Below are 57,671 nucleotides of genomic sequence, written 5' to 3' on the forward strand. Positions count from 1 at the left end.
CCGGCGAACAGCGCCACCAACGGCGGTACGAAGACCTTCGCACCGATGAGGAGGGCGACGAAGAGCGCGAAGCAGCCGACGATGCCGAAGAACACGGACTGGCTGGTCGTGCCGAGCAGGCACAGTCCGATTCCGCCGATGCCGAGGATCAGCGACAGCGTCAGCCGCACCCACCGGATACGCGGAGCCGCGGCGGGCACATCGACCGGGCGGAGCGCTTCGATCGGAGAGACTCGTGAGGCGCGGATGGCGGGGATGAGTCCCGCGGCGAGGGTGACGAGGATGCCGACGATCGGTCCGACGACGATGGCCGAGGCGGATGGGGACATCTGGGCGAATTCGGGCATCCACAGCGCACGGGCTACGGCCGACAGTCCCCAGCCGATGAGGAGTCCGAGTCCGACGCCGATCACGGAACCGACGATTCCGAGGCTGAGACTCTCCATCACTGCGGCCCCGCGCACCTGGGTGCGTGAGGCGCCGATGGCGCGGAAGAGCGCGAGCACTCGGGTGCGGGAGGCGACGAGGACGTTGAACGTGTTCGAGATGACCAGTGCTGCGACTCCCGCGGCCAGCAGCCCGAAGGCGATGCCGACGGTCGAGAGCATGTCGGAGGTCTTCGACAGCGATTCGATCCGTTCGTCGACGACCTGGTCGACGGTTTGGACCTCAACGTCGGCTTCGTCGTCGGCGAGCGCGGTTTCGACCGCCTCGGCGAGGGCCGTGCGATCGGTTCCGTCATCGGCGACGATGCGGATGGAGTCGGGCATGAGCTCACCCGGGACGTTCTTCAACCCGCCGTCGGTGAGGTAGAGGTTCATTCCCGCGGCCGAGGAGCCGGGCATGATGCCCGAGACGGTGAAGCTCGGGCCATCGTCGGCGGCCCCTTGCGCCCCGTCGAATTTGCTCAGCGTAATGGTGTCGCCGACGTCTGCTCCCAGGGTCTTCGCGTCGGCTTCGCGGAGCATGAGTTCGTCATCGGAGTCCGGGACGGAGCCGGAGACAGTGTCCACCTGTCCCTGCGGGAGGTTCGTGGCCGATCCCGTCACCGAGGCGGCTCCGGACGAGACCCCGACGAAGGCGGATTCGGTGAGCTGGGCGCTCTCGGCCCCGTCGACGTCGGCCACCGTCTTTGCCATGGAAGCAGAAAGCGGGGAGTCCTCATCGGCCGCGGCGGCCGCGGCGGCCGGGTCATCTGGTTGGGTCGCGGTGACGGCGACATCGGCTCCGGCCCATTCGGCGCGGACCTGATTGCGCAGGGTGTCGCCGAAGGCTTGGGAGAACAGGAGGGCCGCGACGATGAAGGCCACGGACACGGCGATCGCGATCATCGCCGCGCTCAGACGCCCTGAGGCGCTGCGGAGGTTGGACCAGGCGATGCGGATCATCGAGCACCTCCGTCTGTCGGCGCGTGCGCGGCTGCTGGCGCGGAGGCGGCCGCCGGCCTTGCCGTGGACGCGGTGACATTCATCAGTGCGGTCGATACGGATTCCGGATCCGGGTGGGCGAGCTCACCGGCGAGGCGACCGTCGGCGAGCAGCACCACGCGGTCGGCTCGGGAAGCAGCCCGGGGATCGTGGGTGACCATGACGACGGTCTGGCCGAGCTCATCGACCGAGGCGCGCAGGATGTTCAGGACCTCTTCACCGGAGTTCGAGTCGAGGTTGCCGGTGGGTTCGTCGGCGACGAGCACATCGGGTTGGGCGACGAGTGCCCGAGCGACGGCGACTCTCTGCTGCTGTCCGCCGGAGAGCTCGTGCGGTCGGTGACCCAGACGTTCGCGCAGGCCGAGCAGATCGACCATGCGGTCGAAGATGCGACCATCGGTCTTCTGTCCCGACAGCTGCAAGGGCAGCAGGATGTTCTCCTCGGCGCTCATTGCGGGCACGAGGTTGAAGGATTGGAAGACGAAGCCGATGCGGTCGCGGCGCAGCGCCGTGAGCTTGCGGTCGCCCAGCCGGGAGATCGCCGTGCGCCCGATGAAGACCTCGCCCGAGTCCGGGGTATCGAGTCCGGCGAGCATGTTGAGCAGCGTCGACTTTCCCGAACCGGACGGCCCCATGATGGCAGTGAAGCGTTCGGCTTCGATGTCGAGGCTGAGGTCATCGAGCGGTCTGACCTGCGCGTCCCCTTTGCCGTAGGTCTTGTACAGCCCGATGGCTTGGATGGCCAGCCTCGGTGCGGGATTCGGAGACGGATGGGCATCGGTGTGTGTCGCTGATGTGTTCATGCCTCCAGCTTCGTCGCCGGACCCACCCGCCCACATCGGACCTGAGGATGGTCTTGCGCCGAGGCGGTCGTGCCCCACCTGTCATACCTGAGGATGATCTCGCGATCTGGGAGAGACTTCCGGCTCAGTGACCGGGTCCGACGAGTCCGGCCTCAAAGGCGAGGACGACGGCCTGCACTCTGTCGCGGGCCTCGAGCTTCATGAGGATCCGCCCGACGTGGGTCTTCACAGTCGGTTGAGCGAGGTAGAGCCGTTCGCCGATTTCGGTGTTGCTCAGCCCGGTGGCGATGAGGACGAGGACCTCGGTCTCTCGCTGGGTCAGGGACTCCAACCGGCGTGCAGCGGCCGCATCAATGTGGGCCGGTGCCGCCGGGGTGGACTCGGCTTGCGGCGGATCCTCCTCGCCGAGGTGGGGCAGGAGTCGGGTCTCGAGCAGCCTTTTGGTCGTGGTGGGAGCGATGACGGCGCCGCCGTCGACGACGGTGCGGATCGACTCGAGGAGCGCCTCGGGCAGGGTGTCCTTGAGTAGGAATCCTGACGCACCGGCTCGCAGCGCGCGCAGGGCGTAGTCGTCATCGTCGAAGGTGGTCAGCACGATGATCCTCGGGGGACAAATCGTCCCGGCGTCGGCGAGAGCCAGTATCTGCTGGGTCGCTTCGATGCCGTCGACACGGGGCATCCGAACGTCCATGAGCACAACATCGGGTTCGTCCTGTCTGACGATGTCGAGACCTGTCGCACCGTCGCCGGCCTGTCCGACGACGGTGAGATCCGGTTGGGAGTCGATGACCATGGCGAAGCCCGCCCTCACGAGGGCCTGGTCGTCGACGAGCACGACACGAAGCGGCCCGCTTCCCCGCGCGTCCGCCTGACCGTGCGCGGTCGCCCCGTCGTCGGCGCTCATCGGCTGCTCTCCTCGACCTCGGTGGACCTGCTCTTTCCCGTCTCGGATGATTGTCCGACCTCGTCGGTCTCTCGGCCTTCGACGGACCGTGTCTCTCCATGATCGGCGCGGACGAGCGAGCCGCGAGAATTCGTGGGCTCGAGTTCGGGCCGGGGACCGGTTGTGGGCTCTGGGTCGGACAGCGGCAGTCGGGCCTCGACGAGGAAGCCCGTCGTCGAACCGAAGGCGCTTCCGGTGACCGCACCGGAAGAGAACCCGGGCTTCGCATCGGTGCGCCCCTCCGGCCGGTCGCTCATTCCCGTCGAACGGATCCGTCGGGCGGTGAGCGTGCCGCCGTAGAGCGCGACGCGTTCCTGCATGCCGACGATGCCGTGGCCGCGCCCGCTCGGTTCCCCGTTGTCGCGCCCGTTCGCGTCTCCGGTACCGTTGTCGCTGATGCGGGCGAAGAGGTCTGCGTCCTCGGCCAGCAGCTCGACATGTGCCCGAGCACCGTCCCCGGCATGTTTGAGCACATTCGTCAGTGCTTCCTGGACGATGCGGTACACGGCCAGCGATGCTCCTTCGGGCAGACGGCCCCGATCGACTTCATCCAGCCCGGTCACCGAGACCGGGAGCCCCGCCGATCGCACATCAGCGACGAGGGAGCCGATGTCAGCGATGCCTGGCAGCGGCGACGATGAGCGCTCGTCATCCTCGTCGGCGCGGAGGAAGCCGAGCAGCGACCGCGTCTGCGCCAGGGCTTCCCGTCCGGTGTGTGCGATGGTCTCGAGGGCTCCGGCCGCAACGGTCGGATCGGTCTTCGCCGCATAGCGGCCTCCGTCGGCCTGGGCGATGACGACGGACAGGGAATGGGCGATGACGTCATGCATCTCGCGGGCGATGCGCATGCGCTCGGCATCGGCGGCCAGCCGGGTCTCGGACTCTCGTTCGCGTTCCAGCAGCCGGTTGCGCTCTCGGATGCCCTGGATCTCACGGCGGCGTCTGAATCCGACTCCGCCCACCAGCCAGGCGATGAGCACGATCGAGGCACACAGCGCCACGATGACGACCACCAGCACGTATTCGCCGAAGGCCAAGGGGCGCGGGTTCACCCCGATCGTCGCCCGCAGAGACACGAGGTAGAGCCACCCACCGAGCAAGAGCGCGCCGAGGAGGCCCAGGACGAGCACGATGCGACCGTGGTTCTTCGTCCCCCACGCCGTCGTCGAATACACGGTGAGCGGCACGGCGACGATTCCGAACGTCGGTCCCATCATCGTGAGCACGGTCAGCAGGCAGCCGACGGCGATGAGCGAGGAGCTCAGCAGCGGGGCGGTGCGTCGCAGGCCCAGCGGCAGCGTCTGGACTAAGACGATTACGACCTGCACGGCGATGGGCACCAGGGCGATCTCGCTCCGCTCGGCCTGGCTGAGCGTGAAGATGATGGTCAGATAGGTGATCGGCAGAGCCCAGAGCAGAGTGTCGACGATCCAGGGACGGGCGGCGACAAAGCGACGGACGCGGTCGAATCGGTCGGGGGTGCGCTGCTGTGGCTCCGGCCGGTCGCCCGCGGTCCGGATCGATCGATTGCTCATGCCCGCCATGTTAGTTCCGCACCGCTGGGCTCACATCATACTCAGGGCTGATCCCGACTCGCCCGCACGCTCCTGTGATCCGCATCCTTGTCCGGCGGGTCACCCGGACCTATGCTGAAGTGACCCACGTAACCCGTCGTTCGGGCAGGAGCCTTCTGAACGTCGCCGGAGCAGTCGACTTCAGGGCATCACCGCTCAGAGGAGGTCGCTCATGTCCACCACGTCAATGCATCCGGCCACGAGTGCTTCGCAGAACCAGTCGCAGACCACTGCGCTGCCCTACGCTCGCCGCCGTGACCAACTCGTCGGATCCGTCATCGACGCCTCCACCACAGTGCTGGCCCAATACGACCACGACATCGTCAAGTTCGGCATGGGGGCACCGGCCCCGGACATGCTCCCGGCCGCGGACTTCGCCCGCATCGCCGCGCAAGTCTTCTCCCCGGAGAACTTCACGTACGGGGAGACGAAGGGCGAGCCTGTCCTCATCGACAACCTCCACGACTACCTCACCGCGACCGAACAGATCCCGCCCGAACAGCAGGGAAACCGTGACCGCCTCCTCATCACCTCCGGCGGCATGCAGGGGCTGGACCTCGGGTTCAAGCTCTTCGTCACCCCAGGTGACCTCGTCGCGTGTGAGTCGCCGACCTATACCAACGGTTCGGCGACGGCCATGAGCTATGAGTCGGAGATCCTCGAGATCCCCGTCGACGAAGAAGGCATGCAGATCGACGTTCTCGAGGAGCACACGAAGCGCACCGGTCGCGCACCGAAGGTCGTATACACCGTCCCAACGTTCCAGAACCCGGCCGGAGTGACGATGTCTCTGCCGCGTCGCGAACGCCTCCTCGAGTTCGCCCACCGCCACCGGTCGGTCATCATCGAGGACAACCCGTACGGGATGCTGCGCTTCGAAGGTCAGTCCCTGCCGGCGCTGAGCGACCTCAGCCCGAACGATCCCCTCATCTTCGGGGTGCGCACGTTCTCGAAGTTCGTCGCCCCGGGCCTGCGGGTGGGCTGGATCGACGTCGATCCCGAGGTCCGCGAGCTCGCCGTCAACGCCAAACAGACGATGGACTCCTGCGCACCCGTGCCCAACCAGCACCTCATCGCCCGCTGGTTGGCAGAAGGCGGTGCCGACGTTCATGTGACGACCCTGCGCGAGGCCTATCGCGAACGCAAGATCGCCATGTCGGAAGGACTCGAGAGGCTCTTCCCTTCAGAGATCCGTGCCACCGATCCCGATGGCGGGTTCTTCCTATGGGTGACCTTCGAGGACGAATCCATCAACACCGAGGAACTGATGACCACCGCGCTCGAGGAGGGCGTCGCCTACATCCCCGGTCCCGCGTTCTCGCCGGCCGGGCACTTTGCGAACGCCCTGCGCCTGTGCTTCGCCTCGGCCGCCCCCGACCGCATCGACGACGGACTCGAGCGCCTCCGCCGCGCCGTCGACCGGTACCGCTCCGAACGCTGACGTCGTCGACCCGCTCGCCGAGGCGGCCCGTCGCAACCGTGCCACCTCGGTGATCGTCGGCGGCTTCCCCGCCACCACCGGCGAAAGCCGTGTCCGTCGTCTGTGGCAGAATGGCCGTGACGGTCGACCGTCACGGTGGTGGGGCTCACCGGACCCAAACTCGGCTGCGGACCACGCCGGTCCGCGTTCGACAACAGTCCCTACCTCGACCGGCGTCAGCATGCCCGAAAGGTAGGAGAATCCATGGCCGAAGCCCGTCCCCTTCATCTGCGTCTGCCCTATTTGGGGCTTGCCCTCATCGGCGGCAGCCTCGGCACTGCGGCACGTGAGGCGATCAGCCTCGCCGTGCCTGATGCAGGCGGCATCCCCGTCGCCATCTTCGCGATCAATGTCCTCGGTGCGTTCTGCCTGGGTCTCCTCTTGTCCGGACTGTCGCGGCTGGGACCCGATGTGGGGATGCGGCAGAAGATGCGGATCCTGGTCGGAACCGGTTTCATGGGCGGTTTCACCACCTACAGTGCACTGGCCACGGATGCGGCGAGCCTCCTCGGCGATGGTCGGGTGGGTGCTGGTCTTCTCTACGGACTGGCCACTGTCGTCATCGGCGGACTGGCCACCTGGGCCGGAATCGCTGCAGCGTCGGTGATCCGGCGATCGGGGCCTGACGGGGGTGCAGAATGAGTCCGCTGCTGTTCATCGCCATCGCCGCGGCCGGGGGTTTCGGAGCCGTGGCGCGCATGCTCTTCGATGGGGCATTCAAGGTGTGGAGTCCGCGGTCGACACCGTGGTCCACGCTGCTCATCAATGTCTCGGGGTCGCTTGTGCTCGGGCTGCTGACGGGGTTGGCCGGTGCGAACCTGCTGCCCGCCGGCTGGCATCTCGTGCTCGGTGCCGGATTCCTCGGCGGCTATACGACGTTCTCGACGGCGAGTTTCGAGACCGTGCAGCTCATCGAGGAACGGAAATGGGGGTCGAGCCTGCTCAGCGGAATCGGCACGCTGGTCTTCGCCACCGCCGCGGCCGGACTCGGACTGTGGCTGGGCGGTCATACGTGACTATTGAAACAGCGCCTCAAGGAGTCTTAATCAGAGCAGACACCAATTCACTATAGGACATATGGCTTCGCAGACCACGCGGCAAAGCGTCAGATTGCTCTAAAGGCTCAACCTCGTTCAAGAACACAGTCCCTGGCGAGATAACTATACCTAAAATATCGTCAAACCTACTGAAATCATAGTTGGAACCAATAGGTGAAGTGCGCAGATAGTCGACAACTTTCTCCCACTCTTTAAGCGCAGAGACAATTGTCGACTCGTTGTTCCTAATACGCTGATGCACGCCTCTGTCGAAGTCCTGGGAGCTCTCAACCTTCTTGCAACTCACTATGATCAGAATTGAATCGATTTCCATCACCGCGTCAATATCAGTGATTGGCCCATCCGGTCCAAGCAAGGTCAATCCCCGCACATTCGACACCCCAGAAGACGGCCGAGCATGCGAAGCATCAATCACCCTCTGTACTGCAAGCTCAAAATCGAACGCGCCGGCGTTTACCCAATCACCCCCATACTGAGAATCCACTCTGAGAACTTCGAAAATTTCACACGATAAACTAAAGAGATCGACCATATGCCCCACCAGGCACGACCTTATAATCGACCCATTCTTACTTGCATGCCCAGCCAGTGGATGGCGCTTGAGGGTTTTTATAACGTCTTTCGGTCCGATACTTGACCAGATCTCCTTCAGAGGAGCCCAAGGAGTATCCTCGAGAGCAACTCGCAAATATTCAATTAGATCATCATGGTGAATTATCACATAACCAGCAGCAGGGACCACCGCGCCGACATGCGGCATAGTAAATACGTAACGAGCAACCGCATTTGACAACGCTACAAGACACGCGGCCACTCGCGGTTCTCTCATCCCTGCTGCGGAGCCTGCAAGGTCTATAGAGGTCTTAGTTTCACTAAGAGCTGAGAGGCGTAAATCAAATTGCCCATAAACTTCAACGAGATCAATGTTGTCGGAAATCCGAACCCAACCAGTTCTTTCACCCCACCCGTGAACGTCCCTAGTCGCAATTGCTAAGATTCTATTAAGTCTGGGCGGTTCCGAGATTCCGTAGTATTCAATGCTGGGATGCCATACAATCGCATTACCTTCGGCGGTCCGAGCATCAAAAACGCTTAGCGCATTTTCTAGTCCCTCATCTTCGACGACGACGGGCTGACCTTCCGTCTTAAAATCAAACGTCTGCCCCTTCGCCGCCCGCCTTATATGATTCTCCAACAAATTCACATTCTCAGCGATGGCAATGAGCCGAGATACCCTACGAGCATTACTCGCGTCCATTCTGAAACTGAATGGCGTCTCCGTGCGAATCTGATCATTTAAAAATGACCGCTTTGCATACATCGAGATGTTCTCCGCAACCCGCATAACGTTAATGGGCGTGGTAGTTAAGACCCCATATACAACGGAAGGGTCAATCCGTCTCAAATACCAGAGCCATGTAGACGGACTAAGCTGTTGAATATAAGGCTGTACAGATTCAATGAGCTTCAGCCTTAGGGCACTGAGATACTGGTGGGCCTCTGGAGCCTTCAGCTTCGACTTCGAAACTGGATACTTTCGCCTTAAATCTCCGATTATAATTTCTATTTCTTCTTCTGCAAACGGTAAATAGTGTTCTATATCCGCCCAGAACTCGTGAAATACATGCTTTTCGTCTTTACCTATCCCTAAGATAGATTCGAGCTGATCATTGTCATCCAACCACGGTCGACTCTGTCCTCTGTTTTCAGCGTCGTTCGACAAGCCTGTCCTGCCAACTCGAGTTTCCTCCGACCGGTCCATAGTCTCATCTTACTGGTGCGATTACTGGACCTCACCCGTTCAGCATGACTGCGGTCCTCTAGCTCAAATAGCCTTTCCCGTACCCAACTCTCGAGGGAGGCTACTCGCTCGACCATTGCAGAATCATCGGCGCCCGACAGGCGGATTGGGTTGACTACTCAGGTTCTGTTTCCAACTTGGTCCACCGTAAAGAGCAGGTGAATTTTGATCCTGTATAGGAGCGCACGACTGTTAACAGCGGGCTTGAGTAGGTCGCCGCCTGAGAATCGTGCTTCATTGTCTGTTCCGGGAACTCACGTGGATGGGCGGTCTGAGAGGAAATGTCTGTGACCGTCGGCCTTTCGCGCCCGCGCTGCGCCAGAAAGCTCGGCTAGCGATCAACCGGCGCCGTGCCTGTTCAGAGCACCGGGCTCTCTGGCGGCGGCTCACTTGTAGGCGCGGTAGTACTGAGCCGGCCGGTAGTCGATGTCGAAGCGCAGGGCATCGGCAGCCCGGAGAGCGAAGTTCGGATCGCGCAGGTATTCGCGGCCCACAAGAATCGCATCGGCCTGACCTGGGGCCAGGATGTGCTCACCCTGGAACGGTTCGCTGATGAGGCCAACCGCGGCGGTCGGCAGGCCCGATCCCTCGCTCACGCCTGCGGCCAGGGTCGTCTGGTAGCCGGGGCCGACCGGAATCGTCGCCATCACATTGCCGCCCGAGGAGACGTCGATGAGGTCGACGCCATGTCCCTTTAGCCACGTGGCGACCTCGACCGTGTCCTCGAGCGTGAGACCGCCCTCGGTCCAGTCCGTCGCGGACAGGCGCACGAACACGGGAACCTCTTCGCCCACCTCGGCGCGGGCGGCATCGACGATCTTGAGCAGCAGACGGGCCCGGTTCTCCAAGGTTCCGCCGTAGGAATCGGTGCGAGTGTTGCTCAGCGGTGACAGGAACTCGTGGAGGAGGTATCCGTGTGCGGCGTGGATCTCGACGAAGTCGAACCCGGCTTCGATCGCCCGGCGCGCCGAAGATCGGAAGGCCGCGACCACCTCGGTGATGTCTGCCTCGGTGAGGGCACGCGGTTCGGCAAGGCCCTCGAAGGCCAGCGCGGACGGAGCCACGGTCTGCCAGCCACCCTCGTCGACGGGCAGGCTGCCGTCGTGGTCGGTCCCCCACTCCGGATAGGTCGAGGCCTTGCGGCCGGCGTGGGCGAGCTGGATGCCCGCGGCAGCGCCCTGCGAATGGAGGAAGTCGACGATGGGCACGAAGGCATCCCGCTGCTCGTCATTCCACAGGCCCAGGTCCTTGGCCGAGATCCGCGCCTCCGGGGTGACTCCGGTGGCTTCGACGATGACGGCGCCCGCCCCTCCCCTGGCCATGGCACCGTAGTGGACGGTGTGCCAGGGTGCCGGGACTCCGTCAAGAGTCTCGACGGAGTATTGGCACATGGGCGGTACCCAGATCCGGTTGCGGAAGGTCAGTCCGCGCAGCGTGAGCGGTTCGAACAGCAGATGAGACATAGCCCCTCGTGTTTTCGTCAAGAATGGTCGTTCGGAAGTATGAGATTCTTCGTACTTCGCGTTCGCACTGTACTACGAGGAATTTCGTACTACCAAATATTTCGTACAATTGAGGGACACAACATCACCAGCGACCGGCGGCTGCTTCGGCAGCGGACACCGTCGCTGACCGACACGAGGGCGAGACGGGAGACTCCTGATGCGCACATTGGAACACCCCAGCCGGGGCGAGATGAGACTCGACACCGTGCTGGCCGCACTTGCCGACCCGGTTCGCCGCACCGTCGCCTGCAAGCTCAACGACGCGTTCGGCGATCATGCGTGCGCGACCTTCGAGCTGCCGGTGTCGAAGTCCACGGCGACCTACCACTTCCGCACCCTGCGCGAAGCGGGAGTGATCCGCCAGGAATATGAGGGCACGAAGATCATGAATACCCTGCGCAAGGATGACCTGGACGCCCGCTTCCCCGGCCTCCTCGATGCCGTGTTCGCCGCGCAGAAGATCGAGGGCGCCGGGGCGTGAGGTGCTCGCCTGGTCGGGCCGACAGACGTGAGCCTCAGCTCCTGACCGGCTGAGCTTCCCGTCGGTCCTTGGCTCGACCGCGCGCAAGATCGACCAGACCGATGATGCCGGCGAAGACGATGACGAGTGCGATGAATCCGAAGCCTGCGATGATGGCCGCACCGTATCCGGCGATCGGCTGGACGACGAAGAACACGGCGGTGACGATCGCGATGCCGATGGCCGTGCCCACTCGCTGACCGGTCTGCATCACGCCGCCGGAGCTTCCCGCGTATTCGACGGGAACCTCGGCCAGGGTCAGGGTCTGATTCGGGCTGATCGCCATGCCCTGCCCGAGGCCGGTGATCCCGAGCGTGAGGAGCAGCCACCAGATGCTGATCCCCCAGGACTCATGCGCCAGCACGAGGAGCGCCGAGGCGACGACCCCCGTGAGACCGATTGCCACCCCGAGGACGACCATCTTCCGCCCGAAGGTGAGCACGACGCGGCCGGCCGCCTGTGCGGCGATGGCCGAGAGCAGCGCCGAGGGCAGACCGACGAGTCCTGCGTGGAGGGCGGGGAAGCCGAGGCCGTTCTGCAGGTAGAGCGCCACGATCACCCAGATTCCGGGCATGCCGACGAAATACATCGACGTCAGCGATGCCCCGTAGGCGAAGCTGCGTGTCCTGAACAGCTGCATGTCGACCATCGGCGACCCGCCTCGGCGGGAGTATCGGTTCTCCCACCGCACCCACAGCCAGACGATGGCGACACCGATCGGGACGAGGGCGTAGATCCAGGCTCCTGCGCTGCGTTCGAGGAAGGGCAGCATGACCAGGAGCGTGCCCACGGCGAGCAGAACGAGTCCGACCGGGTCGAAGTCGGCGCGAGTCCGGCCGTCCGACGAGTTGACGGACTCGGAGCCGGCACCGACCCAGGCGCTCTTCGGCAGCCAGAACCGGCCCAGGATGATTGCGGCCAGGGCGATCGGCACGTTGATGAGGAAGGCCGAACGCCATCCCCACTCGTCGCCGAGCACCGCGATGAGTCCACCGCCGAGGACGGGACCGATGCCCACGGAGACGCCGACGATCGTGCCGAACATCCCGAAGGCGCGACCGCGCACCTCGCCGTGGAAGTACTGCTGGAGCATTCCGACGCCCTGCGGGCTGAGCAGGCCGGAGCCCAGCCCCATGACGACGCGGGCGATGTTGAGTACGAGGGGGTCTGGGGACAGGCCTGAGATGAGCGACCCGAGGGCGAAGACGGCCACGCCGATGACGAAGAGCCGGCCGCGGCCGAAGAGGTCGCCGGCTCGCCCCGCGGCGACGAGGAGCACGCCGAAGGCGAGCGTATAGCCCGAGAGCACCCACTGGATCGCGGAGTTCGAGGCGCCGATCGACCGCTGCATATCGGGGAGGATGACGTTGACGATCGACACGCTCAGAAGCGACATGAACATCGGGACGAGCATCACTGCAAGGATCTTGCGCTGTTCGGCTGTCATGACCGTCTCGGAAGTATTACCCATTCATATAGTTCTACGCCGCCTCGCCGACAAGCACAATCGGCCCCCGTGGTGCGTTTGCTCACGCACCCCGGGGCCGATGTGTCCGACGGGAGTAAGGCGGCCTACTCCCCGCGGCCGATGGCCTCCACTGCCGTCGGGTCAGAGGCGTGCAGGAACTCTTCGATGCGTGCGGCCTCTTCGCCTTCGCCGATCGCTCCGGCGGCGCGGCCGAGCGCGTAGAGGGCGCGGAGGAATCCGCGGTTGACTTCGTGCGAGTACGGGATCGGGCCGGCTCCGCGCCATCCGGCGGCGCGCAGGGCGTCGAGTCCTCGGTGGTAGCCGACGCGGGCGTAGGCATAGGCGTCGACGAGGCGGCCCTCCTGGTGCGCTTCATCGGCCAGTTCCGCCCACGCCAAGGACGAGGCCGGCAGTGCGGCGGCGACGTCGATGGGTTCTTCACCTGCATCGATGCGCTTGCGAGCGTCGACGTCAGGGTGGTCATCGGGCAGGTAGGTCGGCTGCGGGCCGAGCTGGCTGGCATCCAGATTGCCGATATGCGATGGGTTGCCGATGGGCTGGGTCATAGCGTCTCCTTCGTTGTCAGGGTCGTCAAATTTCGCCGAGGCAGTTGTCCCGCCCCGGCATCACGGTCAGTCGGTCTTCACTTCGGACGGCAGGACCTTGTACGGGTTCTCACTCAGCGCACCGATGACACCGGCATCGGCCAGCTGATCGAGCTGCTTCTCGTCCTTGACCCCGGTTGCCCACACATCGAGGTCGACTCCGGTCCATTTCTCGGCCGCACCCGCCTCGACGGCCACGGCCGTGTACCCGTCACTGGACAGCGACTCGTTCCCGGTCGCCGTCACATCACCGGTGAACATGGCGCCGACGCCGGCATCGGCGGCGGCCCGGGCCACCTCGGCGTCGTCGGTGCGCACGATGGTCGAGTCCTCAAGCCCCGCCTCGGTGATGGTCTTCAGCGCAGGGGCGGCCACCTCGGTGGAATCGATGGCGGGCATGAACACGGTGTCTCCGCCGAACTCGTCGACGATCTGGTCCCAGGTGAGGGGTTCGCCGGGGCTCGTGTCCTTGCCGGCGGGGGCGATGGTCTGGTCGAGGAATTCCTCGGCGTCGAGCTCGTCGAGGTCCTTCTTCAGCCCCATGTCCTCGGCTGCCGTCTCCGGGTTCGCGGCGACGATCGTGCCGTCGCCCAGTGCGGTCAGCGTGGGGGCGGGCAGATAGCCGAACTTCACGTTCTCGGTGAAGGCGAGCTTCGAGTTCGCCGGGTACACCGAGGATCCGCCGTCGAGGGCACCCACGGCCGGCGGGTTGAGCGACTCGACGGTGAGTCGGTCCTTGGACCCGAACATGTTGAACGCGAACACGACCACGACGAGGACCAGGACGATGGCTCCGGCCCACAGGGGTGCGTTGAATTTCTTCGGTGTGGGACGCTCGGGCACGGGGACCCGTTCGTTCGATTCGGGGTCGACCGAGGGCAGCGGATCGGTGAAGCTGCGACCGTAGCGATCCTTATCCAACCGGCGTTTCTTCTTGCTCATCGGCTGCTGTCCTTCGTCGTTCCGGCCCCGGTGACGAGCCCGCGGAGGAACCCGGCACCCCAGCACAGGTGCATGGTCGGCAGGACGATACCGAACCAGAATCTCTCCCGGCGTCCGCAGTCCTTCGCCGCCGAGGCGGTGGCCAGGATCCCCGCGATATAGCCGAAGCTGGGCACGTGGATGAGGGAGGTGAAGCGGCGGAGGAACTTCGGCCATCTCTTCGTCGTCCCGGACAGCTGGAGCAGCGTCTCGATCACGGCTGCGCTCATGCCGATCACGAGCAGCGGTGGGGCGAAGTAGCGGAGGGAGTTCTTCGAGCCGTAGCGGCGGATGAGTTCGGCCCGCCAGATTCCGGTGGCCCAGAACTGCTGGGCGATCTTCGACCAGGTGCCGCGCGGCCAGTAGGTGACTTCCATATCCGGGTTGAACCAGATGCGACCGCCGGAGGTGCGGATGCGCAGGTTGAGTTCCCAGTCCTGACCGCGTTTGATGCCTTCGTCGAACCCGCCGAGGGCGTCGAAGACCTCGCGCCGATAGACGCCGAGGTAGGCGGACTCCGCCTCCTGGGCTTCGTCACCGGAGTGGTAGGCGGGGCCGCCGAGGCCGACGGGGGACATATAGGCACGGGCAACGGCCTTCTGGAACGAGGTCTTGCCGCGGGCGAGCATGAGACCGCCGCAGTTCGCGGCCTTGGTCTCGCGCAGGGTGTCGATGGCCTGCTGTGTGTATTCGGGGTTGAGGCCGGAGTGCGCGTCGACGCGGATGATCACCGGATGTCGGGTTGCGGCGATCGCGAGGTTGAGGCCGATCGGGGTCGCGGCCTGCGGATTGTCGACCGTCTGGATCCGGGAGTCGCTCGCGGCCATCGACTCGATGATGGCGTTCGTATCATCGCTCGAGGGACCGAGGGCGAGGACGATCTCCTTGTCCCCGTCGTAGTCCTGGGCGAGGATCGTGGTGATCGCCTGTTCGATGTGCTCGGCCTCGTTGAGGACCGGCATGATGAAGGAGACTCCGGGCTTCTCGACCAACGGCGGCAGGCCGTCCGGGGTCAGGATCTCAAGTACTTTCGACACGCCTTCAATCTTGTCACACGCGCGCGAGCCCGGTCTTGAGGGGGCGCACAGGCAGAGGTTCCTCGCCGAGGCGGTTCGCCCCTCAGCTCTCGGCCGAGAGTGCGTGGTGGAGTTCGCGGCGCAGGTCGAGGAACGCCGGGTCTGCCTCGATGTCCTCACGGTCGCGGGGTCGGGCGAAGGGCACGTCGAGTTCGGATTGGATGGTCGCGGCCGGCCCATGGGAGAGCACGAGGATGCGATCGGCCAGCAGCAGCGCTTCATCGACGTCGTGGGTGACGAGGACGAACGTGCGCTTCTCCCGCTCCGACAACGCCAGCAGCTGCTGCTGCAGCGAATACCTCGTCAGCGCGTCGAGGGCGCCCAGGGGCTCATCGAGCAGAAGCACCTCGGAGTTCAGGGCGAATGCGCGGGCGATGCCGACCCGCTGCGCCATTCCTCCAGAAAGCTGGTGGGGTCGCAGATCAGCGGCCGGGCTCAGTCCGACCCGATCGAGCCATTCGTCGGCGAGCGCCTCCCGCTCGTCCGCTGTGCTCGTCCCGGTGCCCGCGGCTTCGAGAGCGAAGAGCACATTGCCCTTCGCACTCAGCCACGGCAGCAGCACGTGCTGCTGGAACACCATGCCCAGATGCCTGCTCGGCTCGCGGATCGGCTCACCGGCCAATGAGACCTGACCGTGTTCGGGTCTCTCAAGCCCGGCGAGGATGCGCAGCAGCGTCGACTTCCCCGAACCGGAGGGGCCGATGATGGCGACGAACTCACCGGCACCGACCTCGAAGGACACATCGGCGAGGATCTGCTGAGTCCCGCCCTTAGGCCGACGGAAGGCCTTGCCGATGCGCTCGATGCGCAGGCCGGCGGCCGCCTCGGCGGGGTCTGAGTGAGTCACCTCGGCGGATTCGGTGTGCGCCGCCTCGGCGAGGGCCTGGGTCTTCGTTTCGGTCGCCGTCGAGTCTGTCGGGTTCATCTCGGGCCTTCTCTTTGTGGGGATCTCGCGTCGGTCGGGCTCATGCGGCGGGCACCAGTCGGTGGAGTTGGGCGACGGCGCGGTCGAGGAGGAAGCCGACGAGGCCGATGATGAGGATGGCGACGACGATCGAGTCGATGTTCATCGCATTCCATTCGTTCCACACGAAGGTACCCATGCCGCGGCTGCCGACGATCATCTCAGCGGCGATGATGACCAGCCACGCGGTCGACAGTGAGGTGCGCAGTCCGGTGACGATCGCGGGGACGGTGGCAGGCAGCGTGATCCGCAGGATCCGTCGCAGCGGAGTCGTCTCCAGGGTGCGGGCGAGGTCGAGGTAGGCGGGATCGATCCGGTGGACGCCGTCGATGGTGTTGATGAGGATGATCCACAGCGAGGCCATGAAGATCACGAATACGGCGGTGGCTTCGGAATCCCGCAGGATCGCCAACCCGATGGGCAGCCAGGCCAGCGGGGAGACGGGACGCAGCACCTGCACGATCGGGTCGAGGGCCGATTCGAGGGTGCGGCTGCTGCCGAGCACGAGTCCGAACGGGATCGCGATGAGCGCGGCGAGACCGAAGCCGATGAGCACCCGTCGCAGCGAGGCGATGAGGTGGAAGACGATGCCGACGTCATTCGGGGGCCGGAATACGAACGCGGTGGAGACGACCTCGATGAGGCGGTGCCAGCTCGCGGCCGGTGTCGGAGCGAGTCCGCCGTCGTCATAACCCGCGGTGAGCAGCTGCCAGACGAGGACGAAGACCGCCGCGACGATGAGGAACAGACCGATCGTCTTCGCCAACCCGAAGAGGCGCCTGGTCCCAGGCGCCGCCCCCTTCACGCCGGCATCTTCGGGTCGGGAGGTCGATCGCTTCGGTTCGGTGTTCGTTCCCTGGTCGGTGCTCCGCTTCAGCTCAGCGCTCATGGTCTCAGATGCTCCACTTCTTCGGGTGGCGTGGGTCGAAGGTGCGGCCGAGGACGGTCTCATTCGTGTGCTCGGCGGTGTCCCCGCCGAGGCTGCCGAGGACATCTGCCGCGGCATGCGAGTCGAACACGGAGTTCACCGCGTCCGCATAGTCCCCCGCCTGCGTGAACTTGGCGTCGCCGGTCAGGTTGTGACGTTGCATCGCATCGAGCATCCACACGCCGAAGGATTCGTGCGGGTAGGGCTGGAATCCGATCCGGTCGGGCACCGAGCGCTTCTTGCCCGTGCCGTCGGGGAACTTCCCGGTCAGCACGGCCTCGAGCACGGGCTGCGGCATTCCGAGCGCCGAACCTGCGGTCATGAGTTCGGCGGTCTCGGCCCGGTGCGCCGGTTCGTCGATCCACAGTGAGACGTCCCCGAGGGCGCGCAGCAGTGCGGTATAGCTGTTCGGGTTCGCCGCGGCGAAGTCCTCGGCGACGGCGAAGCTGCAGCAGGGGTGGCCCGGCCACAGGTCCTTCGTCAGCAGGTGGATGAATCCGGCCCCCTCAGCGACGGCCCGCTGGTTGAATTGGTCGGGCAGGCAGAAGGCGTCGAGTTCGCCCACGGCCAGGGCGGTGACCATATCCGCCGGGCGCATGATCCGCAGGTCGACGTCCTGCTCCGGGTCGAGTCTCCCGGAGGCGAGGTAGTCACGCGTGAGCAGGCTGTGCACCGAATAGTCGAAGGGCAGACCGACGCGCAGACCTGCGAAGTCCTCCGGTCCTTTGACCTTGCCCAGCAGCGACCGGGAGACGGTGATTCCGTTGCCGTTCGTGTTCGTCACGAACGGCAGCCGCAGATCGCGTCGGCCCGAGGCGAAGTTGTGGTGGATGGCCAGCGGCATCGGTGCGAGCATCTGCGTGGCATCGAGTTCGCCGGCGACGAATGCGATCCACAGCTCCGCCCAGCCGGTGTAGCGGCGCAGCGTCACCTCGAGCCCGTATTTCTCGTACACGCCGAGGGCAGCGGCCGTGACGATCGGGGTGCCGCAGGTGATCGGCACGTACCCGATCGTCATCGTGCGCTTCTCGAGACCGGCCGGAGCTGTGAGTGAGGGACTGAAGTCCGCCGAGGCGGTGCCCGCCGTTCCCGTCTGCACGGGTGAGCAGGCGCTGAGCAGTGCCGCAGCGCCGGCGGAGGCGCCGAGTCCCAGCAGCCGACGTCGTGAGAGCGCCGAGGCGGCCGCCTCCACCGTTCTCAAGAACGTGTCCATACGTATTGATCGATTCCGTTCCGCTCCGACCGGGTCATCCCAGACGGTCGAGCTCCCACCGCAGCTGGGATTCCGAGGGCGACTGGACGGGGATGAACGTCGCTTCCCTGAAGCGTCGGTTCGCGTGCGAGCCGACGGCGTATCCGCGGCCGCCGGCGGTGCGGATCTCGAGTGCCGAGGTTGCCGTGGCCAGCCGTCCGGCCTCGAGGCGCAGGGACAGGACTTCGCGCGGGTCGGGGCGATCGGCGGTGCCGATGCGGTGGATGATGTCGACGAGGCGGCTCTTGGCTTCCACGAGAGCTCGGCCTTCCCCCTCGACGTCGTCTGTGAAGACGCCGTTGATGCCGTGCAGCCCCGCCTCGGCGCCGGAATGTGCCGACGCGGCGAGTCCGAGGCAGAAACTCGATTGGAGGACGGCGGCGACGGGGCGCCAGCGGGCGAGAAGCCCGGCGAAGTCCTCACCGATGATCTGTTCACGGTCGTAGTCGGTGATCTCAACGCTCACCGAGGTCGACGCGGTGCCCTTGAGCGCGAGCAGGTCGAGTTCCGGGCCGACGCTCACGCCGGCCTCGGACAGGGAGAAGGCGACGATCGACTTCGGACCTGTCTGAGGGGCAGCAGCAGTGGGGTCGGCCGAACGAGAGTCGGCCGAACCATACGCCGCGGAGACGATGACGGCATCGGGGTACAGGTTCGAGGCCCATTCGAGCTTTCCGCGCAGCGCCAGAGATCCAGCGCCGCCTCCCGACTCCCCTGTACCGAGTTCGAGCCCGAGTTCTCCAGCTCCGGCTGAGGCCTTGAATGCCGGTGCCATCCCGGACACGCCGATGGTCTCACCGCGACGCAGCCGGTCGAGGTGGCGGTCGGCGAAGCTGCCGCCGGTGGTCGCCAGGTAGTCGATGGCCATCCTCTGTCCCCAGAGGGCGAAGGCGAGGCTCAGCGAGTGCCGGGCGATGGCCTCGATGACCGAGGCCTGGTCGAGCAGGGTGCCGTTCGCCGTCTGCCCGTCGCTGCCGGCCACTCCGAGGTCGAGGAGTCCGGCTCGGCCCAGTTCGGGGAGGAATTCTGCGACCTGCCGGTCTCCGCGATCGAGGGCGGGGGCTGCCTCGGCGATCGTCTCGAGCAGTTCGGCGGGCACGGCGGTGGTGGTCAGCGCATCGGTCGGTCGGCTGATGGCGTCAAGACTCATGGTCAGGAGTTCGACCCGGTGCTGGTCGAGGTTTCGAGGGCGACGGGGCGGATGAAGGTGTTGGCCACCGGTGACCATTTGACGGCATCGTCGCTGATCTTCTGCAGTGTGGCGTCGTCGGCGTCGCCGTCGAGCGAGATGTTCGCCCGCACCGTGGTGATGCCGAGTTCCTTCTCCGGGTCGAGGTCGCCGACGCCCCAGACGGCGGAGATGTCGATATCGCCTTCGAGTTCGATCTCGATCTTCGTCAGCGTCACTCCGCGGTGGCTTGCGATGGCCTGGATGCCGACGTTGATGCACGATCCCAGTGCGCCGAGGGCGTATTCGGTCGGGTTCGGTGCCTGGTCATCGCCGAGGAGGGGGTGCGGTTCGGAGATGAGGAACGGTTTGTGGTCGCGTGCGAAGTTGAGGTTGCGGAACCCGGATTCGGTCACGGACTTCACGGAGATCTTCTTGTGGCCGACCTCGGGGTTGGCCTTGTTCTTCTCCGAGAGTTCGTTGAGTCGGTCGACGTCGATGTTCTTCGTGGTGTCGATGCCCTTGTCGGTGTCGATGCTCATGGATCTCACCCTCCGTACTGTCAGATGCGGTTGATGATCCCAAGCTATCGGCGTGGGACGAATAATGACGCAGCTTCGTCATTATTCGACACATATTGCTCAACACATCAGCGAGCACTCAGAGAGCTCACACCCGGAATCCCTTGCCCTGATCGGATACATCCTGCTGGGCGGACTCACTGCTCGATGGATGTGCTCAACTATTCAGTTGTCGACGATCGCCTCGATCGGCAGATCGTGCTCTACGGCGAAGGCCTGCCAGCGGGCGGTGGGCTCGGCGGCGAAGGCGCGTTCGAGTGTGTCGTGATCGGCCCCGAGGTTCGCGGCGAGCGCCTTGGCGAAGTGCGGCTCAAGGCAGGCGACGGCGACGTGCCCATCCCGTGTGGCGTAGGTGCGATAGAAAGGAGTCCCCCCGCCGAGGTGGCCGCCCGGTGAGCTCAGACCGTGCCGCGCCGGCCCTGCCGCCCATGCGGCCGCCTCGTCGAGGACGACCCGCCGGACGATTCCGCTGTCTGTCCCGCCGACTGTGGAACCTGCGCCCCTGCGCACATCCCGCTGATGCAGTCCGGCCAGCGCCTCGAGTGCGGCATGCTCACCGCCGAGCACGTCGGCGACGGGAACCGTCGGCATGTGTCCGGGCACCAGCGTGGCGTGCGCGGCCTGATAGGTGAGGTCGTGGCCGGGGACGTCGGCACGGTCACCGGCGAAGCCGACGATCTCGACGTGGACGAGTCCATGCTCGTCGACGAGGTCGGGCAGGCCGAGTGCGGCAGCGGCCTTTGGTCGCATGGCTGTGAGCAGGATGTCCGCCTCGGCGGCGAGCTCTCTCAACCGCCCGAACTCATCAGGATCCTTCAGGTCGAGCGTGAGGATCTCCTGCCCGGCGGTCAGCTCCACATAGTAGGCGGGGACACCAGCCTCCAGAGCATCTCCCGACGGCGGTTCGACCTTGATCACATGCGCCCCGAGTGCCGCCAGTCGTGCCGCGGCCAGCGGGCCGGGCAGGTTGCCCGCCAGCGAGATCACGGTAGTTCCTGTGAGCGGAAGCGGATCGGGCACGCGATCTCCCTTGAGTCAGCGGAATTCTCTGGTCCTGAACGAACGTACAGGATGCCGAGGAGCAGTTCAATGAAGCACCTCACCCGGGTTGTGCCGCACGGCACATTCCCGTAGATTCGCAACATAGGACATCATACGTCTTATGTATCAGTCGGGACCGCACGCTTCCGGTCCCCTACGAATTTTCAGGAGGGAGCATGGACGCTCCGGGACTCGGCGGCCTCAACTGGGCCGTGATCATCATCTACCTCTTGGCCACCCTGGGCATCGGGGTCTGGTTCACCAAGCGAGCCAGCGGAGGAACAGAGGAGTTCTTCAAGGCCAGTGGGCGGATCCCGGCCTGGGCGGCCGGCTTCTCGATCTACGCGACGACGCTGTCGGCGATCACCTACATGTCGACGCCCGAGCAGGCCTTCCTCACCGACTGGTCGTATGCGGCCGGCAATATCGCGATCTTCGCGATCGTCCCGCTGCTCGTGATCTTCTACATCCCCTTCTTCCGCAAACTCGAGGTCACCACGGCCTATGAGTACCTCGAGGAGCGCTTCGGCCCGAGCATCCGCGTGCTCGGCTCAGTCCTCTTCGTCCTCTTCCACATCGGCCGTGTCGCCATCGTCATCTACCTGCCGACCCTGGCCATCAGCTCGGTCACCGACATCAACCCGGCGCTCGTCGCCGGAGCCGTCGGCGTGTTCTCGGTCGTCTACACCTTCCTCGGCGGCATCGAGGGCGTCATCTGGTCCGATGTCGTCCAGGGCATCATCCTCCTCGTCGGAGCCGCCGTCATCCTCGTCTTCGGGATCTTGGCACTCGACGGAGGCCTGGCCACCGTCGTCTCCGACGCCGCCGCCGATGACAAGTTCATCTCCGCCGACAACTGGAAGTTCGGCGGAGCGGCTGCGGCCATCCCGATCGTCTTCCTCGGTTCGGTCTTCAACAACCTGCATCAGTACACGGCCAGCCAGGACGTCGTGCAGCGCTACCAGACCACTGATTCACCCAAGTCGACTGCCCGTTCGCTCATCGTCAACGGCTTCCTCGCCCTGCTGACGATCCCCCTGTTCTACGGGATCGGCACCGTCCTCTACAGCTTCTACCAGCATTCGGAGGCGCTGCCGGACGGGTTCAACACCTCGGCGCTGGTGCCGTACTTCGCGGTCACCGCGCTGCCGGCCGGCATTTCGGGCCTGCTCATCGCCGCGATCTTCGCCGCCGCACAGTCGACGATCTCCTCGAGCCTCAACTCGATCTCGGCCTGCGTGACCGTCGACATCCGCGACCGCTTCTTCCCGCCCAAGGACGGCAGCCCCCGCACCGGAGTCGGCTTCTCCCGCGCCGTCATCGTCATCGTCGGCGCCCTGTCCGTCGGCGTCGCGCTCTACCTCTCGGCCACCGATCAGGCCCAGACCTGGGACCTGTTCCTGGCCATCACCGGACTCTTCGGCGTCCCGCTGGCCGGAGTCTTCGCCCTCGGCATCTTCACGAAGCGGGCGAACACCTCGGGCGTGCTCGCAGGACTGCTGCTCGGTGCCGCACTGGCCTGGGTCGTCCAGGAGCAGGCGGGGCTCACGCCGTTCATGGTCTCGACCGTCGCGTTCATCGGCGCCATGGTCTTCGGCTACCTCATCTCGCTGGTCACCGGTGCGATGCGGCGCGGTCGCAGCGACCACGATGTGCTGCCGCTGACCATCTACGGCAAGCGCGCCAGCTATACCCGCCGAGTCCCGACTCAGCCCACCGACCCCGTCGAGGCCTTCGCCTCGGCGACGGAACACAAGAACGACAAGTAAGGACACGACCATGACTGACTTCCACGGAATCATCCCCCCGCTGCTGACCCCGCGCACGGATTCCGGCGAGATCGACCGGGCCGGCATCGCCGCCCTCGTCGACCACCTCGTCACCGGCGGCGTGCACGGCATCTTCGTGCTCGGGTCCTCCGGCGAAGTCCCGTATCTGACGAATGCCGAACGCGATCTCGTTCTCGAGACCGCGATTGAGGCCGCCGCCGGTCGGGTGCCCGTGCTCGTGGGCATCAGCGAACAGACGACGACCCGGGTTCTCGAAGAGGCCGACCGTCTGCTGGCCATCGGCGGTGACGCGGCCGTGGTGACCACGCCGTTCTATGCCCTGTCCGACGCCGCCGAGGTGGAGCGCCACCTGCGCACCGTCGCCGCCCATATCAGCGTCCCCCTCTTCGCCTATGACGTGCCCGTGCGCACGCATATGAAGCTGCCGCTCGACGTCCTCGTCCGCCTCGCCGAGGAGGGTGTGCTCGCCGGAGTCAAGGACTCCTCCGGTGACGACGTCGGCTTCCGCCGTCTGCTGCTGGCGACGAAGCACTTGCCCGACTTCGCCGTGTTCACCGGCCACGAGGTGGTCACCGACGGAGCGATGCTCGGCGGCGCGGCGGGCATCGTCCCCGGGCTCGGCAACGTCGACCCCACCGGATATGTGCGCATCTACGAGGCGGCGAAGGCCGGCGACTGGGCGACCGCAGCGAGCGAGCAGGACCGTATGGCCCGCCTGTTCGACATCACCGGGGCTGCCACCCCGGGGCGCGTGTCCGCCGGAGCCGCCGGACTCGGCGGGTTCAAGACCGCCCTGCAGCTCATGGGCGTCATCGACTCGAACCGGATGGCCGAGCCGATGGAGGCTCTCAATGCCGCCGAGACCGAGCGCGTCCGCGAGATCGTCGCCGCCGCAGGACTGCTGTGACCCTGACTGCTGCTGTCGCCGTCGATGTCGGAGGCACGAAGATCCGTGCCGGTTCCGTCATCGACGGGCGTCTAGCGCATGTGCGCAGCGTGCCGACGCCCGCGACCGCAGGTGCCCAGGCGGTTCTCGACACCATCGCCGAGGTGGCCGCCACCGTCATCGCGGAGACGTCGGGTTCGGGTGGCGCTGATTCTGCATGGAGGATCGGCGTCGGTGCGGCCGGGGTCATCGACCCTGCGACCGGCGTCGTCGTCTCGGCGACGGATTCGCTGACTGGATGGGCCGGAACAGACCTGGTCTCCGAGCTCTCTGCCCGCACCGGCCTTCACGTGCGCGCCGTCAACGATGTGCATGCGCATGCTCTCGGCGAGTCCTTCGCCGGGGCGTCGCGCGGCACTCGAAGTTCCCTGCTCGTCGCGGCGGGCACCGGCATCGGCGGCGGTTTCATCGCGGACGGACGCCTGCTCACGGGCCGGAATTCGGCGGCCGGACACATCGGGCATGTGCCCTCAGCGGCCGCGGCCGGGCTGGACTGCCCGTGCGGCGGCACCGGCCATGTCGAAGCCATCGCCTCGGGTCCGGCCATCCTCGCCACCTATCAGCGTCTGATAGGCAGGGACGACTCCCCCACCTCGGCGCCGGCCCCGGAATCGAACCCAGCGCCGGTCCCGGCGAACACACGGGAACTGGCGGCGGCCGCCTCGGCGGGGGATCCTCTGGCCGTTCGTTCCTTCGACATGGGGGCGCGTGCCCTCGGATCGGCCCTCGGCGGGATCGCGAACATCCTCTCCCCCGAGGTCATCGTCATCGGCGGCGGACTCGCCGAGATGGACGAAACCTGGTGGACGCCCCTTCGCGCGGCCTTCGCCGCGGAACTCATCCCCGCCACCGCCGGAGCTCCGCTGGTGAAGGCAGAATTGGGGCAGGACGCCGCACTCATCGGCGCCGCCAGCCTGTGGGACGATGAGCCCGGCCGGAAGAAGGAGACACACTGATGCTGTCGAAGACCGAAATCCTCGAGGCGCTGCGCGGGCGGCTCATCGTCTCCGCGCAGGCCTATCCTGGCGAGCCCATGCGCGATCCGAACACGATGTCGCAGGTGGCAGCCTCGGCGGTCATCGGAGGAGCGGCGGCCGTGCGCGTGCAGGGACTCGGCGATATCCAGGCGACCCGCTCGGCCGTCGAAGTCCCGATCATCGGGCTGTGGAAGGACGGCAAGGACGGCGTCGTCATCACTCCGACCTTCGAGCACGCCTATGCGGTGGCTCTGGCCGGATCACATATCGTCGCCCTCGACGGAACGCGGCGGGATCGGCCCGACGGGCTGAGCCTGGCCGAGACGGTCCAACGTCTCCACGAGCAGACGAACGCCCTGGTCATGGCCGACTGCGGTAGTCTGGCCGACGCTCGGGCAGCGGTCGGTGCCGGGGCTGACATCATCGGCACGACCTTGGCCGGGTACACCGGCGAACGGCCGAAGGTCGACGGGCCCGATCTCGAACTCATCAGCGACATCCGAGCTGCCGGGCTGCCGGCTCTGCTCGTCGCCGAGGGGCGCATCCACACTCCGGCGCACGCCGCCGCCGCTCGGGAAGCCGGGGCGGACGCCGTGGTCGTGGGCACTGCGATCACCCACCCGGCGACGATCTCCTCGTGGTTCGCCGACGCCGTCGAAGGATGAACGCTCAGAGTCCTACCGGATCACAGGTCCTGCCAGCCCGGCTTGGACTCGAACGCGTGCCGGTAGTAGTCCGCGAGCTGCAGCCTGGAAGCCGCCGCATCGTCGAGCAGCACGGTCACGTGCGGGTGCATCTGCAGCACCGTTGCCGGCCACATCGCCGAAATCGGCCCTTCGACCATCTGATGCACGGCCTCGGCCTTGTTGCCGCCGGTGGCGATGAGCACGAGGTGACGCGCCTCCATGATCGTGCCCATCCCCTGCGTCAGGCACAGCTTCGGCACCTGGTCGACGTCGCCGTCGAAGAACCGCGCATTGTCCACCCGGGTCTGGTTCGTCAGCGACTTCACGCGGGTGCGCGAGGACAGTGAGGAGCCGGGTTCGTTGAAGGCGACGTGTCCGTCGCTGCCGATCCCGAGGATCTGCAGGTCGATGCCGCCGGCCTCGGCGATCATCCGCTCATAGTCCGCCGAGGCGGCCGCCAGGTCTTCGGCCGATCCGTCGGGTCCGTGGACGGCCCCCTCGGCGAAGTCGACGCGCGTGGCGATCTCGGTGTCGATGACGTTGCGATAGCGTTCCGGGTGGTCGTCGGCGATGCCGACGTATTCGTCGAGCATGAACGCTTGCGCGCGGGCGAATGAGAGTCCGTCCTGCTCGTGGCGGCGGGTCAGCTCATCGTAGATGCGCAGCGGACTCGAACCTGTTGCCAGCCCGATGACCGGCGCGGCCTCGGTGCGCAGCAGCCGCTCGACCGCGTCTGCGGCGAGTTCCGCCAGCGTGTGTTCATCGGCGATGACAACTTCCATCAGTTCTCCTTCGGCACTGCCCCGGCACGTCGTTGAGGCGGATATGGGTTCAGTCAATCATTTCTTCTCGAGGGCACGCATGATCGGCTCGTAGTGAGCTGTGATCGCGTCGCGGAACGCCGCCGCATCACCGGATTCAGCCGCCTCGAGCATGAGTCCGTGCGCCTTCGCCGTCTGCTCCAGATCAGAGGCCACGGCGACGTTGAGCTTCGGCAGCACCGCGGTGTGCACGTCCCAGAACGCCGCGACCAGCTGGCCGACGAGAGAGTTGCCCAGGTGAGCCAGCAGTCCGGTGTGGAAGGCGCGGTCCTGCTGGGGGAAGGTCCGTCCCTCCGCAGCCATGGACACCATTTCGTCGACGAGTGCGCTGAGGTCGGGGTTCGAGCTTCCGGCCATGGCGTCGACGATCTGTTCGGACATTCCGTGATCGAGGGCCTTGCGCACTTCGACGACGTCGCGCAGAGCGTCGAGATCGTCTCCGGGGCTGAGCACTCCGCGGAAGACGAGGGCTTCGACGAGCGCGTCGAGGGTCATCTCGCCGACGTAGGTGCCGTGTCCGTGGCGGACGTCGACGATGTCGAGGGTCGAGAGTTTGCGGATGGCTTCTCGGACGTTCGAACGGGAGACGCCGAGGCGGCTGCACAGTTCGCCTTCGGTGGGCAGGAGGTCTCCGGGGCGCAGTCCGTCTGAGAGGATGAGATCCTTGATCCTGTCGGAGGTCGTCACCTTCCGCCCGGTCTCCATCGGCTCCGCCATGATCACCTTCTGCTGGTCGTTCCGTGCTGAGTCTCCATTATACGTCTGACATCAGATGTGTGGTGAGAGGTTCGTCGATGCCGAGATGCCCGGGCCGCGCGCGCATCGTTCCTTGTCATTATGGCCGCGGCGTATGCGGGAGTCGTTTCGGCTACTAGGCTGGTAGTCACCAACGGTCGTGCTGCGGCCGACATCTACGACGCATTGGAGCACCCATGACTGGATTGGTGGCCACATTCGCCATAATCATCGTCATCCTCGTCATCGCCGTTCTGCTGTTCGGCAAGCTGCGCACCAGCATGTTCTTCACGGTGAAGACGCAGGAGAACGTCATCGTCGAGCGGTTCGGCAAGTTCAAGAAGGTGGCGAAGCCGGGACTGAATACGAAGGTGCCGTTCGTCGAGACGACGAGTCGGCCGATCTCGCTGCGCGTCCAGCAACTCGAGGTCAACATCGAGTCGAAGACGAAGGACAACGTCTTCGTCACGGTTCCCGTCGCCGTCCAGTACGTCGTCGAAGAGGACAATGTCGCTGACGCGTACTACCGTCTGGCGAACTCGGAGGAGCAGATCCGCTCCTATGTCTTCGACACCGTCCGTTCGGCGCTGTCCGGTCTGACCCTGGACACGGCGTTCGAGTCGAAGGACGATATCGCAGAGAACGTCGAGCGTCGGCTGTCTGAGTCGATGAAGCGCTACGGGTTCAAGATCGTGAGCACCCTGGTCACGGACATCACCCCTGACCCGAAGGTGCGCGATTCGATGAACTCGATCAACGCCGCACAGCGCGACCGGGTGGCCGCACAGTCACTGGCCGAGGCAGACAAGATCAAGCGCGTCACGCAGGCTCAGGCGGAGTCCGAGGCGATGCGCCTCCACGGTGAGGGTGTCGCTGCTCAGCGCAAGGCGATCGCGACCGGTATCGCCGAGCAGTACGCGAAGCTGCAGGAGGTGGGCATCGACAAGACGGCCGAGCAGCTGCTGATGATGACGCAGTACTTCGACACGATGCAGAATGTCGCTCAGGAGGGACGCTCGAACGTGCTGTTCATGCCTTCGAACCCGGGCGGACTGGGCGAGATGGGTCAGGAGATCCGCAACGCTCTGTTCGCCGCCAACGCGGCCGAGGACGGAGCGACGTTCGCGGCGCCCGAGAGCCGGTACACCACGAGCCACCGCTCCGAGCAGGCCAGCGTTCCCCCACAGCCGACCAATCCGCCGAGCTCGGACGGGTCCGGCGATTCAGGTGGTTCGGACGATTCCGGTGGCTCCGGCCAGTCGATCGGCCAGTCCGTTCGGTCTGCGGCTCAATCTGCCCGGTCTGCCGCTCAGCAATGGAAGAACGGCCAGCAGCCTCCGCAGCAGTAAAGCAGGGTCCTCAGCAATAGACGCAGGCTCCAGCGCAATAGGCACTCCCCACCAAGAAGCCTCCCCACCAAGAAGCAGAGGACCGGTCACCTCGACAGCGAATCGAGCGGACCGGGAACCCGCGCCCCACTCCCCCAGAGTGCACGAATAAGGGCGGGCGAGGAAGTTTCGACTTCCTCGCCCGCCCCTTTCGATGGACCGATCAGGCCCTTATCGCTGGAACGATTCGGCCGCCTCGGTGGCGGTCGGTCCCAACCTGACCAGGCGTCAGCGCTTGGTCATCGCCTCGAGTGCGGACTTCTCGACCGCCTCGGCGACGGCCGGAGCGACACGCGAATCGAGCGCCCCGGGCACGATGTAGCCGGGCTCGAGTTCGTCACCGACGAGATCGGCGATGGCACGAGCGGCGACGAGCTTCATGTCATCAGTGATCTCGTCGGCATCGGCGTCGAGTGCTCCGCGGAAGATCCCGGGGAACGCGAGGACGTTGTTGATCTGGTTCGGGAAGTCGCTGCGCCCGGTGGCCACGACGGTGGCGTACTTGGAGGCGACGTCGGGGACCACCTCGGGGTTGGGGTTCGACAAGGCGAAGATGATCGCATCGTCGGCCAGGTTCGCCAGGTGCGCTTCGTCGATGGTGCCGCCGGACACGCCGATGAAGGCATCGGCGCCGTCGAGGGCTTCGCCGATCCCGCCGGAGATTCCGCGCGGGTTCGTCGACTCGGCGAGGAACTGCTTGGTCTCGGACAGGTCGGATCGGCCGGATTCGACGACTCCCTTGGAATCGAGAACGACGATGTCGTTGACCCCGGCGTCGGCGAGGATCTTCACCACGGCCACACCGGCAGCACCGGCTCCGGAGACGACGACGCGGACGGATTCGAAGGACTTCTTCACCACGCGCAGAGCGTTCGTCAGCGCGGCGAGGACGACGACGGCGGTGCCGTGCTGGTCATCGTGCATGACGGGAATGTCGAGGGCTTCCTTGACCCGATCCTCGATCTCGAAGCAGCGGGGCGCAGAGATGTCCTCGAGGTTGATCGCGCCGAAGGTCGGGGCCATGCGGACGATGGTTTCGACGATCTCGTCGGTGTCGTTGGTGTCGAGGACGACCGGGATCGCGTTGAGCCCGGAGAAGGACTTGAACAGGGCGCACTTGCCCTCCATCACCGGCAGCGAGGCTGCCGCACCGATGTCACCGAGGCCGAGCACGGCCGATCCGTCGGAGATCACGGCGACGAGGCGACCGGTCCAGGTGTGCGTGCGAGCCAGCTGCGGCTCGTCCTTGATCGCGGTGCAGACCTTGGCCACACCGGGCGTGTAGGCGATCGAGAGGTCGCGCTGGGTCTCGAGCGGGCTCGTGAGCTCTGCGGAGAGTTTGCCGCCTTCGTGTGCCTCGAAGATCTCCGCGTCGGTGATCGGAGTCTGCGCGTTTCGGCCGGAATCGGCGGATTTGTGAGCGGTGGTCGTCATAGTTGATCCTCGTGGTTGATGCGACGGCGTTCCGGTGACCGTGTCGCCGGTCGCCGTCGGCAGTGATCGCCCGGCCGCAGGGACCCGCGGGGCACCAAGACCCGCAGAGGCGTCGGCTTGAACCCGAATGGGCGCGCCGACGGCGGTCGGAACGAAGAACTGGTCACCAGTGAAGGATGGTGCGGTGACGCCTGCGCGGCCCGTCCGACGAACCCCAGGTGAGGGGCGCCGCGACCGCGCGCTGTGCGGATACGGCTCGCATGGGGGCGAGTGTCGACCTCATGGGTCGCATCCGGCAACCCGATCAGCATAACCGATGAAGTGAGCTGTTTCACCCGGAAAACCCACCCTCGCCGAGGTTGCCCTCACTTTCGATGGCATGTTCTGCGAACCTTTGGATCCGTTCACAGCCGGGGGCGGCCGCCTCCGATTTCTCGTGTGCGACTGGGATCTCGTGTGCGACTGGGATCTCGTGTTGGTTCGGATTCTCGTGTTGGTTCGGATTCTCGTGTCGGTGCCGGTTCTCTTGTCGGCTGGGGGCCTGGCGTCTGTCTCGATCCCTGCGCCACCTCAGGTCCTCGTGCACGCCTCGGCACCCGTGCTGCTCGGGTTCCTCGTGCATGCCTCTGCCGCGCCGGCTCAGGTTCTCGCGTCTGCCTCGGCACCCGTGCTGCTTCAGGCTCTCGTGTCAGTGCCGAATGCGACGATTGCTGTGCAACGAAATCAGACACCATCAGACACCATTAGATATCGAGAACTATTCGAAATCTTTCTCTGTTTTCTATTGTAATCTTCACTTTGATTGAATATCATAGTGTTACTAGCTTTTCAAATCAGCTCCACTTCTCCGACAACGAGGTCCGAGGCAGGTGAAAACGCAATGAAGGGCACGACCGACCGCTCCACCCCGGCACACGCCGAGGAGGATGAGACGACACCGTCGTCTCCGCGGCTGACCATCCGCTTCGAATCGAACATGAGTCGCTTCGCTGTGGAGTCCGCCGCCGCGGATCGTGCCCATATCTCCACCTTCGAGTCGTTATCTGCAGTGGTGCTCGAGCAGGTCTTCATCAACCTCGACTTCCCCATCCCTGAGGGGCCCGAGCCGTACCGCTGCGAGACGATCGCCGGAACTTTCGAACGCCGCGAGAAGGAGTCCGCATACGCAGCCGAAGCCGAGGCGCAGGCTGTCAGCGAATCGCAGGCTGTCGGCAAGAAGTCTGCTGCCGAGCCCAGTGAGTCGGCCCTGGACGCCCCGTCCAGCGCCGGAGTCCCGTCCAGTGCCGGGATTTCGGCGAACGCGGCAGTGTTCTATGACGAAGACTTCGCTCGTGAACAGAAGAAGAAGGCCGAGGAGGGTGCACGGAACCTGCTTCCGGAGTTCCCTGAGCTCGACTCCGGCGTCTGCTTCTCGAAGTGGGTCTACGACAATGTGGACTCCGATGACCTCGTCGAGATCTCGACGGTGTTGGGAACCAATTCGGGGCGCACCTACCGCCAGCTGTCCAGCGCCATGACGATCCTCTACGGGCTGCCCCAATTTGCCGACCGTGTCCGCGCCGGCGAGTTCACGCGTGCTCATGTCGATGTCGCTGCTCAGCAGTGCCAGAACGTCGCGTTCGAGTTTCTGCCGCGGATCGATGCTTTTCTGGCTACGAAGAAGGCCGACGTCACCTGCGATTCCCTGCGCAGATCTCTGACGAAGATGATCACCCTCCTGGTGCCTCCGAACGATGCGACCGAGACCGCCACGAAGCGCCGTCGCATCGACGTCGAGGGCTATAAGGACGGCTCCGCGTGTCTCACCGTCAGTGGCCCGTCGGCCGAGATCTTCTCCTGTTACAACCGGGTCCAGGCCATGGCCTTGGCGATTCACGGGAAGAACAAGTCTGCGTTCAATCTGCCCGCAGGGGTCGAACTCAACGACGACCGCTCCGTTTCCCAGCTCGAATACGACCTGTTCGTCCGCCCCGTTCCCGAGCTGAGCGTCAAGGTCATCGCAGTCGACCCGGTCACCGGCATCCAGACCGCCAAAGAAGCGCCGATGCTCGGTGCCGACGGAGAGCTCATTCCGGGCTTGGACACCGAAGACGGCCTCGCCGATTATGCCAAGAATGTCGCCGCACAGTCGCCCGATGCCAAGAATGTCGCCGCACAGTCGCCCGATACCGACATTGCGACCGCCGACGATGAGGCCGCCATTGCGCCTCCCGACGATGAGGCGGCCTCCGACGGCGCCTCGCCAAGGAACGACAATGCAGCTGCCGACGACGCCGCACGCAGCCAGTCCGCCGGATCCGCCTTCGCGCCGGATCCCGAAGACGGAGGAGAGGCCGACCACGGCCCGGTCGAGTACTCGATCAGACTGCGCATGCCCACCAGCCAGTCGTGGCTGGCGAACCAGGCAGCTACGGTCGTGACGGTTCCGTTCCTCACCCTCACCGGTGACTCGGACCTGCCCGGCACCTTCGCTGACGGTTCACCGGTTCCCGCCGAGGCAGCACGCACGATCGCCGGCCGATCGAAGACCATCCAGCGGATCCTCACCGATCCCGCCACCGGCACTCCCGTTGACGCGAAGGCCACGACTTATACAGTTCCGAAGGACCTCCGCAAGACCCTGATCGAGCAGTGGACGGTGTGCACCGTCCCTGGCTGCTCGCGCCGGGCTGAGAAGTCAGAGATGGACCATGTCGACCCGTTCTTCCACCTCGCACCACTCAAGGGCGGACTCACCCGCTTCGGGAATCTCCATCCGCTGTGCAAGAAGCACCATGCGCTGAAGACCGCCGGACGGTATGGGGTCACTATGCCCAAATCCGGTGTGATCGACTACGAATTCAGGAATGGGATCTCGACCACTGTGTCGGCCCCCGAACAGCCGATCAATGTTGCGCAAGTTCTCGAGTTCGCGGCCTTGGCACACGTGGGTCTCGAGTGGTGGACTCTGCCCTCATCGATGGTCCCCACCGTCCCGACGGTGCTCGAGCTCATGCCCGGCGAGTCGACGATTCGCGAGCGTGACGAGAAGAAGCGCCTCCGCGAGGAGTGCGAAGCCAAGCAGCGCCGCCTGTCGGAGGCGTTCGAGGCCAAGCGGGTTGCGCGACAGCAGTTGAGGCTCGAACAATGCCTCGATTGGGAGAACTCTGCCTTCCAGCCCTGCCTGCCCGCCGGGGCTGATTCCTCAGCGACAAAGCAGCTGACGGGGAACCGCAAGTATGCCAAAGCCGTGAAGTGGTGCCGTCTTTGGGGACTCGACATCGAAGACATCGACTTCGATCCCCACAGCCCCTCCGACACTGAGTCCTCTGCCGATACCACCGCACGAGACCAGCACACGACGGAGCCCGAAGGCTCCGGTACCGACGACCCGTGGGACTGCCGTTATGAGCCGAAGGTGAATTGGGATCACGATCTTGAGACCGATCCCCCACCGTTCTGAGCCCCAGCCCAGCCCAACCCGTCCAGTCTGCCCGTCCAGCTCAACTCGTGCAGTCTGCTCGTCCAGCTCAACTCGCCCAGTCTGCCCGTCCAGCTCAACCCGTGCAGTCTGCTCGGCGCATGCGGGCACGTCCCAGCGCATCCTGGCTCACTCAGCGATCTCGACTCTCACTGTCGACCACTGGCGACGAAAGCCCCATTACATACGAAGCTGCCTCAGAACCAGGAGGCCTCAGATCGAAGTTGCAGGCCCTCCTCCGGGCATTTCTGTCGATGAGAGGTACCCGTTGCGCTTTGCGTGTTCGAGCACTTCGGCACGGCTGCGCACACCGAACTTCTTATACAGCGCGGACAGTCGATTCTTCAGCGTCCCGGCGACGACCCCGAATTCGCGGGCGATCTGCGGGACCGGTTTCTGGGAATCGATGGCGAAAAGCAGCGAAAGCTCTGCGGAGGACAGTTCGACATTACGGTCGACGGAGACGCGCAGCGTTTCCGGAAGGTCCAGAAGTCGTTGCTGCAGATCTACGCCCGAATGGCTCGGCTCATCGAATGTCTCAGCCAGATCCGACCAGGCCGTGTGAGAGGCCGTAGCCTCGATGAGCGCCGACCTCGAAGACTTCGACATCTGCGCAATAGGCATCAGTGTTGACCCGATGATGCAGTAGTCGAGAACGTGGCCGAAACTGTCCACGGCGGCGTCTTCTTGACCTTCGTGGTGCAGGAACGCAGCGCGAAGTGCCGCAGCACAGCCCTTGAGCCGTGGGCCATCGGCGCTGTTGAGGACACGAGCAGTGTGCGACCACAGCTGCTCACGCTGCCCGAAGACGAAGCTCTGACGCGCTTTGACCAAGGAGTACGCGGGATCAGTCGGGGTCATCTGAACAGCCAGGTCCTGGATCGGCTTCGTCTCTCCCGCAGCGAGGAACACGAAGCTCGCGATATTCACGATCCCGGAGAATCTGGAATTCGACGAACTCGTCATCGGCGAATCCCTAGTGTCGACATTGTCGATCAGCTCTTTGGCTGCGATCGAGGCTCTGCCACTGTAGACACGATAGAGACTCTCGGCGATCGTGGGAAGCGATCCGAGTCCTTGCGCAGTCCCCAGGTTCTTCAGTTTCCCAAGAGCTGTGCCGGCCGCAGACAGATCGAGTCGGTCCAGGCTCCTCATCGCATCGAGGCATTGCCATTTGTGTTCACCGGGCAGTGTCTCCATGCCGAACATCTGCGCCTTGTCCCGAGCAAGGGTGAGATTGCGGCCCATCTCTTTGCCGTGACCGTGGCCGAGGTTGGCCAACGCTGTCTCCAGATAGCCTGCGAGCATCGGGTGCCATGAGTTCGGCGCATAGGTTTCGGAGAACTGAATGACCCGCTGAAGGACCCGCAGCGCCTCAGCGAAACGACCTGCTGAGACCAAATTCTTGCCATGCTCAAGATTGAGTCCAGCTTGCATCATGGCTGCCGGGCCGGCCCCCTCGTCATGGTGACTGCGCAGCATTTCACGTCCCGAGTCGATCGTCCGCAGTGCCGTCCCGTAGTCACCGTTCGAGCGATGAAGACGTGCCTCCGCAGCGGTGAGCGCAGCGATCTCATCCACACTGAGTTCTGTCTCATAACCTGATGACAGCATGCCGTGGAGGCTCGGTACGACAATGCTGTCGAAATCTGTCACCGGCACCAAGCGTGTGCTGTCCTCGGTTCCGAAACGACTGCGCATCGAATCGATCCTTCGTGCAGCGCTCCTGGCCAATGCGAGAATCGGCTTTGCGGTGATGACGGACGCGGGCACTGAGAGAAAGGCGTCGACCGCGTTGGCCACGTCGTCGAAGACATTGATGGACCGTCGCGTCCACATCTGCTCGAGGAGTTCCCAGTCTTCGATTTCGACGACGAGGTCAAGGATCTCGTCGTATCCCGGCACGTCGCTCGCCTTCGCCCTCGCATAAGAGTTGTCGATGGCGATGCTGAATGCCTCATGAGGACTTCTGTGGAACTCGCCAGCCCAGGGACCGATGATGCGTCGCATCAATGAGCGAATGAGACCGGGAACTGTCAGCGTTCCGTCCTGTCCGGATTCGACGACCAGCAGACCATCAGCGACCAACTCGGAAACCAATTCCGTGGACGTCGTCGGGACAGATGTCTTGGCCTCAGCTGCGACATAGGCATCGTGAACGAGCCCGATCGTCGGCGCTGTGATCTTCGGGGGCCAGGAGAAGAGAGCCAACAGAAATAGAGGTTGCGCCTGAGCTCCTCCGGCCGAGAGGCGCGGCGTCAGCGAGGGCAGAAGCAGCGCGTCGATCTGGGTCTGGTCGACCTCAGATACCCGAATTCCAGCACGGTGCGCGGAATCGACGAGAGACTGCGCAATGTCGATTCTGCCGGCGCTGCAGCGAAAGAAGTTTGTGATTCCGACAGCGTCGAGGGCGCCTCGGTGATTGAGCGCTTCCGCGAAGGAACGCTCGTCTGAGATTCGGGGACCGAAATAGACTTCGAAGGCGTCTTGTCGGCGAGGAGGGGATGATTCCTCGCTGTTGTCGCGGCCGGGTTCACTGATTGGCAATGCTGGAATCTTCTCTGTGCTGTCGGCGGGGAGCCGTGGCAGTGGGGACTGCCAAGGTGAGGGGAAATGTGCGTTGCTACATAAACATGTATAACACAGCAAGCTTACCGGTCTGTCGAGATGATATCTCGGCAGACCGTTCCTCACCGTATGTCGGCCCTGCCTCCGGAGGGGAAGCAACCGGCGCCGTAAGGCGACCGGTGAACCGGTGTCAGCTCAGTTGAGCCTCAATTGCGTCGATCAGTGAATGGTGCGACGGCTGGTCGTTTTCTGCGGACTGTCGGCGCCTCAGATCACCCCTCTGCCCTTTCGGTCTCTGCCGGTGCGGACGTCGATGACGCGTCGCTCGATTGGTCGGGCTCCGACGGCGAGGGGTTGTCCGGTTCGTCGGGTTCCGATGGAGCGGGTTCGTCCGGTCCTGACGGTGAAGGCGTATCCGGTTCGTCGGGCTCCGATGGAGCGGGATCGCTCGGTTCGTCCGGTTCCGATGGTGCCGGGTCGCTCGGCTCTTCCGGTTCTGACGGTGAAGGAGCATCGGGCTCGTCGGGCGCCGACGGTGAGGGCGAATCGGGCTTCGTCGGGTTCGGCTTGCCGGGTGAGCCCGGCTTCTCAGGGCTTGTCGGGTCGGGGTTGCCGGGGCGGTCACCTGACTTCTTGCCCTTCGAGGACTTTCCATCGGTGTGCTCATCATCGTCGTGCGGAGAGGGTGAAGAGGGAGACTCTGATCCGTCCCGGCCCACGCCTCGTGAGGCCTCGGAATCGTGTGGATCATTCGTTTTGGACGACGATGAGCCCGCGCGTCCGTCGTCGGGTGAGTTCCCGGACGATGCACTGTGCTCTCCCCCACTGCCTGCCCGGCTTCCCGCTTCCTTCCCCGCCGAGGTGGACGACGACCCGGCATCCGTCCGATACCCTGAATTCTCGCTGGATATCGGCGAGATCGAGAGACCGACCAGTGACCCGAGAAGTCCGATACACGCCGCCGCCACTGGGATGAGGACGGGCTTCGGGAGGTGAAAGACCGAGCCGTCTTTCTCGTCCTCCGGGTCTTCTGCTGCTGCCTGCATCGCCACTGTGGATGGCGCGAGGGCAGTTTCCTCTTCGGCCTCTGTGGAAGGCGCGAGGGCAGTTTCCTCTTCAGCCTCCGTGGATGAGGCTGAGGCAGCCTCCCCTTCCGTCTCCGCAGGTGGGGCTGAGACAGCTTCCTTCTCCGTCTCCGATGACGGCACGAGGGAAGTTTCCTCTTCGGCCTCCGTTGATGGATCTGAGTCCTCTGCCACCTGCGCCGCCGCCGTGGAAGGGGCGGGGGCAGCCTCCCCTTTCGTCTCCGACGACGGCACGAGGGAAGTTTCCTCTTCGGCCTCGGTTGACGGCGCTGAGTCCTCTGCCACCTGCGCCGCCTCCGTGGAAGGCGCGAGGACGGCTTCCTCACCCACCACCGTGGGAGACGCGAGAGCAGTCTCTCCTTCCGTGGTAGGTAGGGCACTTTCCTCTTCCGCCGCCGACTCAGATTTCGCCTCCGCCGGCGCCAAGGGGGCCGCTGATGCCGGGGCTGTGTGTGATCGAACATTGAGCGTGTCAGCAAATCGCTCGATCAAAGGCGGCGAAATCAGCAGAGCAGGGACAAGCGCAGAGCCCAGATCAGTCGCATCCAGGGCCCGCCCGCCCTGCGCCTTCCGCCACCGCCGCTGCAGCTCCTGCCGAGCACGCAATGTCAGACGGGTCGCGGTGTGCGCGGTGACATTCAGTCTCTGCGCTATAGATGCCGCCTCGAGGTTCTCGACTTCCCGCATCCACAGAATTCGCTGCCAGTTGTCGGGAAGACTCGAAAACACGTGTGCCACATTGCTGTGCCGAGCCCAGGCTTCAGAGACGATCATCGTCCCCTCCGTCATGTCGTGACGGGCCGCCTCCTCGTCAACAGCACGCTCGATGAGTGTCTCGAGATCCTCTGACGTTTCGGGCGGGGTGTGGAGAACCTGTTTGAGGACCGCCAACAGCGCAGCGTCATGGATCGCGCGGGTACCCACCGTCCCGTCCGCCGAATCGTCGATGTGGCGACGATAGATTTCGGAGAAGGCTCCGACGGTTCCGGAGTCGATGAGTCTGAGGATCTCGTCGTTCGTGAAATCGGCGAGATTCTCGTCAGGCTGATGTTCGTGCACGTCTATCCGGTCCTCATCGGTCTCGACAGAAGTAGGTGGCAGGAGCCTCATTGCCGGGCAGCGCCAGAGCCTCCGCTTGGCGGCGAGCTCTCATCCCAGCAGTTTATCGCATGTTTTCAAGCTCTGTTGCACCTGTATGACCTTTTCCTGCCGCCAAGATGACTATTTAGTGAACAACCACCAGATTCCCCAAAGGCGACCAAAGGAGCAGCGAGAGAAAGTTACTGGATATCGTTCAGAAGTAGTGGCGACCAGCGCCGATCCGCCCAGGGGCAAATCGCTGAAACCAATTGAAAACCCCTTCCAGACGCGCGCTCAACACGCCTAGAAGGGGTAACGCGACCGCACTGAGGATGCCGCCACGCACACGCCGATGTACTCATGAGATTTACCGACAAAGACAGACTAACTTGCCTCATCGGATTATTCAAAGGCTATCTCATTCAGCAAGACCGACCCTCTTGAGTCGATTCATGACTCTTGCATGATCCTTTAATGACTCAATATTCAAGGGGTATCTCATCCTCAGTTGATGGGCTCTTGGTTCCACTCGGAGTCGGGTACCCCGTTGACTCCTTCGTGGCCCTTCGGCAGATCGAATCTCTGCGCAGTGAGGTCCCTGGGCAGCAAGGTGAAGCCTTGCCAATGCATCTCCATGGGCGACTGCTCCTCGTCCCTGGGGACATGGTGGAATCCGACCGCCACCCACGAGACGACATCATCGAGGGTCTGGGCCTTTCCGTCTTCGACGAACTCCGGCACTCCCCGTCCGCAGTCGCCCCGATTCTTCGTTGCATAGAGTTCACAGCCGTTGTGATTCGTGAACCCTACGTCGTAGCCGATGTCATCACCGTGCGTGTGGGAATGCTCAGCGTCGTCGACGAACTCGAAGGAGTCGGTTTTGCCGACATCGATCTGATAGGAGACGGGGTGGCCGTCATCGTTGAGGAGGTTCGGGTTGAGGACTCGCCACCACCGGCGATCCTGCCACTGGGCCGTCGTAGGATGGTCGAGGTCCGTCAGTTTGCCCGTGAGTTTGGGTGATTCCGCACCTTTCTCCCCTGTCTCATCGGCGTCGAACTGCTGTGCGCTCATGCCGCCGGTGCCACCGAGCCCCCACCGTATTCTCCATACGGCGTTATGTGAGTGGCTGGCCGCGTGCTCGTGGTCACCGACATCCCATCCGTGATCTTCATCCGTGTAGTCGACCGGAGACAGGTCTCCCGTTGCTCCGAGCTGAACGTTGATGGAGCCGTCGGCACCGAATGTGTATTGGGAGACGTATTCGTACCAGCCGACTCGAGAGACTGTCGACAGCTGCCAGCCGTTCTTGCGAGCGTGTGCTGGAGCCACAAGATCGCTGGAGTGGTAGGCAAGCCCTTCATCGACGACTTCGGAGCACAGAACCTTCCTCGTCTCCGATTTGCCGTATGAACCGTCGCCGATCTTCGGGATGCTTGCCGACTGGATGTCTCCCTGACATGCGTCGTCAGTGAGTGTCTTCATCTTGCGTCCGCCGAATCCGGACTCAGTGATATCAGAGGTGAGGCGTTCTCCGGTGTCATAGGGAACCTCGAGCTGAGAAGTCGAGATCGTGTCGATCACCCGGATCGGGTCTTCACCTGGTGGAGTGATGAAGATGTCCGAGAGTGTCAGTCCGAAGTCCGGATGGACGCCCCAGCACATCGTCCATGTGGCTCCGCTGGACAGTGATTTTGAGACCTTCTGCTTGGGACCCTTGCAGGAGACGTCGGCAATGGCCTGCTCTTTCTTGTCCTGCTGTCCTGAGTGCGAGCTGTCGCCCTGGGTGCAGGCAGTAACGATGAGCAGGAGAGACAATGCTCCGGCCACGATCTGAGTCAGTCGTCTTTTCACTTCGGTATCGATCCCCAGAAGAAGCCGCCCCACACGGGCGGGAAGTCGAAAATGGTGGACGGGTGTGGTGATCATGTGAGCGCATGATCACCACACCCGAGCTCATCTCGAAGATGAGAGTTACACGTTCGTCCTGTTTCTGAACGTGTATCGCGCGGCAGCACCGACAGCGATAAGCGCGGCTGCGGCCAGGAAGATCGGCACGACCTCGCCACCGGTACGCGGCAGATCGCTGCTCACCCCTTCGTCGCCAGCGCCTGCGTTGACGTCGTCGTTACCAGCGTTCGACGAAGCGTTGGCATCGTCACCGTCGGCACTCGACGAGGCGGTCGCGTCGTCTCCACCGGCATTCGACGAAGCGTTGGCATCGTCACCGTCGGCGCTCGACGAGGCGGTCGCGTCGTCTCCTCCGGCATTCGACGAGGCATTCGCGTCATCTCCTCCAGCATCCGACGAAGCATTCGCATCGTCACCGTCAGCGCTCGACGAAGCGTTGGCATCGTCATCGGCTTCAGCGGAAGTCACCTCAATGGACGCCGCGGCTTCGGCCCCATTGTCATCGGTGCCGACCACGGCGAAGTCTCCGGCGGCGGTCTCGGCGGGTACGGGCAGCTTCGTGTCCTCAGGCACTGCGCCCTCTTCATCGGTCGTCACGGTGACGGCCTTGCCGAGGTCACCGGAGGTATCGTCGGGCTTCGCCGACGGCGATGCCAGACGAATGCTGACCTCGGATTCAGGCAGCCAGCCGCTGCTCGTCACCGTGGTTTCGTCACCGGCCTGAGCCGGAGACGTCGCCTCGATCGACGGAGCATAGACCTCGAAAGTGCCTTCGGCAGTCGTCTCATTCGACGCTTTTCCCGTCACCGTGAGATCTCCGGCCTTAGTGTCTTCCGGCACCTGAATCTTCGTGCCTTCCGGCAGAGCGCCCTCCCCATCGGCAGTAGCGATCACAGGGCTTCCGACGACATCACCATCAGCGTTCGCAAGCGTGAGCTCGACCGAGGTGTTGGCCTCCCAGCCAGTGCTCTTCAGCGACGCCTCTCCACCTGCCGGAACAGGCGATGAAACATCGATCGAGGGTTCGGCAACTGTGACAGATGCTTCGACCTCAGCCTTATTGTCATCGCTTGCACGCACCGTGAAATCGCCTGGTTCGGCGTCTTCGGGAATCGTGAGAGCCGTATCATCAGGCACGTTTCCGTTGCCGTCAGTGGTCACGGTCACGGCGTCACCAGCGTCTTTTCCGTCGGCGTCGACAAGCTGCAGCTTGACTTCACTCGCAGGCAGCCAGCCGGTGCTCTTCACTGCCGTGTCCTGGCCGGGAACCACTGGAGACGACGTCTCGATCGACGGGGCGTAGACAGACACGGTCGCCTTCGCGGAATTGTCGTCAGGATCGGTCGCCGACAGTGTGTAATCACCAGCAGCCGCGTCGTCGGGAATCGGAAGTGTCATTCCCTCCGGTACATTGCCTTCCCCATCGGCTGCGACCGTGACCTTGTCACCCACAGACTTTCCATCGGGGTCTGTCAGTTCGAAGGTCACATCGGCATCCGCAGTCCATCCACGCGAAGTCACGTCGATGTCAGTGCCTGCGGGGGCAGGAGTGGTGACCGATACGATCGGGGTTCCCGCCTCGGCGACGGTGAGTGGCGACTCGATGTTCGCGCCGTTGTCGTCCTTGCCGACGACGGTGAAGTCACCTGGCTCGGTGCCGTCGGGAACGGTCACGCATGTGTCATCGGGCAGGTCGCCGTTCTTGTCGGCAGTGGCCGCGACTGGATCGCCGACGGGCTTTCCGTCCGCATCGGTCAGCTGAACCGTGATCTCCGAATCGGGTGCCCATCCGCCCGACGTGATTGCAGCGCAATCGCCCGGGTAGACAGGACCCGCAACGGTCAGATCGGGTGCATAGACCGTCACATCGCCCTCGCCGGTATTGCCGTCCGGGTCAGTGCCGACGATGGTGAAGTCACCGGGGGTGACATCGGCAGGAATCGGAAGAACCGTTCCCTTCGGGAAGTTTCCGTCCCCATCCGTCGTCACCGTGATGGGGTCGCCGACCGGTTCGCCGTCGGGACCGTTGAGCTCGACAGTGACATCCGTATCCGGTGCCCATCCCGTGGAGTCCAGCGTCGTCTCTCCACCTGCAGGGGCAGGCGACGAGGTGTCGATCGACGGTCCGGCAGCGGATTCGTCGCATGAGTCGGTGCGAACGCCCGCGTTGCCGATCCCCAGTCGGGCCGTGCCATCGCCGACGCCGAGGCTTAATGCAGAGACTTCCACGCCATTGACCGTGGTCGAACCGTCGGCCGCGGTGCATTCCGTGGTCTCCTGATGGTTGATCTGCAGCGAGACGAGGTTATCGGCTATCAGTTTGAGGAATGGGTCAAGTGCCGCACGGATGGGCACTGTCATCATGTCCGTCTTGATCGTGGTGAACGCTTTGTACAACAGGCCCGAAGGATCGGACAGCTTGTCGTAGACCGGGCCCATCACCGTATCCATGGTCTTCATGACGGTGTTGATCGTCCCGCAGGTCACGGTTCCGGTCGCACCGGCCGCGTCGCAGAAGTCGTTGCTGACCTTGCCCGTCAGATCCATATCCCATCCGGCTTTCGTGCCGTCCGGGGCGGCGATGTCCACGCTCACGGTCGCGCTGCGCAGTGACTCGATGGCGGTGTCGACTGCGACATCGATGACCTTCTCGATGACATCGTGAATGCTGCTGGCGATGAACGGGTAGGTCTCGTCATCGATCAGCTCAGTGTTGGGATCCTGGTTGTTCATCCCGACCGGCCGATCGATCACACCGTCGTCGTTTCCGCCGATCCGTCCGACGTCGACTTCGATCGACCCTTCCCCGAGGTCGATCGTCGCGAGACCGTCATCAGTGGTGATCGGTTCGAGCAGAATCGCATCAAGAACGTCGTCTTTGATGCTGCTCTTGACGCTGGTGTCCACAGTCATGCCCGGAAGGAGGTCTGTCAGTCCGAGTGCGTCGTTGAGCGCATCGTTGACTTCGCCTTCCATCTCGCCGGCAGCGTCCGAGACGCCGTCGCCGGCATCGTCGATCGCCGGGGAGTGGAGCTGCAGCTTGGCATCGCCGACTCGGTACTGCCCATACTTTCCGACATCGTCGGGATCTTGGAATTCGCCGTCGATCGCTTCGACCCAGGCGCCGCCGAGGCCGAGATTCAGATCTGCCTGATCGATCAGGCCATCGGTGACGTCGGAGGATCCACTCGCCGCCACAACGGAGAGCAGGTCGACCTGCGCCGTTCCGAAATCACTGTCTTTGCCGTCGAGGCTGAGCCCGCCGTCAGCACCGACGATGCCGGAGACGGCTTTGCCGTTCTTGGCATCAGACGCCGTCGATTCGCTCTCAATGGCTCCGGCCTGACCGAAGTCGATGAAGTCGTCGAGAGGGATCTGGTACCCGGCGCCGAAATCGATGACTTCGTCCCCGCCGAGTGCACCGTTGAATGCCTCACGGTTCGGTCCGGGGTCCGATTTCGAACCGGCTTTCGACTGCGCCGCCGCAATCAGATCCTTCGAATCAAGGCTCATCCCCGCGACGCTCGCCTCGGCTTCTGTCGGATCATCAGGATAGTTGTCGAGCCCCAGCGCCGAGGCGCTGGTCGTGCCGACCATCGCTCCGACAACGCCGAGAGCCAATCCTGAAAGTGCCCATCGTGGAATTCTTCTTCGCCGACTCCTATTCGTGGAATCTAAACGGCGTGAATGGACGTGTTGAGACACGTTTGACCTCCAAATTTACGCATTTGAAAGGTTCCGCTCCCTCAGATGTCGGATTCTGATCCAACGAACGTGACCCGCAACCTATTCTGTCGAAACTTCCAGTTAGTGTCTAGAGTTTTTCAATCCCAAATGAAGCTGATGCACAGAGTCATCGCTTCTCGGCACAGCTGGACGATCTCGCCCGAACAGCATCAGATCCTCTAGAATACAGGGCATACGCGCGTCAGAAGGCGCTCAGAAGACCGCGACTGACGCCCCAGGACCTCGTGGATCCGCACCAAACTTTCCTGAGAATTGTCCGCATTGCGATACGTGATCGAATTCAACGGAACAGAAGTTTTCGCACAAGCTACGTTGAGTTACCGAACTGCGCACGTAAATTACCTCTGGAAGTCAGGAAGAGTTTCCAAAAAATCAAGCCTGTTTGCCAGTTGTTCAGAAATCAAGAGACATCCGGCTGTGCCAGATATTCGTCTCTTTCGGGGAGCTCGGCATCCCTGTTCGAAGGAACCGGCCTCGGCGCGGTCGAATGCCACCAACTGTGCAGGCGTGCACTGAGGCCGGCGAAGCTGCGGTCGCGGATGAAGATCGCATCGACAGCGATCATCGTCAGGGAAAACCACGGGAGCCCCATCAGCAGAGCGATCCCGAGATGGAACGACAGGATGCCCAGAAGCCCAACGGCCCTCGTCCATCGATTGAAGAGCATGAATGGGAACGCGCATTGGAACAGCACAGACGCCCAGGAGATGACCACCACCATCGGACCCCACGCCGTGACAAGGTCCGAGAGCACGGGCCATGTCCCGAACTGCTGGGTCTGCAGCGGGTTGTAGACGGCGAAGCCATGCTGCCATGCAGCACCACCGGCTTTGTACAGACCGCCGGACATGTAGATCGCACACACCTGGAAGGCGAGGACCACGATGGCGAGATTGTTGGCCATGATCAGCACCCACCGCCACTGGGTTCCGACTGCCGTGCCATGTGCATCGGCATCGGTGCCGAACGCGTCACCTGCCACGCCATCGCCTGCTACACCGTCGCCGCCATGGACTCTGCGTGAACGGCGAGCTCGACGACGCGCGTCCAACGACCACCGGCGAGTGGTGTCGGCGAAGAGCAGAGCGATCAGGAACATCCGGTAGGCGTTGTCGCCCTGATCACCGGCGCCGTCGTTGAGTTCGATGAAGCTGACCCACAGGATCAGATAGAACGGCAGAACAATCCGCGTGCGCCAGCCCAGTGTGATGACGATGGCGAGGATCGCCAGGCCGATCATCATTGCCGTGAACAGCGGCGGAACCGTCACCACCCTATGGAACAGGGAGAACAGCCAGATGTTCGGGAAGTCGCTCTTCGGATCCGCGATCTCTCCGCTCCAGGCGTTTCCGACGCCGAAGGCGTAGTGACGGGCATTGAAGTTCGTGAGGATGAGGCCGAGACCGGTCAACCCAATGAGGATCCGCGTCACGGCCAAGCCATAGGTCGCGTGGTAACGCCCGGTGAGCAGAACCTCGAGCCGATCCCAACCTCGTGCGATCGCCGTGCGAACCTGGGCCGAGAGAGGCACATTCTTTATGTTCGCCGATTCGATCTTCGCCGAGGTGGTGCGTGCGTCGTCCGGATCCGTCGTGTCGATGCCGTCCGCGCCGATATTCGCCGAGGCTGCATCCTCCTCGGGCGGGCTGATCTCAGTTCTCATCGGCGCACCTCACTACGTCGGAGGCACAGAAGTACTTCGCGAACTCCTCATCGGACTGAGCGTCCTCGACCACTGCGGCCCGCCATCCGACCGGCACCGGTTGAAGTTTGGGGCGCGTGGCATTTTCGTCATTGCGCTCGGCGAACGGGACGACATTCTGCCGAGCGACCTGATACTGCACTCGCTGCACGTCGTCACCCCACACGGCTCTCGCGACCTGAGTCGCATACGCCGTGGCCACATGCTCGCTGTCGAGGTACCCACCGACAGCACCATCGGGGTCCTCATACTCGCGAAGCTTCGTCGTCAGACGGTCCAAAGAGTCGCCGCCCCTGAAGTAGTCAAGCTTCACAATCGCTTTCTGATCCTCCGGCAGGTCATCCCAGGACCCCTTCAGATCCGATGCCACGCCGATGCCCAACCCTGCCGATCGCGGTGGGAAGGGTCTGTAGGTCGAATGGTCCAGCTCGACATCGGTTGCCCGCATCCACTCGGTGACTTCTTCCCCGCTGCTGGTCTTGACCACCGCACGCACGTCGAAGTAGTAGTCCCCGTTGATCGGTTCCGGCGCAAACACACTCCACGACTGACCCCACAGCGGAATCATGTATTTGGAGAGCAGTTCCCCCGGAACCGCCTCGCGCAGGGCGGACGGCGGTGCGATCCACAGCAGAGTCGCGAACAGGTGGAATCCCGTAATCGCCATCGCGATGATCATCAGCGTTCGCTTGACCATCCGACGAGGTCGGGGCGCGACCTCAGTCTGAGTATCTTCCATCACGAATCCGGATTCTGTTCGGGCAATTGGTCTGTCTTCCCCTGCGCGTTTGGGGTGCTCACGCACGAGGCCAGGTGGCGGGTGCGAAGTGAAGACTTCGACCCCACCACCTGGCCGGTGCGATCAGCGGCTCAATCTATTTCAGAGGCCGATGCGGTTGCGGTGACGGCGAGCCGCGTAGACCGCGGCCGCACCACCGGCGATCAGCAGCGCCGCGAATCCGGCCATGGCCATGGTGCCGTCGGCACCTGTCCTCGGCAGGTCTCCGCCGTCGCTGCTTCCCGAAGCGTCTGCATTTGCCCCGGCTTCGACGTCGGCCGAAGCACTTGCGGCTGCAGAGGCATTCTCATCGGACGAGGTGTCTGCCTCGTCGCCGTCAGCCGAGGCGCTGGTCTCTGCACCGTCTGCGTCGTCATCGGACGATGCCGAGGCGTCTGCTTCGTCGGTCGAATCCGCCGAAGCCGAGTCGTCGGAGTTGGCCGCAGCCTCAACCGAAGCTTCGTTGGACGAGTCGGCAGTCGATGCCGCGGATGCTGCTGCAGCCGGGTCGGCATCGGCAGCGGCCGAGGATTCAGCGTTCGTCGAATCCGAGTTGTCCGCATTGGCAGCGGCGTTCGATGCCTGCTGCGACGAGGCGTTCGGATCAGAGGTCGCATCAGCCGAGGTGTTCGAAGATGCATCCTCAGTGGCAGCCGATTCGGCAGCCGCTTCCGCGCTCGCGTCGGCCTCCGCCGAAGCTGAGTCGTTGGCATCGTCATCGGCGGCTGCCTCTGACGCTGCCTGGGCGGCAGGGTTCGAATCGTCGTCGGCGTCAGCGGAAGCCGAGGCCGAAGCCGCAGCGTTCACGTTGACGTTCGAGTCGGCATCGTCGGCAGCCGAAGCATCCGGGTCAGCAGCGGCGTCGGGATCAGACGAAGAATCGGCATCGGCCGAATCGTCCTGATCGGCGGCAGCGCTGTCGTCCGCGTCTGCATCGTCGTCGCCCGGAGCATCGTCAGCGGTCGCACGGACCGAGGACGAAGCGAGGTTGACATCGATCGCATCGGATTCGGGAAGCAGTTCCAGGCTCACAGCGTTGACGGTGAATCCTGGGCCGTTGTTGCCATCGACTCGGCTCGACTCCAACGAGGACTGAGCAGAGGCTCCTTCGCTCGAGGGGTTGGGCGACTGCTCATTGATCGTGAGGTCGACAACCTGGTTGAGTCCGCTGAAGACGGGGTCGAGTCCGTCCAGGACGGGGTCGACGATGCCGGTGACAGCATCGGTTGCCTCTTCGGTCGTCGAGTCGAGGATTCCCCCGATGATCGGCTTCGTGACTCCGAGGACCGCCTTGACCACCGGTCCGGTGATGGCGTTGACCACGGTGCCGACAGGAATGCCGGCGAGCGACAGGTCGGTGTCGACGACTGGTTCGGAGTCGTCCGTGCCGGCCAGCTGGCCCAGCGTGGCGTCCACGGTGACCTTGCCGTCAGCCGCAGGGATTCCGGCAGCCGTGATGTTCGCGGGCAGCGCGATGTTGAGATGAACATCGTTGAGTGCATCGGTCAGAGTCTCATTGACCCGGCCCGACAGCGCACCGAGGGCGTCGGCGACGGCGTCGGTGATCTTCGAGATCGTGTCGCTGGTCAGCACCTGAGTGTTCGGGTCCAGACCGTTGAGGTCCTCACCGTCGGCACCCTTCACGACCTTGGCCAGGTCGATCTTGATGTCGCCGTTGGCCAGGTCGATCGAGACGATGCCCGCTTCGTCCTCGAGCTTCTTGTTGACGACGTTTTCGACGACGCTGTTGAGCGCATCGCCGGTGTCGACGGAGACCTGCGTGTCTTCTCCGCCGATCTTGACAGAGGCGAGCCCTGCATCGACGTCGAGTCCGAGTCCGGCGAGTTCGTTGACCAAGCCCTCATCGCCGATGGCGTCATCGAGGGATCCGCCGACTCCGTCGACTGCCTTGGTGAGTTCACCGGAAAGGTCGCCCACTGCGGGGCTGGAGACTGTGAGGGTTCCGTCGGCGACGACATACTCCGAGTCGGTGGTCTTGCCATCGCTCTCGGCGGTCGACCCGACTGCGCCCAGCTCGAGGCTGAGCTCGTCGACGATCTGGTCGGTGACGCCATCGAGGTTCAGCTGCCCCAGGAGCGACGTCAGGTCGACTTTGGCGTTGCCGAAGTCGCCGTTGTTGACGTCATCGAGGTTGAGGGCACCGTCCTTGCCGACGGCTCCGGCACTGGCCTTTGCCGCGTTTCCGGCAGAGGCGTGGCCGTAGGAGTTGAGCGCACCGGCCTCGCCGAGCTCGAGCAGACCGTCGCCACCCTCATTGCTGATGAGCGGGAGGTCGATTCCCGGAAGTTCGAGCCCGAGGGACTGCAGCACTTCCAGGTTCAGCGGTGTGCTGTCCTCGGCTTCGCTGGAAGGAGAACTGCTGTAGGCCGAGAGCGCGTCGACGGCATCTGCGGACAGGAGGTCCGCATCGATCAGCTGCCCGAGAGCCTCTGAATCTTCTTTCGGGTTCTTTTCATCGGCTGCACCTGGTGACGTCGTCAACAGGGTCAGCCCCACTGCGGTCGTGGCAGCTACCGCGCCCACAGCGATCTTGCGGCCGGTCGAGGGTCGGCCTCCGAGCATCTTCATAGTCCTCCACATCGGTTCATCGTTCTTGATCAATCGCAGACAACAGCCTGGACGGAAACATGCAGTCTCCTGGCAGATCGCACACAACATTACGGAATCATCCATGAGTAATCATTCCGTCATTCACAACGTTATCGTTCCGTTATATTGCAGAATTGATATATTCACGATGTGGACAGATGCCACAAGGAAATATGTTTGATGCAGATGTGTCCCACGCCGCGTACTACCCCCTGATCTGCGCCTATATCTCGGCGATCAGCGATCGAGCGAATAGATCGCAGAGCAACATTTACATATTCATTGAAATTTCATGACAAGGTCACTGATGACGAAAATGTAATATTACGATTCGTGACGTCAGCGTGAAAACGCGTCAGCTCCGCTATGTTGTGTGACCTTCGGCGGAATGCTGAGTTCCCCCTGACCGCGATCTCAACAACACCTCAGCGACAACTCAGCAGCCTCAACAACAGCCCGGCAACCTCGGTGACGGAAGCGCCCGCGCTTCGAGCACTCGCCAGTCGCGGATCTCGAGGACGAGTTCGAGCAGTTCACTCAGCCCTTCACGGCCGTCCGAACGCTGCCTGCCGATGACATCGGCACTCGCCATGGCGAGTGCCTCGCACGGGTTCACAGTCGCAAGGCAGGCATCGACGTCGGTGGGGGTGGCAGGCGGAGTTTCGGTCGCTGACGCCCGCACTGTCACTGCTCGGCGTCCTCGGCAGATTCGTTACCGGAACGATACGACATTTGGTGTAGGCGGTTGAACTTTCAACTTACAATTGGAATGGCAACTACCCTCTCTCTACATCTCCGGACGTGATAATGACCCAGCAAACTCCTGCCCCGACGAACCGCTCCGGCCAGTGGACCTCCCCACAGCCCACCTACGGACAGACTCAGCCCGCCGTCGGGCAGAAGTCCTTCGTCGCCACGTGGCTGCTGTCGTGGCTGCTCGGCGGACTCGGTGTCGACCGTTTCTACCTCGGGAAGGTCGGAACAGGCATCCTCAAGCTCATCACGGGCGGCGGACTCGGCATCTGGTCTCTCGTCGACCTGATCATCACCCTGTGCGGCGGGCAGAGAGACAAGCAGGGCCTGCGCCTGTACGGATACCGCGAACACAAGAATGTCGCTTGGCTCGTGACCGGCATCTTCATGTTCCTGGGCATCATCATCGGCGGTGTCGCAGCGGCCTCGGCCCCCGCACCGCAGACCGACAACTCGTCGATCGTGTCCGAAGCTGAGGAAGACGCGAAGGAAGCGCCCGCAGCCGACACTGCGAATGAAGTCGCCGAGGAGGAACCGGCGGAAGCCGAGCCCGCGGTCGAAGAGGAAGCGGCAGAAGAACCAACCGACGAACCGGCCGCTGAGGAAGAGCCTGCCGAAGAGGAGCCCGCAGCTCCCGCCGCAGAAGAAGAGGACGATTCGAGCGTCCCCGCCGAATACTCCTCGGCACTCACGCAGGCCGGGACCTACTCGGACATGATGCACATGAGCAAGCAGGGCATCTACGACCAGCTGACCAGCGAATACGGTGGCCAGTTCTCTGACGATGCAGCGCAGTACGCCATCGACAACGTCCAAGCCGATTGGAATGAGAACGCGTTGGAATCTGCACGGACATACCAGGACGAAATGGCGATGTCGCCGAATGCGATCCACGATCAGCTCACGAGCGAGTACGGTGGCCAGTTCACCAGCTCGGAAGCCGACTATGCGATCGAGCACCTCAACGACTGACGGTTCGCCGTCGCGTTCCCCACGTTCGCCGTCGCGTTCCCCACGTTCGCCGTCGCGTTCCCCGGTTCGCGCCTGCGTCCACGATTGCGACAGTGCACGGCAGAGTCGAATGCCGGCGAAGGAAGAGATTCCTTCGCCGGCATTCGGCATTTCTCGGCAGGAAGCGCACCTCTTACTCTTCCGCAGGCGACCTAGGCACTCTCACACCCACCGATACTCGTACTCGGGTCTGCCCGGGGTTCCGTGACGGGGCTGTTTGATGGCCTGCTTCGTCGCCACAAGGTGTTCCAAATAGCGGCGGACGGTCACGCGGGACAGGTCGAGGCTCTGCCCCACCTCGGTGGCGGAGACCGGGACTGCGGAATCGCGGACGAAGGCGGACACGGCGTCGAGGGTCTCGGCGATGAGTCCCTTCGGCAGCTTGGTCGACGACACCGACCGCAGCGCCGACAGGGCGTTGTCCACCGAGGCTTGAGTCGCCAATGACCCCGACCCGGTGAGTCCGCGCCGGAACTCCCGCTGGTTCTCCAGCTTCTCCCGGAACGCTGCAAATGTGAATGGCTTGATGAGGTACTGCGTGATCCCCGTCGAGATCGCCGACCGGATCACCTGCAGGTGCCGCACCGCGGTGATCGCGATGATGTCGACGTCCTTCCCGCGCGAGTTCAGCCGCCCGGCGACCTCGAGGCCGTGCGAATCCGTGAGGTTCATATCGAGTAGGACGATGTCGACGGGGGTTCCGGCCGCGTCGAGTTCGTCGAATCGCTCGATCGCCTCGTGTCCGCCCAGGCAGGTCCCGACCACGTCGAACCCGGGCACCCGTTCGACGAAGTCTGCATGAGCCTGCCCCGTCATCGGATCGTCCTCGACGATGAGCACCCGCAGCGCGGCATCATCGCTCACCGCGACTTCATCGCTCATCGTGGCCTCCTTCCACCCGATCGTCGCTGCGCCCCTGGTCCAGGCCTGAATTCTGGTCCAGGCCCGAGTTCTGGTCCTGCTCCTGCGCAGAATCGTAGTCCTCCACCGGATCGCTGTCGCCCAGCGGAAGGGTGACCGTGAAGATCGCCCCACCATCGGATTCGACCTCGATATCTCCGCCGAGGCGGCGCACCGCCTGCCTGACCAGCACCAATCCGAATCCGCGTCCGCCCGGACCCTCGACGTCCGACTTCGCAGAGGCGCCGAGGTGGAAGAGCGCATCGATCTCATCGACGTCGACACCCGGACCGGAATCGGCGATCGTGATGATGAGCTCCGAATCCGCGGCGACGAAGTCCGCCCACACATGCTTCTCGGCCGAATCGGCGGCGGCATCGAGGGCGTTGTCGATCAGGTTCCCGGCCACGGTGACGAGGTCCTTCGCGTCGAGGCTCTCCGGCGGGAGCTCACCGGTCGCGGTGACTTCGAGCTCGATCCCGCGCTCGTGCGCCTGTGCGGACTTGCCGATCATCAGCGCCGTGATGAACGGTTCGTCGAGCGAGCCGACGAACGAGTCCGTCAGCCTCTGCGCCTCCTGTTTGTCCTTGACCGCGAAGTCGAGCGCCTCCTGGCTGCGGCCGAGTTCGATGAGCGTCGAGACCGTGTGCAGCCGGTTCGCGTGTTCATGGGTCTGCGCACGCAGCGCCTCGGACAGAGTCGTCATCGTCGCCAGCTCTCCGGTGAGTTCCTGGATGTCGGTGCGATCGCGCAGGGTCGCGACCGTTCCCCCACTCTCGCGCCCGCCGAGGCGACCACCACCACCGAGGCGACCGTGCCCTCGCCCGTCCCGACCGTCACCGCGCCCGCCGGGTCCGTCGTTGCCGCGCGGCTGGCTGGCCTTCTTCTGGCTGATGACGAGCACCCGATCCTCGGTGAGGTGGATTTCGTCGACGGCGACCCGACCGGAGGTGAGAAGGTCACGGACGGATTCGGGCAGCGCCACCTCGGCGAGGGCGATCGGGGTGGACTCATCGGGCTCGGGCAGACCGAGCAGTGCGGCGGCTTCGTCGTTGTAGAGGACGAGGCGACCGGAATCGTCGGCGAGGATGAGCCCCTCACGCAGGGAATGCAGGGCGGAGTCGTAGAACGCGAACAGCCGCCGCAGCTCCTCGGGCCCGTAGCCGAGCGTGACCCGGCGCAGATAGCGAGCCAAAAGCCAGGAGCCGAGTCCGCCGAGGGCGAGCGCGATGAGACCGACGATGATGATCTGCGGCAGGGACGCCGCCTGCGCCACGGACAGGGTCTCGAGCGTCACGCCCACGGCGACCATGGCGGTGACCTCGCCCTCGGCGTCCTCGATCGGCACGATCGCCCGCACCGACGGTCCGAGTGTGCCCACGTATTCCTCGGTCTCGGCCTGTCCTGCGCGGGCGTTCGCGGTGCTGCCGAGGTACTTCCCGCCCAGCTGTTCGGGGTCCGGGTGGGTGTAGCGGGTGCCGTCGCGGTCCATGATCGTCACGAAGTCCACCTCGGCGGTGTCGATCACGGTCAGTGCATAGGGCTGCAGCCGCGTGGACGGATCGTCCCCGATCACGGACTCGGTGACATAGGGGTCGTGAGCGAGGGTCTCGGCGATGGAGAGCACCCGTTCGCCCGTGGCGTGACGGATGTTGTTCAGCGTCGTCACGTAGCTGGTCACCGACAGCGCGGTGCAGACGAGGACGATGAGGACGAGCTGGACGAGGAAGAGGCGCCTGGCAAGGGGACCGCCTCGGGGAAGGAACCGGGCCCGGCCCCGCCGAGGTGGGACCGGGGAACGGCGGTTCGCCGCAGGGATTTCAGGAGTCATCGCCGAAAGGGACCGGAGGAGAGAGGAAATCGATATCCAGCTGCTCCGACCGTCTCACCTTCGCCAGCGGAAATTCATCATCGGAGTAGACCTCGCCGATGACCTCCGAAACTGCGTCGCTGACGGCCTCAGACTCTCCGGCTTTGCCCGGATCGCACTTAGCGGCAAGAGCCTCGGCGAGCCCTGTCCAGAGAGCATTCGCATAGAACGGGTCATCTCCAGGCCCCGACTCGTCGATCTTCTCGGCCAACGAATTGGCATCGGTAGGCAGGCGTCGTTGGTCTGGTGGCTCTGCGATTTCGTCAGGAAGAGAAGGCAGCCTGCCTGCTGCGACGATGACGTGGATAGTCAGCTGCATGCCGGGCGAGTTCCAATCATTGGACTCCACCCGAATTTCCGAGACATGATTGAGCACTCGGCCGATCGGCGATGCTGGTTTGTCGTACTTGCTTCTCACCAGCTTCTGGAGGGGCGCCAGCCAGAAGTGAACCTCGTCAGGCACGGCAAACCGACCGAACCAACGACCGACCGCCAGCCCGAAGTCCCGCTCGTCATCATCTGTGGCGAATTCATACCCAGGGACCGTAGGCACATCCAGGACTTCGTCTTTGAGCACACTGACGATCCGAGCCAGATCAGCGAACGAGCAGTCTTCGCCTTGGCCCACTCGCGCATACCGTGGGTTCTCATGCTTGAGAGCCTGCCTGCGCTCGGATCCCTCCAGCGCGATCAGCGGAGCAAGCTGGAGGTACTCACGTTTGGCAAGGACGACATCACAGGTCTGCGATACGACCACGTGCGCGCCATGGAGGTCGGCCTGCCCCGTGTATTGGACGACGCTCCCTTGCCGCAGGTCCTGAAAGTAGTCCTTGCCCATGACCCGCTAGGGCTCCGGAGAGTAGGTCGAAGCTGGTCTATTGACGTCCGTGGGAGTGGACGCGTGATGCGAACGCTGCTGATCGAGCAGAGAGAGGAACCGAAGCCTGCTGCCCGGGTCGCCGACATCTTCGATCGCTTCGATCTGCTTCATCACCCGACCGAGCGCTTCCTCATTCGCGGCCGATATCTTCCCGCCCGAAGCCCACAGGTGGACTGTGCGTCGGGAGACTCCGAAGAGCTTGGCAACTTGGTCCCAGGTGTACGACCCGCGAGTCTTGATCTGTTTGACGAGGTCTGCAGTGGACTCGATTTCAGCATGACCCGGAACCGGCGACTCGACCTTGGCTGCCGTGTCGACTGAGCTGTTCGACGGGTGCAGACGGCTGTTGGCATCCGCCCAGATTGAATCATCGTCATGAACGGTCATGACTGGAATCGACGTCCCAGAAATGGACATCGTCGCCAGGCTCAAGCCTCGTGTAAGGAAGAGCTCTTCTCTGGAGAAGTCGGTAGCGGTCATGAGTCGTACCTCTCGTAGAAACGATCAGTCACCACAGTTCTGAAATGATTTGAGGCGATTCCGGACAATCGGTTCAGCTCTGATTGAACCGTCGCTCGTGCACTGTCCAGTCGCCCCTCTTCGTATGCATCCAGGTCGAGAATCCAGCTCGGCTCGTCAACCGGAGACAGGGTGGGGTCAATCGGTTGCCCTGCACCCAGCCGAGCTGAACGCACCAACAGAAAGGACGGTTCCACCCGATAGACGGACTCAGTCATGCTGTGGACCAAATCTGCGTTCTCGGGAGAGGCCAAGTGCCCGCCAAGAACGGCAGGGACGAAGTGCTTTTCCAAGAGACTCAAATCTGCTTGACCGACAATTCGATTCGTATACCGATAGCCGATCCTGCTGAAGCGGGGGATGGCCGCGCACTCCGTCACTGCGTCGAGTCCAGCGAGCAAACGATCCACAAAATCATTGTGATTCGTATAATCGGTAGATTCCAGGGCTAGGAAGTTCAAGCCAACTGACAGACTCCACTTCTCGTCTCCAGAGAAGAAGCGCATTATCCTGCCTCGGCGTTGTTCCTGAGCACCCCCGGATTGATTGAACAGAACCTCGACTTCTGTCTCCTCGCGCTTGAACGGATAGACAGTGCCGAGATCTTCAACAATACGAGAGGCCGCCTGATCGAGGTCGAAGGTCGTCAGATCTGGCCATCGAATCTGCGCTAGAACGCGAGCGAGCGGCGGATTCTTCAACTCGGCTCGCTCTGTTTTTGGGTGCGGCAGATTATGGGTCACATTTCACACTCTACTTCACACTCAAACACGTGTGAAGCAATTCCTGAGCGATTCAGACGGAACCGGGCCCGGCCCCGCCGAGGTGGGACCGGGGAATCCGTCACTTCTTAGAGCCGCCGGAGATGAGGAGGGCGAGGCCGATCGCGGCCAGCCAGGTGTCCTTGGCCACGGCGGTGCCGTCCTCGGAGGGGCGGATGCCGTCGTCTTGGGTCATCGAGTCGATGGAGAAGTAGTTCGCGACGAGACCGGCAGCAAAGGTCGTCAGTGCGGCACCGGCGATGCGGGTGGGCACGAACGGCAGGAGCAGGGCGGAGCCGACGGCGATCTCACCGTAGGAGAGGAACTTCCCGAACTGGGCTGGGGTGAGGTTCTCGACCATGGGCACACCATTGGCGGCCATCTGCTGGAGGCCGGCGGCCGATTCCTCATCGAGGCCGAGCTTGCCGATGCCCGAGTTGAGGATGAACGCGCCGGGAACTGCGCGCAGAAGTGCGGTGCTGATCTTCACGGATGTGCTCCTTCTTCAGGTGAGTCCTTACGGCTCCACATTAGCCGTGAACTGTGTCTGTGAACACTATGAACGCAACCGAGACACCCGTCACACCGACTGGCACAGTTGTCGGGTACATCACCACCGCGGCCAGCAGTCGCGCGCGTTCGCACCCACCGACGGGTGAGTACGCGGAAACCATTTGGAGGAAACATGGCAACGTCGCCACAACAGCAAGGCGGGTCCGCCAACACGGGCAACGCCACCGCAGCGGCAACCGATCAGGGCGCCCCGCAGCGGAAGAAGGATCGCACTCACTGGCTCTACATCATGGTCATCGTCGCCGTGTTCGCCGGTGCCGCCATCGGGCTCATCGCGCCCGACGCGGGCATTGCCCTCGAACCCCTGGGCACGGCCTTCGTGGCCCTGATCAAGATGATCATCGCCCCGGTGATCTTCTGCACCATCGTCCTCGGCGTCGGGTCTGTGGCGAAGGCAGCCACCGTCGGCAAGGTCGGCGGACTGGCGCTCATCTACTTCCTGGTCATGGCGACCTTCGCCCTGGTCATCGGCCTCGTCGTCGGCAACTTCATCCACCCGGGCGACGGACTCCACCTGACCCCGTACGAAGAGTCCGGCGGAGGCGGTGACGAAGGCGGCACGGTCGCTTTCCTCATGAGCCTCATCCCCGGTGACATCCCGGTCCTGCCGACGCTCGTGCTCGCACTCCTCGTCGGATTCGCTCTGCAGTCGATGGGCAAGGCCGGCGAGCCGGTGCTGACCGGCATCAAGCACATCCAGGCCGTGGTCTTCAAGCTCATGATGATGATCATGTGGGCCGCTCCCGTCGGTGCCTTCGGTGCGATCGCCGCGGTCGTCGGCAAGACCGGCTGGGCTGCGATCGGTGCGATGGCGACCCTCATGGGTGCCTTCTACCTCACCTGTGCGCTGTTCATCGTCATCGTCCTCGGCGGTCTGCTCAAGATCGTCACCGGGCTGAACATCTTCCTGCTGCTGAAGTACCTGGGTCGTGAGTTCCTGCTCATCTTCTCCACCTCGTCGTCCGAATCGGCCCTGCCGCGCCTGATCGCGAAGATGGAGCATGCCGGTGTCTCGAAGCCGGTCGTGGGCATCACGGTGCCCACCGGCTACTCGTTCAACCTCGACGGCACCGCAATCTACCTGACCATGGCGTCGCTGTTCGTGTCCTCGGCTATGGGCATGCCGATGTCGATCCCCGAGCAGATCTCACTGCTCGTGTTCATGATCATCGCGTCCAAGGGTGCCGCCGGAGTCACCGGTGCGGGCCTGGCCACGCTGGCCGCCGGTCTGCAGTCGCACCGTCCCGAGCTGCTCGACGGAATGGGCGTCATCGTCGGCATCGACAAGTTCATGTCCGAGTGCCGTGCGCTGACGAACTTCACCGGCAACGCTGTGGCCACCCTGCTCATCGGCAAATGGACCAACGAGATCGACCTCGACCACGCCCGCAACACGCTGTCCGGTCTGTCGCCGTTCGACGAGCTCTCGCTCGAGCCCGACGTTCACGGTGCGTCGACGAACGCCCCCGAGGCGGACGTGGCCCTGCCTGATCCGCACAACACAATGGCCG

At 63.9% G+C, this 57,671-nt stretch carries 46 protein-coding genes (2 of these 46 cut by a window edge); 13 read left to right on the top strand and 33 right to left on the bottom strand.

Annotated features, from left to right (window positions below):
- The 4 genes from EB835_RS10385 to EB835_RS10400 form a co-directional block, all read right to left on the bottom strand.
- Window positions 1-1,388 carry the 5' portion of an ABC transporter permease gene (locus EB835_RS10385; RefSeq protein WP_135809398.1) on the bottom strand. 1,156 nt of this gene lie to the left of the window's left edge, so 1,388 of the gene's 2,544 nt are visible here — the first part of the coding sequence; it begins with the start codon at window positions 1,386-1,388; its stop codon lies off the left edge, out of view.
- The gene (locus EB835_RS10390; RefSeq protein WP_205749914.1) at window positions 1,385-2,230 is read right to left on the bottom strand and encodes an ABC transporter ATP-binding protein; all 846 of its coding nucleotides are present in this window, start codon (window positions 2,228-2,230) and stop codon (window positions 1,385-1,387) included. Before EB835_RS10390 ends, EB835_RS10385 begins: the two co-directional genes overlap by 4 nt.
- A gap of 124 nt (window positions 2,231-2,354) precedes the next feature.
- Entirely contained in the window at window positions 2,355-3,134 is a 780-nt protein-coding gene (locus tag EB835_RS10395; RefSeq protein ID WP_135809400.1) for a response regulator, read from the bottom strand.
- A complete protein-coding gene (locus tag EB835_RS10400; protein ID WP_168216698.1) occupies window positions 3,131-4,708 on the bottom strand; it encodes a sensor histidine kinase in 1,578 nt (525 codons plus the stop codon). The genes EB835_RS10395 and EB835_RS10400 overlap by 4 nt, the downstream gene beginning before the upstream one ends.
- A gap of 211 nt (window positions 4,709-4,919) precedes the next feature.
- Here EB835_RS10400 and EB835_RS10405 point away from each other — a divergent pair, with 211 nt between their 5' ends.
- The 3 genes from EB835_RS10405 (at window position 4,920) to crcB (ending at window position 7,243) form a co-directional block, all read left to right on the top strand.
- On the top strand, window positions 4,920-6,188 hold the full coding sequence (locus tag EB835_RS10405) for an aminotransferase-like domain-containing protein (protein ID WP_240688669.1): 1,269 nt from the start codon (window positions 4,920-4,922) through the stop codon (window positions 6,186-6,188).
- Window positions 6,189-6,431: 243 nt separating this feature from the next.
- On the top strand, window positions 6,432-6,869 hold the full coding sequence (locus EB835_RS10410; protein WP_135809402.1) for a fluoride efflux transporter FluC: 438 nt from the start codon (window positions 6,432-6,434) through the stop codon (window positions 6,867-6,869).
- Complete coding sequence (gene crcB, locus EB835_RS10415) at window positions 6,866-7,243, top strand: fluoride efflux transporter CrcB (RefSeq protein WP_135809403.1); 378 nt, start codon at window positions 6,866-6,868, stop codon at window positions 7,241-7,243. Before EB835_RS10410 ends, crcB begins: the two co-directional genes overlap by 4 nt.
- A 16-nt stretch (window positions 7,244-7,259) precedes the next feature.
- On the opposite strand, the gene EB835_RS10420 is transcribed toward crcB, so the two are convergent.
- Window positions 7,260-8,966: a hypothetical protein gene (locus EB835_RS10420; RefSeq protein WP_135809404.1), complete on the bottom strand. Its 1,707-nt coding sequence runs from the start codon at window positions 8,964-8,966 to the stop codon at window positions 7,260-7,262.
- A gap of 506 nt (window positions 8,967-9,472) precedes the next feature.
- Window positions 9,473-10,549, bottom strand: a complete 1,077-nt coding sequence (locus EB835_RS10425; protein ID WP_135809405.1) for an NADH:flavin oxidoreductase/NADH oxidase — start codon at window positions 10,547-10,549, stop codon at window positions 9,473-9,475.
- A gap of 199 nt (window positions 10,550-10,748) precedes the next feature.
- Here EB835_RS10425 and EB835_RS10430 point away from each other — a divergent pair, with 199 nt between their 5' ends.
- Window positions 10,749-11,072: an ArsR/SmtB family transcription factor gene (locus EB835_RS10430; protein ID WP_135809406.1), complete on the top strand. Its 324-nt coding sequence runs from the start codon at window positions 10,749-10,751 to the stop codon at window positions 11,070-11,072.
- A gap of 34 nt (window positions 11,073-11,106) precedes the next feature.
- Here the strand turns inward: EB835_RS10430 and EB835_RS10435 are convergent, their stop codons facing one another.
- From EB835_RS10435 to EB835_RS10480, 10 genes are all read right to left on the bottom strand, one after another.
- Window positions 11,107-12,582 (bottom strand): MFS transporter, encoded by a 1,476-nt coding sequence (locus tag EB835_RS10435; protein ID WP_168216700.1) that lies wholly within the window; start codon window positions 12,580-12,582, stop codon window positions 11,107-11,109.
- A gap of 101 nt (window positions 12,583-12,683) precedes the next feature.
- Window positions 12,684-13,145 (bottom strand): DUF3151 domain-containing protein, encoded by a 462-nt coding sequence (locus EB835_RS10440; protein ID WP_135809407.1) that lies wholly within the window; start codon window positions 13,143-13,145, stop codon window positions 12,684-12,686.
- A gap of 66 nt (window positions 13,146-13,211) precedes the next feature.
- On the bottom strand, window positions 13,212-14,126 hold the full coding sequence (locus EB835_RS10445) for a hypothetical protein (RefSeq protein WP_135809408.1): 915 nt from the start codon (window positions 14,124-14,126) through the stop codon (window positions 13,212-13,214).
- A complete protein-coding gene (locus EB835_RS10450) occupies window positions 14,123-15,202 on the bottom strand; it encodes a glycosyltransferase family 2 protein (RefSeq protein ID WP_135809409.1) in 1,080 nt (359 codons plus the stop codon). The genes EB835_RS10445 and EB835_RS10450 overlap by 4 nt, the downstream gene beginning before the upstream one ends.
- Window positions 15,203-15,284: 82 nt before the next feature.
- Window positions 15,285-16,166: an ABC transporter ATP-binding protein gene (locus EB835_RS10455; RefSeq protein ID WP_135809410.1), complete on the bottom strand. Its 882-nt coding sequence runs from the start codon at window positions 16,164-16,166 to the stop codon at window positions 15,285-15,287.
- Between the two features lie 40 nt (window positions 16,167-16,206).
- Window positions 16,207-17,094, bottom strand: a complete 888-nt coding sequence (locus EB835_RS10460; RefSeq protein WP_135809411.1) for an ABC transporter permease — start codon at window positions 17,092-17,094, stop codon at window positions 16,207-16,209.
- Between the two features lie 4 nt (window positions 17,095-17,098).
- Entirely contained in the window at window positions 17,099-18,325 is a 1,227-nt protein-coding gene (locus EB835_RS10465; RefSeq protein WP_240688679.1) for a CmpA/NrtA family ABC transporter substrate-binding protein, read from the bottom strand.
- Between the two features lie 55 nt (window positions 18,326-18,380).
- Complete coding sequence (locus EB835_RS10470) at window positions 18,381-19,535, bottom strand: acyl-CoA dehydrogenase family protein (protein ID WP_135809413.1); 1,155 nt, start codon at window positions 19,533-19,535, stop codon at window positions 18,381-18,383.
- 2 nt (window positions 19,536-19,537) lie between these two features.
- Window positions 19,538-20,095, bottom strand: a complete 558-nt coding sequence (locus EB835_RS10475) for an OsmC family protein (RefSeq protein ID WP_135809414.1) — start codon at window positions 20,093-20,095, stop codon at window positions 19,538-19,540.
- Window positions 20,096-20,299: 204 nt separating this feature from the next.
- Window positions 20,300-21,154 carry a CoA transferase gene (locus EB835_RS10480; protein ID WP_205749915.1) on the bottom strand — a complete coding sequence of 285 codons (855 nt, stop codon included), beginning with the start codon at window positions 21,152-21,154 and terminating at the stop codon, window positions 20,300-20,302.
- Window positions 21,155-21,351: 197 nt separating this feature from the next.
- On the opposite strand from EB835_RS10480, the gene EB835_RS10485 reads away from it, so the two are divergent.
- Genes EB835_RS10485 through EB835_RS10500 form a run of 4 tightly spaced genes read left to right on the top strand, consistent with a single transcriptional unit; the run spans window position 21,352 to window position 25,553 of the window.
- Window positions 21,352-22,944, top strand: coding sequence for a sodium:solute symporter family protein (locus tag EB835_RS10485; protein WP_135809415.1), 1,593 nt, complete (start codon window positions 21,352-21,354; stop codon window positions 22,942-22,944).
- A gap of 10 nt (window positions 22,945-22,954) precedes the next feature.
- Window positions 22,955-23,872, top strand: a complete 918-nt coding sequence (locus EB835_RS10490) for a dihydrodipicolinate synthase family protein (RefSeq protein WP_135809416.1) — start codon at window positions 22,955-22,957, stop codon at window positions 23,870-23,872.
- Window positions 23,869-24,867 (top strand): ROK family protein, encoded by a 999-nt coding sequence (locus EB835_RS10495; protein WP_240688670.1) that lies wholly within the window; start codon window positions 23,869-23,871, stop codon window positions 24,865-24,867. Before EB835_RS10490 ends, EB835_RS10495 begins: the two co-directional genes overlap by 4 nt.
- Window positions 24,867-25,553: an N-acetylmannosamine-6-phosphate 2-epimerase gene (locus tag EB835_RS10500; protein WP_135809417.1), complete on the top strand. Its 687-nt coding sequence runs from the start codon at window positions 24,867-24,869 to the stop codon at window positions 25,551-25,553. The genes EB835_RS10495 and EB835_RS10500 overlap by 1 nt, the downstream gene beginning before the upstream one ends.
- Before the next feature lie 20 nt (window positions 25,554-25,573).
- On the opposite strand, the gene nagB is transcribed toward EB835_RS10500, so the two are convergent.
- Window positions 25,574-26,356: a glucosamine-6-phosphate deaminase gene (gene nagB, locus EB835_RS10505; RefSeq protein ID WP_135809418.1), complete on the bottom strand. Its 783-nt coding sequence runs from the start codon at window positions 26,354-26,356 to the stop codon at window positions 25,574-25,576.
- Between the two features lie 57 nt (window positions 26,357-26,413).
- The gene (locus tag EB835_RS10510) at window positions 26,414-27,112 is read right to left on the bottom strand and encodes a FadR/GntR family transcriptional regulator (RefSeq protein ID WP_240688671.1); all 699 of its coding nucleotides are present in this window, start codon (window positions 27,110-27,112) and stop codon (window positions 26,414-26,416) included.
- Window positions 27,113-27,327: 215 nt separating this feature from the next.
- On the opposite strand from EB835_RS10510, the gene EB835_RS10515 reads away from it, so the two are divergent.
- Entirely contained in the window at window positions 27,328-28,479 is a 1,152-nt protein-coding gene (locus EB835_RS10515) for an SPFH domain-containing protein (RefSeq protein WP_240688672.1), read from the top strand.
- Window positions 28,480-28,746: 267 nt separating this feature from the next.
- Here EB835_RS10515 and EB835_RS10520 read toward each other — a convergent pair whose 3' ends face one another.
- The gene (locus EB835_RS10520; RefSeq protein WP_135809419.1) at window positions 28,747-29,952 is read right to left on the bottom strand and encodes an NAD(P)-dependent malic enzyme; all 1,206 of its coding nucleotides are present in this window, start codon (window positions 29,950-29,952) and stop codon (window positions 28,747-28,749) included.
- An 880-nt stretch (window positions 29,953-30,832) separates the two neighbouring features.
- Between EB835_RS10520 and EB835_RS10525 the strand changes: the two genes are divergently transcribed.
- On the top strand, window positions 30,833-33,394 hold the full coding sequence (locus EB835_RS10525; protein WP_135809420.1) for an HNH endonuclease signature motif containing protein: 2,562 nt from the start codon (window positions 30,833-30,835) through the stop codon (window positions 33,392-33,394).
- A 231-nt stretch (window positions 33,395-33,625) separates the two neighbouring features.
- Here the strand turns inward: EB835_RS10525 and EB835_RS10530 are convergent, their stop codons facing one another.
- Window positions 33,626-35,623, bottom strand: a complete 1,998-nt coding sequence (locus EB835_RS10530) for a helix-turn-helix transcriptional regulator (protein ID WP_135809421.1) — start codon at window positions 35,621-35,623, stop codon at window positions 33,626-33,628.
- Between the two features lie 12 nt (window positions 35,624-35,635).
- Between EB835_RS10530 and EB835_RS10535 the strand changes: the two genes are divergently transcribed.
- On the top strand, window positions 35,636-35,866 hold the full coding sequence (locus EB835_RS10535) for a hypothetical protein (protein WP_135809422.1): 231 nt from the start codon (window positions 35,636-35,638) through the stop codon (window positions 35,864-35,866).
- 386 nt (window positions 35,867-36,252) lie between these two features.
- On the opposite strand, the gene EB835_RS10540 is transcribed toward EB835_RS10535, so the two are convergent.
- The 7 genes from EB835_RS10540 to EB835_RS10570 all read right to left on the bottom strand — a co-directional run bounded on the left by EB835_RS10540 (window position 36,253) and on the right by EB835_RS10570 (window position 49,581).
- Window positions 36,253-38,124: a hypothetical protein gene (locus EB835_RS10540; protein ID WP_135809423.1), complete on the bottom strand. Its 1,872-nt coding sequence runs from the start codon at window positions 38,122-38,124 to the stop codon at window positions 36,253-36,255.
- 525 nt (window positions 38,125-38,649) lie between these two features.
- Window positions 38,650-40,074 (bottom strand): copper amine oxidase, encoded by a 1,425-nt coding sequence (locus EB835_RS10545; protein ID WP_135809424.1) that lies wholly within the window; start codon window positions 40,072-40,074, stop codon window positions 38,650-38,652.
- 45 nt (window positions 40,075-40,119) lie between these two features.
- Window positions 40,120-43,653: a choice-of-anchor G family protein gene (locus tag EB835_RS10550; protein ID WP_135809425.1), complete on the bottom strand. Its 3,534-nt coding sequence runs from the start codon at window positions 43,651-43,653 to the stop codon at window positions 40,120-40,122.
- Between the two features lie 550 nt (window positions 43,654-44,203).
- Window positions 44,204-45,466 carry an HTTM domain-containing protein gene (locus tag EB835_RS10555; RefSeq protein ID WP_240688673.1) on the bottom strand — a complete coding sequence of 421 codons (1,263 nt, stop codon included), beginning with the start codon at window positions 45,464-45,466 and terminating at the stop codon, window positions 44,204-44,206.
- On the bottom strand, window positions 45,456-46,244 hold the full coding sequence (locus tag EB835_RS10560; protein ID WP_135809450.1) for a DUF5819 family protein: 789 nt from the start codon (window positions 46,242-46,244) through the stop codon (window positions 45,456-45,458). The genes EB835_RS10555 and EB835_RS10560 overlap by 11 nt, the downstream gene beginning before the upstream one ends.
- A gap of 141 nt (window positions 46,245-46,385) precedes the next feature.
- Window positions 46,386-48,872: a choice-of-anchor G family protein gene (locus EB835_RS10565; RefSeq protein WP_168216702.1), complete on the bottom strand. Its 2,487-nt coding sequence runs from the start codon at window positions 48,870-48,872 to the stop codon at window positions 46,386-46,388.
- A 466-nt stretch (window positions 48,873-49,338) separates the two neighbouring features.
- The gene (locus tag EB835_RS10570) at window positions 49,339-49,581 is read right to left on the bottom strand and encodes a hypothetical protein (protein ID WP_135809427.1); all 243 of its coding nucleotides are present in this window, start codon (window positions 49,579-49,581) and stop codon (window positions 49,339-49,341) included.
- A gap of 119 nt (window positions 49,582-49,700) precedes the next feature.
- Between EB835_RS10570 and EB835_RS20630 the strand changes: the two genes are divergently transcribed.
- Window positions 49,701-50,618 (top strand): Ltp family lipoprotein, encoded by a 918-nt coding sequence (locus tag EB835_RS20630; protein ID WP_135809428.1) that lies wholly within the window; start codon window positions 49,701-49,703, stop codon window positions 50,616-50,618.
- A gap of 201 nt (window positions 50,619-50,819) precedes the next feature.
- On the opposite strand, the gene EB835_RS10580 is transcribed toward EB835_RS20630, so the two are convergent.
- The 6 genes from EB835_RS10580 to EB835_RS10605 all read right to left on the bottom strand — a co-directional run bounded on the left by EB835_RS10580 (window position 50,820) and on the right by EB835_RS10605 (window position 56,077).
- Window positions 50,820-51,539 (bottom strand): response regulator, encoded by a 720-nt coding sequence (locus tag EB835_RS10580; RefSeq protein WP_135809429.1) that lies wholly within the window; start codon window positions 51,537-51,539, stop codon window positions 50,820-50,822.
- Window positions 51,529-53,388, bottom strand: a complete 1,860-nt coding sequence (locus tag EB835_RS10585; RefSeq protein WP_135809430.1) for an ATP-binding protein — start codon at window positions 53,386-53,388, stop codon at window positions 51,529-51,531. The genes EB835_RS10580 and EB835_RS10585 overlap by 11 nt, the downstream gene beginning before the upstream one ends.
- Window positions 53,378-54,265 (bottom strand): hypothetical protein, encoded by an 888-nt coding sequence (locus tag EB835_RS10590; RefSeq protein ID WP_135809431.1) that lies wholly within the window; start codon window positions 54,263-54,265, stop codon window positions 53,378-53,380. The genes EB835_RS10585 and EB835_RS10590 overlap by 11 nt, the downstream gene beginning before the upstream one ends.
- A 6-nt stretch (window positions 54,266-54,271) precedes the next feature.
- Window positions 54,272-54,787: a helix-turn-helix domain-containing protein gene (locus tag EB835_RS10595; RefSeq protein ID WP_135809432.1), complete on the bottom strand. Its 516-nt coding sequence runs from the start codon at window positions 54,785-54,787 to the stop codon at window positions 54,272-54,274.
- On the bottom strand, window positions 54,784-55,569 hold the full coding sequence (locus EB835_RS10600; protein WP_135809433.1) for a TIGR04255 family protein: 786 nt from the start codon (window positions 55,567-55,569) through the stop codon (window positions 54,784-54,786). The genes EB835_RS10595 and EB835_RS10600 overlap by 4 nt, the downstream gene beginning before the upstream one ends.
- A 100-nt stretch (window positions 55,570-55,669) precedes the next feature.
- Window positions 55,670-56,077, bottom strand: coding sequence for a hypothetical protein (locus tag EB835_RS10605; RefSeq protein WP_135809434.1), 408 nt, complete (start codon window positions 56,075-56,077; stop codon window positions 55,670-55,672).
- A 312-nt stretch (window positions 56,078-56,389) separates the two neighbouring features.
- On the opposite strand from EB835_RS10605, the gene EB835_RS10610 reads away from it, so the two are divergent.
- A protein-coding gene (locus tag EB835_RS10610) for a cation:dicarboxylate symporter family transporter (RefSeq protein ID WP_240688680.1) crosses the window boundary here: on the top strand, window positions 56,390-57,671 show its 5' portion. Its footprint extends 35 nt past the window's final position; the window shows 1,282 of its 1,317 coding nt (coding positions 1-1,282); it begins with the start codon at window positions 56,390-56,392; its stop codon lies off the right edge, out of view.

Source organism: Brevibacterium sp. S22, from assembly GCF_004745485.1.
Classification (GTDB): Bacteria; Actinomycetota; Actinomycetes; order Actinomycetales; family Brevibacteriaceae; genus Brevibacterium.

What these genes read in the sequence shown, in the direction of transcription:
- EB835_RS10475 (WP_135809414.1), bottom strand. Translation starts at nt 20,095, where the DNA reads ATGAGCATCGACACCGACAAGGGCATCGACACCACGAAGAACATCGAC.
- EB835_RS10470 (WP_135809413.1), bottom strand. Translation starts at nt 19,535, where the DNA reads ATGAGTCTTGACGCCATCAGCCGACCGACCGATGCGCTGACCACCACC.
- EB835_RS10595 (WP_135809432.1), bottom strand. Translation starts at nt 54,787, where the DNA reads ATGACCGCTACCGACTTCTCCAGAGAAGAGCTCTTCCTTACACGAGGC.
- EB835_RS10445 (WP_135809408.1), bottom strand. Translation starts at nt 14,126, where the DNA reads ATGAGCAAGAAGAAACGCCGGTTGGATAAGGATCGCTACGGTCGCAGC.
- EB835_RS10400 (WP_168216698.1), bottom strand. Translation starts at nt 4,708, where the DNA reads ATGAGCAATCGATCGATCCGGACCGCGGGCGACCGGCCGGAGCCACAG.
- EB835_RS10430 (WP_135809406.1), top strand. Translation starts at nt 10,749, where the DNA reads ATGCGCACATTGGAACACCCCAGCCGGGGCGAGATGAGACTCGACACC.
- EB835_RS10590 (WP_135809431.1), bottom strand. Translation starts at nt 54,265, where the DNA reads ATGGGCAAGGACTACTTTCAGGACCTGCGGCAAGGGAGCGTCGTCCAA.
- nagB (WP_135809418.1), bottom strand. Translation starts at nt 26,356, where the DNA reads ATGGAAGTTGTCATCGCCGATGAACACACGCTGGCGGAACTCGCCGCA.
- EB835_RS10460 (WP_135809411.1), bottom strand. Translation starts at nt 17,094, where the DNA reads ATGAGCGCTGAGCTGAAGCGGAGCACCGACCAGGGAACGAACACCGAA.
- EB835_RS10410 (WP_135809402.1), top strand. Translation starts at nt 6,432, where the DNA reads ATGGCCGAAGCCCGTCCCCTTCATCTGCGTCTGCCCTATTTGGGGCTT.
- EB835_RS10565 (WP_168216702.1), bottom strand. Translation starts at nt 48,872, where the DNA reads ATGAAGATGCTCGGAGGCCGACCCTCGACCGGCCGCAAGATCGCTGTG.
- EB835_RS10560 (WP_135809450.1), bottom strand. Translation starts at nt 46,244, where the DNA reads ATGGAAGATACTCAGACTGAGGTCGCGCCCCGACCTCGTCGGATGGTC.
- EB835_RS20630 (WP_135809428.1), top strand. Translation starts at nt 49,701, where the DNA reads ATGACCCAGCAAACTCCTGCCCCGACGAACCGCTCCGGCCAGTGGACC.
- EB835_RS10520 (WP_135809419.1), bottom strand. Translation starts at nt 29,952, where the DNA reads ATGACGACCACCGCTCACAAATCCGCCGATTCCGGCCGAAACGCGCAG.
- EB835_RS10510 (WP_240688671.1), bottom strand. Translation starts at nt 27,112, where the DNA reads ATGGCGGAGCCGATGGAGACCGGGCGGAAGGTGACGACCTCCGACAGG.
- crcB (WP_135809403.1), top strand. Translation starts at nt 6,866, where the DNA reads ATGAGTCCGCTGCTGTTCATCGCCATCGCCGCGGCCGGGGGTTTCGGA.
- EB835_RS10500 (WP_135809417.1), top strand. Translation starts at nt 24,867, where the DNA reads ATGCTGTCGAAGACCGAAATCCTCGAGGCGCTGCGCGGGCGGCTCATC.
- EB835_RS10585 (WP_135809430.1), bottom strand. Translation starts at nt 53,388, where the DNA reads ATGACTCCTGAAATCCCTGCGGCGAACCGCCGTTCCCCGGTCCCACCT.
- EB835_RS10515 (WP_240688672.1), top strand. Translation starts at nt 27,328, where the DNA reads ATGACTGGATTGGTGGCCACATTCGCCATAATCATCGTCATCCTCGTC.
- EB835_RS10525 (WP_135809420.1), top strand. Translation starts at nt 30,833, where the DNA reads ATGAAGGGCACGACCGACCGCTCCACCCCGGCACACGCCGAGGAGGAT.
- EB835_RS10545 (WP_135809424.1), bottom strand. Translation starts at nt 40,074, where the DNA reads ATGATCACCACACCCGTCCACCATTTTCGACTTCCCGCCCGTGTGGGG.
- EB835_RS10425 (WP_135809405.1), bottom strand. Translation starts at nt 10,549, where the DNA reads ATGTCTCATCTGCTGTTCGAACCGCTCACGCTGCGCGGACTGACCTTC.
- EB835_RS10455 (WP_135809410.1), bottom strand. Translation starts at nt 16,166, where the DNA reads ATGAACCCGACAGACTCGACGGCGACCGAAACGAAGACCCAGGCCCTC.
- EB835_RS10485 (WP_135809415.1), top strand. Translation starts at nt 21,352, where the DNA reads ATGGACGCTCCGGGACTCGGCGGCCTCAACTGGGCCGTGATCATCATC.
- EB835_RS10390 (WP_205749914.1), bottom strand. Translation starts at nt 2,230, where the DNA reads ATGAACACATCAGCGACACACACCGATGCCCATCCGTCTCCGAATCCC.
- EB835_RS10555 (WP_240688673.1), bottom strand. Translation starts at nt 45,466, where the DNA reads ATGAGAACTGAGATCAGCCCGCCCGAGGAGGATGCAGCCTCGGCGAAT.
- EB835_RS10405 (WP_240688669.1), top strand. Translation starts at nt 4,920, where the DNA reads ATGTCCACCACGTCAATGCATCCGGCCACGAGTGCTTCGCAGAACCAG.
- EB835_RS10550 (WP_135809425.1), bottom strand. Translation starts at nt 43,653, where the DNA reads ATGGTCGGCACGACCAGCGCCTCGGCGCTGGGGCTCGACAACTATCCT.
- EB835_RS10580 (WP_135809429.1), bottom strand. Translation starts at nt 51,539, where the DNA reads ATGAGCGATGAAGTCGCGGTGAGCGATGATGCCGCGCTGCGGGTGCTC.
- EB835_RS10435 (WP_168216700.1), bottom strand. Translation starts at nt 12,582, where the DNA reads ATGGGTAATACTTCCGAGACGGTCATGACAGCCGAACAGCGCAAGATC.
- EB835_RS10490 (WP_135809416.1), top strand. Translation starts at nt 22,955, where the DNA reads ATGACTGACTTCCACGGAATCATCCCCCCGCTGCTGACCCCGCGCACG.
- EB835_RS10395 (WP_135809400.1), bottom strand. Translation starts at nt 3,134, where the DNA reads ATGAGCGCCGACGACGGGGCGACCGCGCACGGTCAGGCGGACGCGCGG.
- EB835_RS10440 (WP_135809407.1), bottom strand. Translation starts at nt 13,145, where the DNA reads ATGACCCAGCCCATCGGCAACCCATCGCATATCGGCAATCTGGATGCC.